This window comes from Stenotrophomonas sp. STEN013 (assembly GCF_056760355.1).
Genome location: NZ_JBRREO010000010.1, coordinates 1 through 56621 on the forward strand (window position 1 = coordinate 1; position 56621 = coordinate 56621).

At 67.3% G+C, this 56621-nt stretch carries 50 protein-coding genes; 20 read left to right on the plus strand and 30 right to left on the minus strand.

Annotation, left to right across the window (positions count from 1 at the left end):
• Nucleotides 1–941 precede the first annotated feature (941 nt).
• The 6 genes from ACVOMH_RS14425 (at nt 942) to ACVOMH_RS14450 (ending at nt 6487) form a co-directional block, all read left to right on the plus strand.
• Nucleotides 942–1328, plus strand: a complete 387-nt coding sequence (locus tag ACVOMH_RS14425) for a hypothetical protein (protein WP_481524129.1) — start codon at nt 942–944, stop codon at nt 1326–1328.
• A gap of 72 nt (nt 1329–1400) precedes the next feature.
• Nucleotides 1401–1769 carry a hypothetical protein gene (locus ACVOMH_RS14430; RefSeq protein WP_481552413.1) on the plus strand — a complete coding sequence of 123 codons (369 nt, stop codon included), beginning with the start codon at nt 1401–1403 and terminating at the stop codon, nt 1767–1769.
• Nucleotides 1770–1851: 82 nt separating this feature from the next.
• Nucleotides 1852–2157: a PLDc N-terminal domain-containing protein gene (locus ACVOMH_RS14435; protein ID WP_481524131.1), complete on the plus strand. Its 306-nt coding sequence runs from the start codon at nt 1852–1854 to the stop codon at nt 2155–2157.
• A 63-nt stretch (nt 2158–2220) separates the two neighbouring features.
• On the plus strand, nt 2221–2793 hold the full coding sequence (locus ACVOMH_RS14440) for a hypothetical protein (protein WP_481524132.1): 573 nt from the start codon (nt 2221–2223) through the stop codon (nt 2791–2793).
• Between the two features lie 1456 nt (nt 2794–4249).
• On the plus strand, nt 4250–5929 hold the full coding sequence (locus ACVOMH_RS14445) for an electron transfer flavoprotein-ubiquinone oxidoreductase (RefSeq protein WP_481552414.1): 1680 nt from the start codon (nt 4250–4252) through the stop codon (nt 5927–5929).
• Nucleotides 5930–6091: 162 nt separating this feature from the next.
• The gene (locus ACVOMH_RS14450; protein ID WP_054658877.1) at nt 6092–6487 is read left to right on the plus strand and encodes a c-type cytochrome; all 396 of its coding nucleotides are present in this window, start codon (nt 6092–6094) and stop codon (nt 6485–6487) included.
• An 18-nt stretch (nt 6488–6505) separates the two neighbouring features.
• Here the strand turns inward: ACVOMH_RS14450 and ACVOMH_RS14455 are convergent, their stop codons facing one another.
• Complete coding sequence (locus ACVOMH_RS14455) at nt 6506–7282, minus strand: glucose 1-dehydrogenase (RefSeq protein WP_054658876.1); 777 nt, start codon at nt 7280–7282, stop codon at nt 6506–6508.
• A 462-nt stretch (nt 7283–7744) separates the two neighbouring features.
• On the opposite strand from ACVOMH_RS14455, the gene ACVOMH_RS14460 reads away from it, so the two are divergent.
• Complete coding sequence (locus ACVOMH_RS14460) at nt 7745–8317, plus strand: OmpO family porin (RefSeq protein WP_054660648.1); 573 nt, start codon at nt 7745–7747, stop codon at nt 8315–8317.
• Nucleotides 8318–8613: 296 nt separating this feature from the next.
• Here the strand turns inward: ACVOMH_RS14460 and ACVOMH_RS14465 are convergent, their stop codons facing one another.
• The 5 genes from ACVOMH_RS14465 to ACVOMH_RS14485 form a co-directional block, all read right to left on the minus strand.
• Nucleotides 8614–9642: an NAD(P)H-dependent glycerol-3-phosphate dehydrogenase gene (locus tag ACVOMH_RS14465; RefSeq protein WP_057505956.1), complete on the minus strand. Its 1029-nt coding sequence runs from the start codon at nt 9640–9642 to the stop codon at nt 8614–8616.
• Nucleotides 9643–9661: 19 nt separating this feature from the next.
• Nucleotides 9662–10177, minus strand: a complete 516-nt coding sequence (secB, locus tag ACVOMH_RS14470) for a protein-export chaperone SecB (RefSeq protein WP_054660447.1) — start codon at nt 10175–10177, stop codon at nt 9662–9664.
• A 103-nt stretch (nt 10178–10280) separates the two neighbouring features.
• Nucleotides 10281–10718, minus strand: coding sequence for a rhodanese-like domain-containing protein (locus tag ACVOMH_RS14475; RefSeq protein ID WP_057505955.1), 438 nt, complete (start codon nt 10716–10718; stop codon nt 10281–10283).
• Between the two features lie 67 nt (nt 10719–10785).
• The gene (locus tag ACVOMH_RS14480) at nt 10786–11214 is read right to left on the minus strand and encodes a hypothetical protein (protein ID WP_054660451.1); all 429 of its coding nucleotides are present in this window, start codon (nt 11212–11214) and stop codon (nt 10786–10788) included.
• A gap of 25 nt (nt 11215–11239) precedes the next feature.
• Nucleotides 11240–11698: a YiiD C-terminal domain-containing protein gene (locus ACVOMH_RS14485; protein WP_481552415.1), complete on the minus strand. Its 459-nt coding sequence runs from the start codon at nt 11696–11698 to the stop codon at nt 11240–11242.
• Between the two features lie 43 nt (nt 11699–11741).
• Between ACVOMH_RS14485 and ACVOMH_RS14490 the strand changes: the two genes are divergently transcribed.
• From ACVOMH_RS14490 to ACVOMH_RS14505, 4 genes are all read left to right on the plus strand, one after another.
• Nucleotides 11742–12530: a uroporphyrinogen-III synthase gene (locus ACVOMH_RS14490; RefSeq protein WP_481552416.1), complete on the plus strand. Its 789-nt coding sequence runs from the start codon at nt 11742–11744 to the stop codon at nt 12528–12530.
• A 111-nt stretch (nt 12531–12641) separates the two neighbouring features.
• A complete protein-coding gene (locus ACVOMH_RS14495) occupies nt 12642–13622 on the plus strand; it encodes a uroporphyrinogen-III C-methyltransferase (protein ID WP_481552417.1) in 981 nt (326 codons plus the stop codon).
• Complete coding sequence (locus ACVOMH_RS14500) at nt 13619–14881, plus strand: heme biosynthesis HemY N-terminal domain-containing protein (RefSeq protein ID WP_481524140.1); 1263 nt, start codon at nt 13619–13621, stop codon at nt 14879–14881. The genes ACVOMH_RS14495 and ACVOMH_RS14500 overlap by 4 nt, the downstream gene beginning before the upstream one ends.
• A 39-nt stretch (nt 14882–14920) precedes the next feature.
• Complete coding sequence (locus ACVOMH_RS14505; RefSeq protein ID WP_481524141.1) at nt 14921–15358, plus strand: hypothetical protein; 438 nt, start codon at nt 14921–14923, stop codon at nt 15356–15358.
• A 66-nt stretch (nt 15359–15424) separates the two neighbouring features.
• Here ACVOMH_RS14505 and ACVOMH_RS14510 read toward each other — a convergent pair whose 3' ends face one another.
• The 3 genes from ACVOMH_RS14510 to ACVOMH_RS14520 form a co-directional block, all read right to left on the minus strand.
• A complete protein-coding gene (locus ACVOMH_RS14510) occupies nt 15425–15634 on the minus strand; it encodes a hypothetical protein (protein WP_054661041.1) in 210 nt (69 codons plus the stop codon).
• A gap of 305 nt (nt 15635–15939) precedes the next feature.
• Nucleotides 15940–16842 carry a hypothetical protein gene (locus tag ACVOMH_RS14515; protein WP_481552418.1) on the minus strand — a complete coding sequence of 301 codons (903 nt, stop codon included), beginning with the start codon at nt 16840–16842 and terminating at the stop codon, nt 15940–15942.
• A 408-nt stretch (nt 16843–17250) separates the two neighbouring features.
• A complete protein-coding gene (locus tag ACVOMH_RS14520; protein ID WP_481552419.1) occupies nt 17251–18546 on the minus strand; it encodes an acetyl-CoA C-acetyltransferase in 1296 nt (431 codons plus the stop codon).
• A gap of 89 nt (nt 18547–18635) precedes the next feature.
• Between ACVOMH_RS14520 and ACVOMH_RS14525 the strand changes: the two genes are divergently transcribed.
• Nucleotides 18636–19523, plus strand: coding sequence for a hypothetical protein (locus ACVOMH_RS14525; RefSeq protein ID WP_481552420.1), 888 nt, complete (start codon nt 18636–18638; stop codon nt 19521–19523).
• A 69-nt stretch (nt 19524–19592) separates the two neighbouring features.
• On the opposite strand, the gene ACVOMH_RS14530 is transcribed toward ACVOMH_RS14525, so the two are convergent.
• From ACVOMH_RS14530 to glnA, 7 genes are all read right to left on the minus strand, one after another.
• Nucleotides 19593–20195, minus strand: coding sequence for a superoxide dismutase family protein (locus tag ACVOMH_RS14530; protein ID WP_481524145.1), 603 nt, complete (start codon nt 20193–20195; stop codon nt 19593–19595).
• Nucleotides 20196–20244: 49 nt separating this feature from the next.
• Entirely contained in the window at nt 20245–20814 is a 570-nt protein-coding gene (locus ACVOMH_RS14535; protein ID WP_057505947.1) for a superoxide dismutase family protein, read from the minus strand.
• Nucleotides 20815–20852: 38 nt separating this feature from the next.
• Complete coding sequence (gene ntrC / locus ACVOMH_RS14540) at nt 20853–22292, minus strand: nitrogen regulation protein NR(I) (RefSeq protein WP_481552421.1); 1440 nt, start codon at nt 22290–22292, stop codon at nt 20853–20855.
• Nucleotides 22285–23349: a two-component system sensor histidine kinase NtrB gene (locus tag ACVOMH_RS14545; protein ID WP_481524147.1), complete on the minus strand. Its 1065-nt coding sequence runs from the start codon at nt 23347–23349 to the stop codon at nt 22285–22287. Before ACVOMH_RS14545 ends, ntrC begins: the two co-directional genes overlap by 8 nt.
• Nucleotides 23350–23518: 169 nt before the next feature.
• A complete protein-coding gene (locus ACVOMH_RS14550; RefSeq protein ID WP_481552422.1) occupies nt 23519–24946 on the minus strand; it encodes an ammonium transporter in 1428 nt (475 codons plus the stop codon).
• A gap of 93 nt (nt 24947–25039) precedes the next feature.
• Nucleotides 25040–25378: a P-II family nitrogen regulator gene (locus ACVOMH_RS14555; protein WP_054659584.1), complete on the minus strand. Its 339-nt coding sequence runs from the start codon at nt 25376–25378 to the stop codon at nt 25040–25042.
• A gap of 375 nt (nt 25379–25753) precedes the next feature.
• Complete coding sequence (glnA, locus tag ACVOMH_RS14560; RefSeq protein WP_481524149.1) at nt 25754–27163, minus strand: type I glutamate--ammonia ligase; 1410 nt, start codon at nt 27161–27163, stop codon at nt 25754–25756.
• Nucleotides 27164–27374: 211 nt separating this feature from the next.
• On the opposite strand from glnA, the gene ACVOMH_RS14565 reads away from it, so the two are divergent.
• Nucleotides 27375–28169 (plus strand): undecaprenyl-diphosphate phosphatase, encoded by a 795-nt coding sequence (locus tag ACVOMH_RS14565; protein WP_481552423.1) that lies wholly within the window; start codon nt 27375–27377, stop codon nt 28167–28169.
• Nucleotides 28170–28251: 82 nt separating this feature from the next.
• The gene (locus ACVOMH_RS14570; protein WP_481552424.1) at nt 28252–29061 is read left to right on the plus strand and encodes a DUF4377 domain-containing protein; all 810 of its coding nucleotides are present in this window, start codon (nt 28252–28254) and stop codon (nt 29059–29061) included.
• 66 nt (nt 29062–29127) lie between these two features.
• Here the strand turns inward: ACVOMH_RS14570 and ACVOMH_RS14575 are convergent, their stop codons facing one another.
• From ACVOMH_RS14575 to ACVOMH_RS14590, 4 genes are all read right to left on the minus strand, one after another.
• Nucleotides 29128–29739 carry a YbhB/YbcL family Raf kinase inhibitor-like protein gene (locus tag ACVOMH_RS14575; protein ID WP_481552425.1) on the minus strand — a complete coding sequence of 204 codons (612 nt, stop codon included), beginning with the start codon at nt 29737–29739 and terminating at the stop codon, nt 29128–29130.
• A 15-nt stretch (nt 29740–29754) separates the two neighbouring features.
• Nucleotides 29755–31824: a tetratricopeptide repeat protein gene (locus ACVOMH_RS14580; protein WP_481552426.1), complete on the minus strand. Its 2070-nt coding sequence runs from the start codon at nt 31822–31824 to the stop codon at nt 29755–29757.
• Between the two features lie 67 nt (nt 31825–31891).
• Complete coding sequence (locus ACVOMH_RS14585) at nt 31892–32884, minus strand: YheT family hydrolase (RefSeq protein ID WP_481552442.1); 993 nt, start codon at nt 32882–32884, stop codon at nt 31892–31894.
• A 56-nt stretch (nt 32885–32940) separates the two neighbouring features.
• Nucleotides 32941–33732: a lysophospholipid acyltransferase family protein gene (locus ACVOMH_RS14590; RefSeq protein WP_054660890.1), complete on the minus strand. Its 792-nt coding sequence runs from the start codon at nt 33730–33732 to the stop codon at nt 32941–32943.
• 196 nt (nt 33733–33928) lie between these two features.
• Here ACVOMH_RS14590 and ACVOMH_RS14595 point away from each other — a divergent pair, with 196 nt between their 5' ends.
• Nucleotides 33929–36517 carry a sensor domain-containing protein gene (locus tag ACVOMH_RS14595; protein WP_481552427.1) on the plus strand — a complete coding sequence of 863 codons (2589 nt, stop codon included), beginning with the start codon at nt 33929–33931 and terminating at the stop codon, nt 36515–36517.
• Between the two features lie 15 nt (nt 36518–36532).
• On the opposite strand, the gene ACVOMH_RS14600 is transcribed toward ACVOMH_RS14595, so the two are convergent.
• Genes ACVOMH_RS14600 through ACVOMH_RS14620 form a run of 5 tightly spaced genes read right to left on the minus strand, consistent with a single transcriptional unit; the run spans nt 36533 to nt 40665 of the window.
• Entirely contained in the window at nt 36533–36961 is a 429-nt protein-coding gene (locus ACVOMH_RS14600; protein WP_481524156.1) for a hotdog fold thioesterase, read from the minus strand.
• Nucleotides 36962–36993: 32 nt separating this feature from the next.
• Nucleotides 36994–38967, minus strand: coding sequence for a phospholipase D family protein (locus ACVOMH_RS14605; protein ID WP_481552428.1), 1974 nt, complete (start codon nt 38965–38967; stop codon nt 36994–36996).
• Complete coding sequence (locus ACVOMH_RS14610; protein ID WP_481552429.1) at nt 38964–39533, minus strand: YceI family protein; 570 nt, start codon at nt 39531–39533, stop codon at nt 38964–38966. The genes ACVOMH_RS14605 and ACVOMH_RS14610 overlap by 4 nt, the downstream gene beginning before the upstream one ends.
• A gap of 4 nt (nt 39534–39537) precedes the next feature.
• The gene (locus ACVOMH_RS14615; RefSeq protein WP_054660137.1) at nt 39538–40014 is read right to left on the minus strand and encodes a SixA phosphatase family protein; all 477 of its coding nucleotides are present in this window, start codon (nt 40012–40014) and stop codon (nt 39538–39540) included.
• An 18-nt stretch (nt 40015–40032) separates the two neighbouring features.
• The gene (locus tag ACVOMH_RS14620) at nt 40033–40665 is read right to left on the minus strand and encodes a nucleotide-binding protein (protein WP_481552430.1); all 633 of its coding nucleotides are present in this window, start codon (nt 40663–40665) and stop codon (nt 40033–40035) included.
• A gap of 136 nt (nt 40666–40801) precedes the next feature.
• Here ACVOMH_RS14620 and ACVOMH_RS14625 point away from each other — a divergent pair, with 136 nt between their 5' ends.
• Nucleotides 40802–42283, plus strand: a complete 1482-nt coding sequence (locus tag ACVOMH_RS14625) for an AAA family ATPase (RefSeq protein WP_481552431.1) — start codon at nt 40802–40804, stop codon at nt 42281–42283.
• 34 nt (nt 42284–42317) lie between these two features.
• On the opposite strand, the gene ACVOMH_RS14630 is transcribed toward ACVOMH_RS14625, so the two are convergent.
• From ACVOMH_RS14630 to ACVOMH_RS14640, 3 genes are all read right to left on the minus strand, one after another.
• Nucleotides 42318–43334: a hypothetical protein gene (locus ACVOMH_RS14630; protein ID WP_481524161.1), complete on the minus strand. Its 1017-nt coding sequence runs from the start codon at nt 43332–43334 to the stop codon at nt 42318–42320.
• 56 nt (nt 43335–43390) lie between these two features.
• Complete coding sequence (locus ACVOMH_RS14635) at nt 43391–44305, minus strand: AEC family transporter (RefSeq protein WP_054660235.1); 915 nt, start codon at nt 44303–44305, stop codon at nt 43391–43393.
• Between the two features lie 175 nt (nt 44306–44480).
• Nucleotides 44481–45116 (minus strand): tetratricopeptide repeat protein, encoded by a 636-nt coding sequence (locus tag ACVOMH_RS14640; RefSeq protein ID WP_057505937.1) that lies wholly within the window; start codon nt 45114–45116, stop codon nt 44481–44483.
• A 175-nt stretch (nt 45117–45291) separates the two neighbouring features.
• Between ACVOMH_RS14640 and ACVOMH_RS14645 the strand changes: the two genes are divergently transcribed.
• Nucleotides 45292–49002, plus strand: a complete 3711-nt coding sequence (locus tag ACVOMH_RS14645; protein WP_481552432.1) for an indolepyruvate ferredoxin oxidoreductase family protein — start codon at nt 45292–45294, stop codon at nt 49000–49002.
• A gap of 68 nt (nt 49003–49070) precedes the next feature.
• Here ACVOMH_RS14645 and ACVOMH_RS14650 read toward each other — a convergent pair whose 3' ends face one another.
• Nucleotides 49071–50984, minus strand: coding sequence for a M61 family metallopeptidase (locus ACVOMH_RS14650; protein WP_481552433.1), 1914 nt, complete (start codon nt 50982–50984; stop codon nt 49071–49073).
• Nucleotides 50985–51028: 44 nt separating this feature from the next.
• Entirely contained in the window at nt 51029–51658 is a 630-nt protein-coding gene (locus ACVOMH_RS14655) for a DUF938 domain-containing protein (RefSeq protein WP_054658403.1), read from the minus strand.
• A 156-nt stretch (nt 51659–51814) separates the two neighbouring features.
• Here ACVOMH_RS14655 and ACVOMH_RS14660 point away from each other — a divergent pair, with 156 nt between their 5' ends.
• From ACVOMH_RS14660 to ACVOMH_RS14670, 3 genes are all read left to right on the plus strand, one after another.
• On the plus strand, nt 51815–53443 hold the full coding sequence (locus ACVOMH_RS14660; RefSeq protein WP_481552434.1) for a TldD/PmbA family protein: 1629 nt from the start codon (nt 51815–51817) through the stop codon (nt 53441–53443).
• A gap of 187 nt (nt 53444–53630) precedes the next feature.
• Nucleotides 53631–55265 carry a TldD/PmbA family protein gene (locus ACVOMH_RS14665; RefSeq protein ID WP_054658395.1) on the plus strand — a complete coding sequence of 545 codons (1635 nt, stop codon included), beginning with the start codon at nt 53631–53633 and terminating at the stop codon, nt 55263–55265.
• A gap of 21 nt (nt 55266–55286) precedes the next feature.
• A complete protein-coding gene (locus tag ACVOMH_RS14670) occupies nt 55287–56621 on the plus strand; it encodes a TldD/PmbA family protein (RefSeq protein WP_481552435.1) in 1335 nt (444 codons plus the stop codon).

Consider the following 56621-nt stretch of genomic DNA (forward strand, 5'->3'; position numbering starts at 1 on the left):
TTTGTGTCAAGCGTTGGGCTTGCCATCTCGGGCTGCTCAGGTGTCTGAGTCGCCTAACAATTCATTCAAGCCGACGCCGCTTCGCGGCGCGGCTTAACTAAGGCGTTAGGCGCGTAAGGGAGGGCCTCGCATGTCACGTTTAAGCTCCGGGATTGTTGCAATTGCCATCGGCGGCCTACTGGCTCTATTTCTCGTGTGGTGCTGGGCATGCATTGCTGCGTATAGCCCGCTCCCCGGCTTCTTATTACGCATCGGACTTCGAGGCATAGGCTTCTCGAGCGCCGTCACGTTCACGGATTTCTTGTTCAACGTTGTCCTTTGCCTGCCCGTCGCTTGGGTCCTATGCCGCCTCAGCAAAGAGCATATCCGCACCAATACTTTCTTAGCGTTGGCATCTTCCGCGGGCACCTCATGGCTCGTTTTTGGCTTGCCCTTGTTCTCACACAGCGTCTGGGTTGGAGTTCAGTTTTTCCTTCAACTTTCTGCACTGCCGATTGCTATCCTGCTAGTGTGCAAGCTTGGTCGCAACGTGCCTAACCATTCATTCAAACCGAACCTGTTTCGTGGATCGGCTTAATTCAAGCGTTAGCCGGCAAGAGATAGACAATGGCACTAAAAGGTCAACTTCTCGGCGCGACCCGAAATGATCCAGCTGCGGTTCGTGCGCTCGTTTCTTCGCCAGACATGGAGGCCCCTCTTGGCTCTATCGGCGTTCTATCTAAAGTGCTTGAGTTGCATGCGCCGTCTGCAAGTTCTAGAAAGCTGGATGGTCTTGGCGACAGTTTGTGCGGTATAAGCGGCACAAGGCATGCCGCGGTCACTTACAGGCGGCGTATCAAACGGCTTGGCGATAGGCTTTCCAGCTAAAAATTCATTCAAGCCGATACCGCTTCGTAGATCGGCTTAAGTCGGGCGTCAATTGGCTCAAGGAGGTTAACCGCATGTCTCAGAAACGCTTGTGGCTTGGATTCGCTTCTCTAGTCGCGACCTATGTCGTGCTAAGCAACATTGCCAATGCTTTTGTGACGCAGAGCATTGTCACCATCACCGTCCAACCAATAGTGGTTTCTTTCCTCGCAAGCATTGTCGGGGGCGCCATAGCACGTGGACGATTTGTGCTCATCGCATTGGCAACATGGGCAGCACTTTGGATGGCGGTTGGCTACATGCTGTACCTAATCGCAGCACCTACCGGCAACGCTTCTGCCTTTTCCATCGTCCAGCACAACTGGGTAGCATTTTCACTGTCTGGCGTTGCGACGGCAATCGGCACCTATGTTGGCCAAGCTTGGGCAACCAGTCGCACACATAAGGCAGCCGCGACCTGACAATTCGTCCAAGCCGATGCCGCTTCGTGGCTCGGCTTAATTCGGGTGTTAGCTGCCAATTCCGGAGGTTTAATGAGGTACTCGTTCTTCATTCTATCGGCGCTGTCCGTGCTCGCTGGTGCTGTTTCAGCTCAAGCTGAGATTGACTACACGCGTCCAACCAGTGTCACTGTTAGCGCCAAGTGTCCGGTAGACATACAGCGTGAAGATCAGTGGCTGGCTGATAAAGATCGATGGTTCTCGCTTATGAAAGATCTAACAATGCAGCCAAGCGCCACTTTTCAAATGTCGGGTGGATTGGGCGGAAAAGTAGAGGCCACTGAGATTACCTATTCGGGTGAGAAGTCGGCACTAAACTCTGCGGAGTGGGTAGCATCTTTGAAGCGCAGGCTTGTTTTCAGAACTGACTGTCAACTCAACTGGGATGTCACTCAGCTATAAGGGGAATATAACAGTTGGCCCGAGCCGAAGCCGCTTTGCGGCCCAGCGTAGTTCAGGCGTTAGATCACAATGGAGAAATCTCTTGTCCCAGTTTAAGTTACTAGCACTAATGCCCGTCATATCTTTTCCTGCAGTCGCACAAAGCACGCCAGTTTCATCGGCAGGATTGCCTGTGTCGATTCACATTGGCCTGATGTTTGCATTTTTCCTATTTGTCACTGGGCTTTGGTTATGGGCACTCATTGACTGCATAAACAATGAACCGGCGACAGGCAATGACAAGATCGTCTGGCTATTGATCATCATCTTTCTTGGATTTATTGGCGCCCTTCTCTATCTACGCATTCAACGACCCAAGCGGAAGCGAATGGCGAAAGGCACGATCTAACACTTCATCCAAGCCGACGCTGCTTCGTGGCATGGCTTAACCCAAACGCCGGGTCTCACACTCATGCGAAGCATTTTTTCTGCCGCCATGTTCCTGCTGGCTTCGTTCAGCGCTGCAGCAGGCGATCACGGGTACGCACACGGGAAGGATCACTGCTACCACTTCACGTCGCCATCGGGCTGGGTTATGAGCGAGGCGGCGTTGGCGATGAGCGGCGTCCCGATGGTGTTTTACCCCGAAGACAGCTCCTTGTCCGCTGCGCCCTATGTCATCTATACGCGACCCGCACTCAGCAGTGGCGCGCCACGGGACGCCATTCGGCGTGCCGTAGACGACGTCGTTGCCATGTACGCGGAAGCTTCCGAGGCGGTCGAGGCGACGAAGCTCGGAGATGTCCGCTCCAGGACGGGGGCCGAAGGCGAGTTGTGGCAATTCTCCGGCTACTCGAACGGGGGCTACGAGCTGGCGACCTATTTTGCGGCTCCATCGACCGTGAATTTCTTCGTGGCGCAGGTGTCCCGCACCGAACATCTGGCGATCGTAAAGAATGCGCTCCTTGAGCTCTCGGAGAGCTATCGGGAGGCAAACGATTGCAAGCCTTGCCGCCAGGAAGGAAGCTGCAAGGTATCGCAGTGATACCCCACGCTGGATCGGAGCGCATCGCCACGAGGTGCTTCGACGGTTGCTGCGACGCGGTCGGTCATCGGCGGCTTGATGCGGCGTTAGCGCCTGCCTGGCGCCGCCGGGCCGCATCAGGGAACGAGTGAACCGCCGCGGTCCGCCCTGCAAGCCGGATACGCCGCGGCCGCGGCTGCCCCTCTAGGGGTATGTCGAAGTAGCCCCAGGCTGGCTGCAGCGGCCGCAACCTGGAGCGGGCGGCGCCCCGCAGCGTCCCCGGCTCTTCCATTGCGTCGCTGAGCGTTCAGCTGTCCAAGACAGCGGTGTTCCGATCACTGCGTCCGATCTCCCCGGGTGGCCGCTGTCTGACAGGCTCTATGCCTCGCCCGAGGAGGTAGCATTCGGATTTCCCAGCCTTAGCGCCGGACGGAACAGGCACTGGGCTCATTGACCAGCCGCCGTACGCGCCTGGTCCGCGGCCCTGCGGGGCGCTGCCCATTGGCCTGCAGGCGGGTCAGGTACGTTCCGCCCATCCATTCAGGCCGAAGCGGGAGCTCCTTCGGTTCGGTGGCGACTCTGACCTGGCAATCAGGCCTAGGTATTCCCCATGCCCCGCGCCCAGTACAACGCATTGCAAAGCGAGCGCATTGCGTGTGAGCGAGCCGTTTGGCCGCGCCGACAAGGCAGCGCGCGACGCGGGCTTTCAATGGCCCACGGCCGAGCGGCGGGCCCTCGAGCCGCGAGCGGCCCCATCAAAACTGTTTATTTATGCGGTGAGACTTTTTGCTGCGTCGTTGAGGCTTTTTGCTGAACGATTAAGGCTTTTTGCTTGTCCGTTGAGGCTTTTTGCTACTCCGGATAGCTTCTGAACTGTTTCGTTGAGGCTTTTTGCTGTTCCGTTGAAACTCCAGGCGGTGCTGCGGGAGCCTTTCGTCCCTGCTGCCAAGTGCAGGGCTGCGCCTTTGAAGGCGATACGGGGTGACGCCCGACACGGCGGCTTGACCGGGGCCGCCCGGCCGGCAACGCACCGGACCGGCCGGGATCTGGCCTACCGGATGCGAGTGCGTGCAGCGCCGTGGTCGGCCACCCCGTGCCGGACACCGGCGCAAGTCTTGGGGATGATTCGGCCGACAGCTGCCGGCCGCAGGCGCAAGCCTTGGACGATCGGCTGATCGTCGGCGAAAATCGCGATATCGAGGCCGGAGCGGCCGATCAGGGACGAGGCCTGCGCTTTCCAGCCGGAGGGACTGCAGTGCGGCGGCCCGCTCGTCTGCCCTGCTGCCCCGTCCTTCACAGGATCCGGGGCGGCCCGTGCCGCATCTGCCCGCTGCGCCGCGTGTCTGCCAAGGGCGCAGGGCGGGTCGGTCGGGGTGGAACTGCGGTACCTTCACAGATCATCGTCGCCTCACTTCGGGGCGATGGTTCCAGGCAACCGTCGTCGCCACCGCGCCGACCTTTACCCAAGAGCTCTTGCATGAACACTGAAAGCAACACCGCCCTGCCGCCGCGCGAAGCGATGGAGTTCGACGTCGTCATCGTCGGTGCCGGCCCTGCCGGTCTGGCCACGGCCATCCGCCTGCGCCAGCTAGCCGTGGAAAAGGGCCAGGAGCTGTCGGTGTGCGTGCTGGAGAAGGGCTCCGAGCCGGGCGCGCACATCCTGTCCGGCGCGATCATGGACCCGCGCGCGCTCACCGAGCTGTTCCCGGACTGGGCGCAGCGCGGCGCGCCGCTGAAGCAGGCCGTGACCCGCGACGAGTTCCTGTTCCTGGACGAAACCACCGCCAAGGCCACCCCGCACGCCCTGCTGCCGGAGTGCTTCCACAACGACGGCAACTACATCGTCAGCCTCGGTGAAGTGACCCGCTGGCTGGCGCAGCAGGCCGAGGCGCTGGAAGTGGCGATCTTCCCGGGCTTTGCCGCCGCCGAAGTGCTGTACGACGAGACCGGTGCGGTGATGGGCGTGGCCACCGGCGACATGGGCATCCACAAGGACGGCACGCCGGGCCCGAACTTCGAGCGCGGCATGGAGCTGCATGCCAAGTACACGGTGTTCGCCGAAGGCTCGCGCGGCCACCTCGGCCGCCAGCTGATCAGCCGCTTCAAGCTCGACGAAGGCCGCGACCCGCAGTCCTACGGCATCGGCATCAAGGAGCTGTGGCAGATCGACCCGGCCAAGCACGAGCCGGGCCTGGTGGTGCACGCCGCTGGCTGGCCGCTGGACAACGACACCTACGGCGGCGCGTTCCTGTACCACGCCGAGGGCGGCAAGGTTTCGATCGGCTATGTGGTCGGCCTGGACTACAAGAACCCGTGGCTGAGCCCGTTCGAGGAATTCCAGCGCTTCAAGACCCACCCGGCCATCCGCAAGCACCTGGAAGGCGGCAAGCGCATCGCCTATGGCGCGCGTGCGATCACCGCCGGCGGCATCCTGTCGCTGCCCAAGACCGTGTTCCCGGGCGGCGCGCTGGTCGGCTGCGAAGCCGGCTACCTCAACGTCAGCCGCATCAAGGGCAGTCACGCCGCGATCAAGACCGGCATGCTGGCCGCCGAGGCCGCGTTCGAGGCGCTGGTCGCCGGCCGCTCGCGCGATGAGCTGAGCGCCTATCCGGAAGCCTTCGAGAACAGCTGGCTGAAGGCCGAGCTGCTGCAGTCCAAGAACTTCAAGCAGTGGTTCAAGAAGGGCCGCACCATCGCCACCGTGATGACCGGCATCGAGCAGTGGCTGCTGCCCAAGCTGGGCATCCGCAATGCGCCGTGGACGATCCATCGCACCCTGGCCGACCACGAGTGCCTGCAGCCGGCGGCCAGCCAGCCGAAGATCGAGTACCCGAAGCCGGACAACGTGCTGACCTTCGACCGGCTGAGCTCGGTGTTCCTGTCCTCGACCAACCACGAGGAAGACCAGCCCAGCCATCTGACCCTGAAGGACCCGAGCATTCCGGTGAGCGTGAACCTGGCCACCTACGGCGGCCCGGAAGCGCGTTACTGCCCGGCCGGCGTCTACGAGTTCGTCGGCGAAGGCAGCGATACCCGCCTGCAGATCAACGCGCAGAACTGCGTGCACTGCAAGACCTGCGACATCAAGGACCCGACCCAGAACATTGTCTGGGTGACCCCGCAGGGCGGTGGTGGTCCGAACTACCCGGCAATGTAAGCGCGGCGCCTGCAACGCGCCGGCGATCAGCGCTGCGCCAGCTGACCCGACCCCGCCGCCCACCGCGGCGGGGTTTTTCATGGTGCGCTTTGCGTTCGCCGTGGCCGGCGGCGATCATGCCCACGCCTGGCCACCGGGGCCATTTGCCGCAACGAGGAATCGATGTCACGCCTGCCACTGCCGGGACTTCTCTGCCTGCTGCTGGGCGCCTGTGGCCAGCGCGATGCGTTCAACCATTCGGCCAGTGCCGATCCGCACCAGCGCGAGCTGGAACGCGCCTTCGCCATCTGCGCCGGCTGCCATGACACCCGCCCCGATCTGGGCCACCGCGTCGGCCCCAACCTGCACGGGGTGATCGGCCGCAAGGCCGGCACTGCGCCGGGCTATGTGTATTCGGAGGCGATGAGCGCCAGCGGCATCATCTGGGACGCGCAGACGCTGGATGCCTTCCTGGCCTCGCCCTCCAAGCGGGTACCGGGCAGCAAGATGGTCAACGCCACCGCCGACCCGGCGCGTCGCCGGGCGGTGATCGAATACCTGTCCTCGCTGCCGGAGTGATCCGCGCCGGCTGTCGCGTCAGTCCAGGGTCTGCACGCCACCGCCGTTGACGAACAGGATCTGCCCGCTGACCCAGCTGGAGATCGGCGCGGCGAAATACAGCACCGCCCCGGCGATGTCGTCGGCCTCGCCCAGGCGCTTGATCGGCGTATGCGACAGCATCCGCTGCTCGATCTCCGGGGTCAGCACGGTGGCCAGCGCCGCGGTACGCACCGCTCCGGGACCGACGGCGTTGATGCGGATGTTATCCGGGCCATAGTCGTGGGCCAGGTTGGCGGTCATGTGGTTGATCGCGGCCTTGGAGGCGGCATAGGCGCTGATCGCCGGGCTCTTGTTGATCGAGCTCATCGAGGACATGTTGATGATCGAGCCATAACCGCCCTTCTTCATGTGCGGGGCGCACAGCTGGGCCAGCCGCCACGCGCTGAACACGTTGATCTGGAACGGCCGCTCGAACTGCTGCACGGTGATCTCGAACGGGCTCTCGCGCCCGGCCCCGCCGCCACCGGCGTTGTTGACCAGGATGTGGATGCCGCCCAGCTCGGCGGCGGTGCGCTCCACCGTCCGCACCAGGTCCTCGTCCTTGAGCACGTTGCACTCCAGCGCCAGCGCCCTGCCACCGTGGGCGGTGATCTCGGCGGCGACCTTCTCGGCATCGGCCAGTTTCAGATCGGCGATCGTCACCGCCGCGCCATAAGCGGCCAGCATCAATGCACTGGCGCGACCGATGCCATTGCCACCACCGGTGACGATGGCGACTTTTCCACTGAGATCGAAATGCGATTGCGGGCTCATGGGCTGCGTTCTCCGGATTGACGTGCGCGTGCCCGGTCATGGCACGCCGCGCGGGACCGGCCTGTCGGCAGGCTCCCGCGCAACGCTTGCCGTCTCCCGGGGGGACAGAGCCGGCAATGTGCAGGAACCGGGCGAAAACCGGGGTGAAAGCACCGCCCGTGCGTGGCGCAGAGGAAGCGGACCGGCACCGGTGGCGCTTGCACAGGCTCCAACCGCGCCGTCGGCACGGCAGGCGCGCCCTCGGCGCCCGGGGCACAGCGGCTGAACTGCCGCCGTGGTCTGGCGCAGGCGAACGCCCGGCCGGCATCTGCGGAAGTTCCCGCCGGTGCGGATTAATTCATGTACTGGTCAGTTTGATATTCAGGGGGCATTCCGTCGCCTAACGGATAATTCACACCTGTCGAAGCCGCAAACGTTTTCACCGCCGCTTCGATCAAACCAATAAAAAAGGTAATCCCGATTATGAAGACTTCCCTGATTGCGCTTGGCCTGCTGGCCGCCCTGCCGTTCGCCGCTTCGGCCGCCGACGGCCTGTCCTACAACTATGTGGAAGGCGGCTATGTGAACACCGATGCCAAGGGCGGCGACGCCGACGGCTTTGGCGTGAAGGGCTCGGTCGCCGTGGCGCCGAACTTCCATGTCTTCGGTGACTACACCCAGCAGGAAACCGATGCGGGCAAGGTTGATGTGGACCAGTGGCGTCTGGGCGTGGGCTACAACCACACCCTCGCCAAGGACACCGATCTGCTGGCCCGTGTGGCCTACCAGAAGTTCGATCCGGAGCTGGGCCTGGACTTCAACGGCTACAGCGCCGAAGTCGGCGTGCGCAAGGCCTTCACCCCGATGTTCGAGGGCTATGCACTGGCCGGTTACGAGGATTTCACCAAGAAGCACGGCATCAACCCGGACGGCGAGTTCTACGGCCGCGTCGGTGGCCTGGCCAAGTTCAACGCCAACTGGGGCGTGAGCGGTGAGGTCAAGCTGGCCAAGGGTGGCGACAAGGAATGGTTCGTCGGCCCGCGCTTCAGCTGGTAAGCGGTACCTCCTAACGGAGGTTGTTGTACGGCGCGTGCTCTCTCTCCCCCGCGCCGCTGGAAGCCCGGTCTCCCCCAGACCGGGCTTCTTTTTTGCGTGCAAGCGGAGGGCACGCCCCTGGCTGCGGCGGTCGCAGAACGGCACCACACGCCCCACCGACGCCGGATCGGCTGAACGGCCGATGGCGATGGCGATGCACGGTGTCGGACAAGCCGTTGCGGTGGCCGCTCCCGGCCTGCCTCCAGCCACAAAAAAGCCCGGCATTGCCGGGCTTTTTCGTTGATCGTCGCTGATGTTCACTTGAACAGCGTATCCGGATATTCCGGTTTCTGTTCCCGCGCCAGCAGCTGCTGCAGGCCTTCGGCCGGGCTCAGGTCGCCATGCAGCACCGACTGCACCGCCTTGGAGATCGGCAGATCGATGCCATGGCGATCGGCCTGGCGCATGACTTCATCGGCGGTCTGCACCGATTCCACCACCTGGCCGATTTCCTTCACTGCATCGGGCAGGCTCTGGCCGCGACCCAACGCCAAGCCCAGGCGGCGGTTGCGCGACAGGTCGCCGGTGCTGGTCAGCACCAGATCGCCCAGGCCGGCCAGACCCATCAGGGTCTCGGGCTTGCCCCCGATGGCGGCGGCCAGCCGCAACATCTCGTTCAGGCCGCGGGTGATCAGGCCGGCACGGGCATTCAAGCCCAGTTGCATGCCATCAGCTACGCCGGTGGCCACCGCCAGCACGTTCTTCATCGCCCCGCCCAGCTCGGCGCCGACCATGTCGTCACCGGTGTAGGCGCGGAATGCCGGGCCGTGCATGGCATCGGCCACCTGCTGGGAGAACCCTTCGTCATCACCGTGGACGGTGATGGCGGTGGGCAGGCCCAGGGTGACTTCCTTGGCGAAGGACGGGCCGGTGACCACGGCCAGCGGCACGTCCGGGCCCAGCACGTCACGCGCCACTTCATGCAGGAAACGGCCGGAGCCGGGCTCGAAGCCCTTGGTCGCCCAGGCCACACCGGCCCCGGCCGGCCGCAGCGGCGCCAGCGCACGCACGGTTTCGGCAAAGGCATGCGAGGGCACCACCACCAGAATCCAGGCTGCTCCTTGCACGGTGGCCGCCAGGTCGGTGCTGGCCCGCAGGGAGCCGGGCAAGGGAATCCCCGGCAGGTACCGGGGATTCTCATGACGCTGGTCGATCGCCTCGATGACGGCGGCATCACGTCCCCACAGCACGGTCGGGTGACCGTGCCGGGCCAGCAAGGTGGCCAGCGCGGTGCCCCAGGAGCCCGCGCCGAGAACGGCGATCTTGTTCGCGTCGTTCGTACTCATACGGAAGTGCAGACGCCGATCAGGCGTTGCCGGCCGGCTCGGAGTCGGCCAGCGAGGCACCGTCGGCCTGCTGCTGACGCTGACGCAGGGTTTCGGCGTACAGGCCTTCGAAGTTGATCGGCTGCAGGTAGAACGGCGGGAAGCCGCCGGCCTGGATCAGGTCCGACACCATCGAGCGCACATACGGGAACAGGATGTTCGGGCACTGGGTGCCGAGCAGCACGTCGATCGCCTGCGGCTCCAGGCCGATCAGGCCGAACACGCCGGCCTGCTCCACTTCGGCCACATAGGCGGTCTTGTCGCCGGCCTTGCAGGTCAGGGTCACGCCCAACACCACTTCAAAGGCGGTGTCGGACAGGCGCTGCACCTTCTGGTTCAGGTTCAGCTGCAGGTCCGGCTGCACGTTCTCGTTGAAGATCGTCGGCGAGTTCGGGGATTCGAAAGAAACGTCCTTGACGTAGATCTTCTCGATGGTGAACGCCGGGCCGTTGTTGGCTTCAGCCGGGGCGACGCCGTTGGTGTTCTCTTCGGACATTTCTCAGGACTCCAGAACAGATTGTTCAATGATTGGGATTGGTACCAGACCAGCGATGGGGGCTGCCGCCCGCCTATACAAGGCCTGAACGAAAATTGACGGCTCAGCCGCGGCCTTTGACCAGCGGCAGATCGGCCGCCTGCCAGGCCGGAAGACCACCCTCGAGCACATAGACCTGCTCGAAACCGGCCTTTTTCAGCGCCTTGGCGGCAGTGGCCGAGGCATTGCCGGTCCGGCACAGCAGCACCACCGGCGACTGCTTGGCGTTGGCCAGCAGCTTGTGCGAGGGGGTCAGCTGCGCCGGCTGCAGGTTGCGGCTGCCGACGATATGGCCCTTCTCGAACTCGGCACTGGCCGACAGATCGATCACCACGGCATTGCCGGCGTTGATCATGTGGGTCAGCTCGGCCGGCTTGAGCGATTTGTAACCGCGAAACAGGCGCGCGATCTCGGTGGCGATGATGGCCACGGTCAGGCCGACCAGGGCCAGCGACAGCATCGGATTTCGGCCGGCGAAGGCCAGCAACTCTTCGTAGTTCACTCAGGTCACAGGTCGTTTTAAGCGGGCAGGGATTGTCGCATATGCCGGCAACCCGGCGCCCGACGGCTTACTGGCCCTGCCACAGGTCCGGCAGCCCGGCCGCCTGCCACCAGCGCTTGGCCTGCGGATCCCAGCGCCAGCGCTCGGTCAGGGTGAGGGTGCGTTCGGCCTGGGTGTTGCGGTTGATCACGCCCATTTCGATGCGGCGCTCGATGCTGCCATCGGCCGTGGCGCTGCTGCCGCGCTCGCGGTAGCTGGACACCTGCAGCTGCCTGTAGCGCTCGCGCTGCATCTCGGTGAGCGGATGGGCACGGAGGTATTCCGGATCGATGAAGCCTTCGGCGGTTTCAAAATCGCTCCAGCGCAGCGCGGCCACATAGGCGTCCTGGGTCGGCACGAGTTTGGCGCGCTGGGCACGGCCGGGACCCGCCGCCGAGGCCACCCCGGCCACCAGCAGCAGCACCATCAATGCGGACTGAGTGAGACGTCGATACATGGGATCCCCTTGGTAGTGGCCCATCCTAGCCTTTGCGCAGCGCGACGAAACGCCCTTCCAGCTCGGCCGCGCCACCTTCGATCTGCGCGTGCACGGTCATCCGCGCCCGCCCGCGCTTGGCCAGCAGCGCCAGAAACGCCTCCCAGTCCTGGTCCGGCGCGGCGCAGGCACTGGCCAGCAGCGCCCCGTACACCGGCGCTTTGTAGCGGATGCTGCTGTCGGCCACATAGACTTCGGCATCGTGCCCGGCCAGGGCCAGGCGCAGGCTGACCAGCGCCCAGCCGCCCAGCGTCATCACCGACGCCAGGCTGCCGCCAAAGGCGTTGCCCTTGTCGTTGACGTTGGCCGCCAGCGGCGCCTGCATGCGCAGTACGCCGTTCTCATAGCCGGCGATACGGATACCCATCGCCGCCACCGGCGGCATCGCATCGAGCGTGGACTGCAGCTGGGACAGCAACGGGGAACAGGGGGGCAATTCGGGCATGAATGAACATCGGCAATCGGAAAGCGCCCGCATAATGCATGCAATGAACGCTCCCGCCTATGTGCCAACCGACACGCCCTGGCACCTGATCTCGCTACGCCCGCAGGGACAACATGATGCGCTGCGCCGTGCCGCCGCCCGCTTTGGCGCGCGTACTGTGGCGCTCTCGCCGTGGCGGCTGCGGCTGCGCAACGATGCGGCCACCCGCGCGCAGCTGGCGCAGGCGCTGGCCTGCGACCGGATCGTGTTCACCAGCCCGGCCGCGGTGGATGCCGCCGCGCGGCTGCTGCCGCTGGCGCAGATACCGGCCGGGCAGGCAGTGACCGTGGGCGAAGGCACCGCGCGCGAACTGCGCCGGCGCGGGGTCGCCGGGGTTCAGGCGCCCTCGCGCATGGACAGCGAGGGCCTGCTGGCATTGCCCGCCATGCGCCACCTGCAGGGCAAGCGGGTGGCGCTGGTCACGGCCCCGGGCGGGCGCGGGATGATTGCCGCCCAGGTCCAGGCCATGGGCGCGCAACTGCTGCGGACGGACGTCTACGACCGGGTGCCACTGCCGGTCAGCGCGGCCACCGTGGCCCGCCTGCAGGCGCTGCAGGGTATTACCGTGCTGGCGCTGAGCAGCGGCGAGGCGCTGGAACACCTGCTCACCCAGCTGCCGGAACCGCTGATCGAGCGCTGGCGCGCCGCGCCGGTGGTCAGTGCCAGCGCACGGCTGGCGGAACTGGCCAGATCGCATGGCTTCGGACAGGTCCACGTGGCCGCTGGGCCCATGCCGGCACAACTGGCCAGCGCCGCCTACGCCGTGCTGCATCCGCAGGATCCGGCACCCTAGCTGTACGCCTTCGGCTTGCAGCGCGGCCACGTCGCAGGCCATGCTTGCCGCGCATCACCGTCGCCGTGACGCCTGTGGCGATGGCATGCCTGCCAAGGATGCTGTGCCCCCATGAATGACGTTTCCACCTCTTCCCCGCCCCGCCGTGCCGTGCGCGGGCTGCTGGCCGTGGTCGCCCTGCTGGCCGTGGCCGCTGCGGCCTGGCTCGGCTATCGCAGCTGGCAGGCCCGTCTGGCGCAGACCGACCAGAGCCGGGCAGCGGCCGCCCTCCAGCTCAGCGCGCTGGCGCAGAGCGTGGACGCCCTGCGTCGCGACCAGCGCGCCAATGCCCGCAGCATCCAGGACGCGGCCGCGACCAACCGGGTGTTGCGCGACGAAGTGCTGGGCCTGGGCCAGCGCAACGCGCTGCTGGAGGAAAACCTCGCCCGTCTGGCCGACCGTTCGCGCCAGGGAGTCCAGGCCGTGCGCCGCGAGGAGGCCGAGCTGCTGCTCAGCCAGGCCCAGCAACGGCTGATCTATGCCGGCGATCTGGACGGGGCGCGACGCCTGTATGGCCTGGCGGCCGGGGTGCTGGAAAGCATCGACAGTCCGGACTACCTCAACCTGCGCCAGGCGCTGATCCAGGAGCGCAACGCGCTCGACGCACTGGGCCCGGGCGTGCGTGCGCAGGCGGCCGAACAGCTGACGCAATGGGCCAATGCCCTGGAAACCCTGCCCGAACAACTGCCGCAGGCCATCGGCACCACCCGGCCGTGGTGGCAGCAGCTGCTCTCACCGCTGGTGCAGATCCGCCCGGCCGACAGCCAGGTGCTGATCGCCCGCTCCGAGCGGGTCAGCGCCAATGATTCCCTGCAGATCGAACTGAGCCTGGCCCGGGCCGCGCTCGAACGTGGCGACACGCCGGCCTGGGCGGCGGCGCTGGGGCGGATGGACACCTGGCTGCAACGGCTGTGGCCAGACTCGCCGCAACGCCAGGCCCTGCGCACGCGGCTGCAGGCCCTGCGTGCGCTGGATCTGCGCCCGGCCCTGCCCGAACTGGGCAGCACCCTGCAGCAACTGCGCAGCCAGCACGCCCCCAAGGAGACACCATGAAAGCGTTCCGTTCACTGCTGGTCGTCCTGCTGGTCGCGGCCCTGGGCATTCTGGGCGCGCAGTGGCTGGGGCAGGAATCGCAGCGCGACCTGGGCGAGGTCATCGTCCGCGCCGGCGGCAACGACTACATCGCCACGCTGCCACAGGCCGCACTGGCCGGGCTGATCGCGCTGCTGCTGCTGTGGCTGTTGGGCACGCTGCTCAGCGCGCCGTTCCGTGCCTGGGGCCGTTACCGACGCCGGCAAGGCCGGGCACGGTTGCTCGATGGCCTGCACGCGCTGGACGCCGGCCACTGGCAGCGCGCGGAAAAACTGCTGCAAAGCGCCGCCACCGAGCAGCAGGTACGCCCAATCGCGCTGGTCGCGGCGATGCGGGCGGCCGAGGCGCGCGCCGACAGCGCCAGTGCCGGCCAACACCTGCAGCAGCTGGCAACTGCCGAACCGGCTCTGCATGCCCTGCACAGTGCCGAGCGCTGGCTGCAGCAGGACAAGCCGCTGGAGGCGATCAACGCCCTGGACCTGCCCGCGATCCAGCCGCTGCCGCCGCGCGGGCTGTGGTTGCGCACCGAGGCGCTGGCCCGCGCCGGCCGCGCCGAGGAGGCCTTCGGCCAGCTGGGCGCGCTGCGCCAGACCCAGGTGATGCCGGCCGAATCATTGGCCGCGCTGGAAACCGCGCTGGCATTGCAGATGCTCGATGAAGCGGCCGACGTCAACGCGCTGGCCGCCCGCTGGGACGCGCTGCCCAAGACTGTGCGCGTCTCGCCGCAGGCGGTGGCCCATTACGCCCGCCGCGCGGTCGCGCTGGACTGGGAGGAGGTGGCCATGCGGGTGGTCGAGCAGACCCTGGACAGCCAGTGGGATGAAGCGCTGGTCACGCTCTATGCCGAGCTGCCGGTGGACCGGTTCGACGCGCGGCGCGCCAACGCGCAGCGCTGGCTGCAGACCCACCCCTCCAGCCCGGCCCTGCTGCTGGCGCTGGCCCGCTTTGCCCGCGCACAGGCGCAGTGGCCGCAGGCCGAGCAGTTCCTGCACCGGGCCATCGCCCAGGGCGCGGGTCCGGAAGGCTGGGAAGCACTCGGCGAAGGCTTTGCCGAACAGGGCGACGACGCGCTGGCCCGGCACTGCCTGCTCAATGCGTTGCGCCAGCGTCGTGGCCAGATCCCGCTGCCGCTCAATCGCCGTGACCTGCGCCAGCAGATCCAGGACCAGGCGGTGGCCGAGGAACGCGATGTGCACGGTTTCCCGCGGCTGCCGGGTTGAATCCGTAGAATCCGCCCCCCGTCTCTGCCAGCAGTCCCCATGAACATACCTGCCGATATCCACGCCCGCGTCGTGGAACTGACCGACGCCATCCTCCACGCCGGCCAGTCCGGCGATGCCGAGGCCGCAGAAGCGGCGTACCGCGCACTGGCCGACTACGGCCACGCCGTGGCTGCCGAGGGCCGCGACCATCCGTTCCTGTGGGAGACGCTGGCCGATTTCACCGGCGATGACCGCCTGGCCATCGCCCTGTACCTGCGCGCCCTGCCGCTGGCCACCGCCGCCGACGCGTGCGGGTATGCCGCATCGATCTGCCTGGCGCTGGCCGAACGCCACGTCAATCTGGACGAACCCGAGGCCGCCCGCGATTACGCGCGGCAGGCCGACGGCTTCGCCGGCCGCACCGATGACCTGCCGCTGCGCCGCGATATCCGCCAGTTCCTGCTCGATCACGCATCCCCGGCCGATCGGCACTGAGGCAACGCTCCCGAGCACGCGACACGTACCCGCAAACCTCTACCGTGCAGCGGCCGCAACGCTCATTCATGCCGGTACGGACAGGATGGCGGCCGCACCCGCAAAACAGGGCGAGACACCGCGGTAGACCGCCCGTTCCGGGGTGATCCGCCGGGGCTTGAGGATGCGTATTCCGATCAGGCCCCAGAACCGCCTCACCAACGAGGCGAGGATATCCAGCAGCACCGGTGGGCCGCTCTCCAGCACGAAACCGCCGTGCAGCGACAGCCACGCCATCAGGATGTACCGCCGGCGCTGGCCCTGGTGCGCAGCGCACAGCCCGACCTGGGGCGGGTCGCTTGCGCACGAACAGCGCACCCATGGGATGGACCAACCTCTGCACCAGGATCAACCAGGTACCCCCATGGCGAATGCCAGCAGACGCCGCGCTTGCGGTATTCGGCCGCGGGCGCATCACATCTCATGCAGAAACGCGCCGTACGTGGCCTGCGCCCGCGTACGGCGCGAACGCATCCATTGCAGGACGCCCTCTTCGCCCCGAGGCGGATTGATCAGGGCGCAGGCACGCCCGGCTTGAGCGCTCAGCGATCCCCTTCGCCGGCGGCAGCATCGGCCGCGGCATCACGCGCCGCTTCGGCGGCCGCGTCGGCCGCCATTGCAGCGGTGTCCGCCGTCGTTCCGGCCGGAGATGCGGCGGTATCGGCCGCCGATGCCGCGTCGTCCGGGAAACCGGGTTGCGCGCCGGCCGCGGCAGCTGCCGGCGCATCGGCATCCACCGCCATCGTCGCCCGGCTGTCGCCCGCTTCGATGAGCTGCAGCTGCTGGGCGATCTCGGCGGCGAACTGCCTGGCCACCCGCTCGCGGTCCTGACCTGCCACCAGTGGGGCCACCTGCGGCTGCAGGCGTATGAACCGCGCCCGCGCCGGTTCGAACCGCGACAGCCGCCGCTCCCATTCGCCCAGCAGCATCTGGCAATACAGCCACTGGCCATCGCGCACGGCCCTGTCATCCGGACATTGCCGGGCGAACGCGGCCGCGGCGGCCGCCACGTAGCGCGGGTACTGCGCCGGCGAGGCCTGCCAGCTGGCCCGCTGCAACGCGCCGGCCTGCTCGGCGGCCGGCGCATCGATCACCTGCAGCAGCTGCGCCAGCCGCCAGTAGCTGGTCTCCGTGCCACGCAGGCGCTGGTAGTCGTCGCTTTGCACATACGCGCCCAGCGCCTTCCGCTCGGCCTGGCTGTACGCCTCGCGGAACAGCAGAAAGCCATTGCCCGGGCACTCCACCAGCGGCCACGGCGACTGGATGGCGCCATAGGCGCGCCCATCCAGGAAATGGCCGAACGCCGTGCCCGAGCCCATGGTGCTGGCGCTGAAGCGCTCGCCCCCCACCGGGCAGACGTAATCCACCGTCATGAAGGTCATTGCCGCCGCCGGCGCCGCCAGCGTCGCCAACAGCACGCCCAGACCGATCGTGATGCGCTTCATACCCCGTCCCCCGTGTCCGCTGAAGCGGCGACGATAGCAGTCAGCCAGGGGATCGCGGCAGGGTCCAGGACCGGTGCGGCGGGCTCCGCTGCCAGCGCCCGTCAGCGGCCGCGCGCCAAAATCCCCGGCGCAGTTCCAGCGGTGCCCGCTCCGGTCGCCGCCGCAGGACACGACATGGAAGTCGGCACCAGGGCCGTGCCCCGCCGCGGCGCCTGGAATGGGATCGGTCCGGAGCGCACCGCCGGCAACGGCCCACGGATCGATGCGCAGCAACCGCCACCATCCACCCGTCGATACAGCGGTCAGGGAGCGGATGGGTATCGGCCATGTCGCCGGCGCAGCAGCGGCGCGGCGGTTTCCCGTGCGATCAGAAGCCCGCCCACCTCCGTGTGGACACGCTCCGGCAGATCAGCGCTCGACGATCGCCACCACACCCATGCCGCCGGCGGTGCAGATCGACACCAGCGCGCGGCCACCGCCGCGTTCGGCCAGCTGCTTGGCGGCCGTGGCGATCACCCGCGCGCCGGTGGCGGCGAACGGATGGCCGGTGGCCAGCGAGGAACCCAGCGGGTTGATCTTGGCCGGATCGATCTTGCCCAGCGCCGCGTCCAGGCCCAGCCGGTTGCGGCAGTAGTCCTCGCTCTCCCACGCCCGCAGCGTGCACAGCACCTGGGCGGCGAAGGCCTCGTGGATCTCGTAGAGATCGAAATCCTGCAGGGTCAGGCCGTTGCGCTTGAGCATTTCCGGCACGGCGATGGTCGGTGCCATCAGCAGGCCCTCGCCATGGACGAAATCCACCGCCGCCACCTGCGAGTCACGCAGGTACGCCAGCGGCTCGTGGCCGTGCGCGCGCGCCCAGTCCTCGCTGGCCAGCAGCACCGCCGAGGCGCCATCGGTGAGCGGCGTGGAGTTGGCGGCGGTCAGGGTGCCGCGGCCGGAGGTCTTGTCGAAGGCCGGCTTCAACGTCGACAGCTTCTCCAGCGAGGTGTCCGGACGCAGGATGTTGTCGCGCTCCACGCCGCGGAACGGCGCGATCAGGTCGTTGAAGAAACCGCGCTCATAGGCGGCGGCCAGCTTCCTGTGCGAGGCCACCGCCCATTCGTCCTGCGAATCGCGCGAGATGTTCCACTCCTTGGCCATGTCCTCGCAGTGCTCGCCCATGCTCTTGCCGGTACGCGGCTCGGCCACGCCGGGGAACTCGGGCTTGAGCTCGGAGAACTTGAAGCCCGCCGTCAGCGCGCGGAACTTGTCGCCGGTGCTCTTGGCGCGATTGGCCGCCAGCAGCCGCGCGCGCAGCTTCTTGCCATAGACGATCGGCACATCCGAGGTGGTATCCGAACCGCCGCCGATGCCCGAGTCGATCTGGCCCAGTGCGATCTTGTTGGCCACGGTGATGATCGTATCCAGCGAAGTGCCGCAGGCGCGCTGCAGGGTGATGCCCGGCGTCAGCGGCGACAGCCCGGACGACAGTGCCGCCTCGCGTCCCAGATTCCAGTCGCCGGGATGCTTGATCACCGCGCCCATCGCCACTTCGCCCAGCTGTTGCCCATGCAGGCCGAAGCGCTCCACCAGCGCACCGAGCGTGCGCACCGACATGCCCAGGTTGCCAACGTCCGAATAGGCGGTGTTCTGGCGGCAGAACGGAATGCGGACACCACCGAGAATGGCGACGGGACGAGCGCTGGGCATGCGGATACCTGACATGGGGAGGGTGTGCGACGTGGCCTGCACGCGATAGCAGGCATAATGGCGTTGAGTGTAGCTTCGAGCCAGTGACGGGCCAACCGCAAACCATGAGCAATTCCCACCCTGACATGAATGCGCTGGGCGTCGTAGCGCTGGAACTGGCCGGCGGCCAACAACCCACGCGCGCCGCCCTGGGCTCGGTTCAAGCCGGCGAACTGGCCGCACTGATCGGCCGCGATCTGGCCAAGCTGGTGCCGCAGGCCAGTGCGCTGGATCTGGTGTTTGCCGCCGCGCATTTCGATCCGGCCGAAGTGCTGCGTCCGGGTTGGCCGATCCACCGGCGACTGGAAGAACTGCAGCTGCGTGCGCCCGGTCGCAACCAGGGCCCGCGTCTGCTGGCGTTCGGCGCCGATGCCAACGGCGAGATTCCGCTGCCGTTGCAGGCCGATCCGGCACTGACCGGCGGCGGCCTGCGGGTACTGCCCTTTGTGTTGACCGGCACCGATACCGCCACGCTGCACGACTGCCGCCAGACACTGGAAGAAGTGCTGCTGGCCAACGGCATGGCCCAGCCCGATACCGCGCTGCTGGCGCAGAACGCCTTTGGCGCGCAGATCGAGCACGCGCGCTATTTCACCGTCAACGATCTGGCCGCGATGATGGCCATGCAGTACGACAACCAGGGGCTGGGCGATCTGTGGCCGCTGCTGGAAACGGCGATGTTCGCGCCGGGCGAAGAGCACTGGCTGGAAGCCGGACCCGAGCCGCTGCTGCGCTATGTCGGCGGCGAGGTGCGCATGGCGCTGTTCGATCCGGCCGGCTGGTGCGCGCACTACGCGCACGACAACCGCGATGGCGAGCGCCTGCAGCGGATCTACGAGCAGTACCTGATGCGCCAGCGGCAGATGGCCGCGGTGCTCGAAGCCCATGGGGTCGACGTGCTGTACGTGCATGTGCACGCCGGCCAGGATGCCAGGGCGCTGCTGGCGCACTGAGTCACCAGCGCGCTGCCGCAGGGAAAAACGCCGGCAAATGCCGGCGTTTTCCATTCCATGCAGAGCCGCTTACCGCGCGGCGGTGATCACCGCGCAGGCCAGCCGGGCGCCGGCGTTGCCGGTGGGCTGGGTCTGGTAGTCGTCCGCATCGGCGTGGACGATCAGACCACGGCCGATGATGTCGAACGCATCGCCCTTGCCGGCATTGACGTTGCTCGCCACCGGGCCGTCGATGTGGGCATTGCCCTGCGCATCGGCGCTGATGTTGGGCATGTCGCCGCCGTGATGGGCGACCGCATCAACACTGCCATGCTCGCTGCTGCCGGGATTGAAGTGGCCACCGGCGCTGCTACCGTCCGGCGCACTGCAATCGCCCTTCTCGTGGATATGGAAGCCATGCTGGCTGTCGGGCTTCAAGCCGCTGATGTCGCCGCTGGCGCGCAGCTTGCCGTCCACCAGCAGGAAGTGGATGGTGCCTTTGACCGAGCTGCCCTGGGTCGGCTGCAGCTCGGCAATGGCAAGCGGGCTGCCCATCGCCGGCGGCGCGGCCGGATCGGCGGCGGCCGGTGTGGAGGCGGTATCGGCCGGGGCTGCCGCGGGTTCGGCGGCAGGCTTGCAGGCGCTCAGCGCCAGGGCACTGGCCAGAAACAAAGTGCTGTGGATCAGACGCATGGTGCTACTCCCTTGCTGGGCTGGGTAAAGAAAGACGGATACAGGGCGCTCAACGCACCACACGGATCACCGCGCAGGCCACCCGCGCACCGGCATTGCCGGCCGGCTGGCTGCGGTAATCGTCGGCGCCGGCGTGCACGATGAGCGCGCGACCGGCGATGTCATTGGCCGCACCGCCGCCGAGGGTGACCCCGCGCAGGTGCACATCCACCTGCGCCACGCCCTCGGCATTGGCCTGCAGGTTGTCCATATCGCCGGCGTGGTGCGCACCGGCACCGGCGCGGCCGTGCGGCTGCGACAGCGGATTGAAATGGGGCCCGGCGCTGCTGGCATCCACCGCGCTGCAATCGCCTTTTTCATGCACGTGGAAGGCGGCCGGCTGGCTGCGCGGCAGGCTGCCAATGGTGCCGGTGATGTGCACGCCGCCGGCTTCAGGCACCAGTACCAGCCGCCCGCTGACCAGGCTGGCCGAGGCCGGCGCCAGGTTGGCCTCGGCCAGCTGCGCGGTGCTGACCGCCGCCACCGGCGCCGGCGCGGCCGGTTTGACCGGGGCGCTGGAACCGCAGGCACCGAGCGCGAGCGCAGTGGCCGTCGCCAGCAAGGGAAGAATCAGACGCATCGATAACTCCTGTCAGTAACGGATCCGGCCGCCGGCGCTCAACTCTCGCCGAAGCGGCCCGGTCCCAGTTTGCGGGTGATGGTGTTACGGCCCAGTCCCAGCCGGGTGGCGGCATCGCCGCGATGCCCGTCGGTGAACGTCAACGCCACCTCCAGCAGCACCGCGTCCAGCCGCGCGCGCGCCTCGGCGTGCAGGCCGCTGGCGCCTTCGGCCAGCCGCTGCTGCGCCCACACCGCCAGGGCGCGATCCCAGTGCTCGGGCACGGCCACCGCAGGATGGCGCGGTCCGCGACCGCCACGGGCCAGCGCCGCCTGTACATCCTCGGCCGATACGGTATCGGCCGCGGCCAGCGCGGCCAGGCGCCAGCACACATTCTCCAGCTCGCGCACGTTGCCCGGCCAGGCGTAGCCGCGCAGCGCCGTGATCGCCGGCGCCGACAGGCGCTTGACCGGCATTTCCAGGCGGCGCGCGGCATTGGCCAGGAAGGTCTCGGCCAGTTGCGGCACATCATCGACGCGCTCGCGCAACGGCGGCAGCCACAGCCGCACCATGTCCAGCCGGTGCAACAGATCGGCGCGGAACCGGCCCTGCTCGACCAGGGCCTCCAGATCCTGGTGGGTGGCGGCCACCACCCGCACATCCACGCGGATCAGCTCGCGGCCACCGACGCGGAAGAACTCGCCTTCGGCCAGCACCCGCAGCAGGCGGGTCTGCAACGGCAGCGGCATGTCGCCGATTTCATCCAGGAACAAGGTGCCGCTGTTGGCCTGTTCGAAGCGGCCGATATGGCGCTTGGTCGCGCCGGTGAAGGCCCCGGCCTCGTGGCCGAACAGTTCGCTTTCCAGCAGCTCGGCGGGAATGGCGGCGGTGTTGAGCGCGACGAAGGGACCCTTGGCACGTGGCGATTCGCGGTGCAGCGCGTTGGCCACCAGCTCCTTGCCGGTGCCGGTCTCGCCATTGATCAGCACCGACAGCGGCGCCTGCGCCAGCCGGCCGATACTGCGGAACAGCGCGCGCATCGCCGGGCTGTCGCCGATCAGCTGCGGCGGCCCCTCCTCCCGGGCGAGCGGTACGACGGGGACCGGCAGCGCGTCGCGCTCCGGCAAGGCGCGCCGCGCCAGCTCGACCGCGTCATCCAGATCGAACGGTTTGGACAGGAATTCATGGGCCCCCCCGCGGAACGCGCCCGCGGTGCTGGCCACATCGGTGTAGGCCGACATCACGATCACCGGCAGCTGCGGGTGCGCGGCCTTGAGCTTTTCCAGCAGTACCAGGCCGTCATCGCCGGGCATGCGCACATCGGTGAACAGCAGGTCGGGCACCGGCCGCAGCGCCAGCGCCGCCAGCGCGGCCGCGGCACTGTCGAACCCTTCCACGCCGTAGCCGGCGTCGCGCAGGGCGGTGGTCAGGACGAAGCGCACCGAGCGGTCGTCGTCGACCACCCAGATGGTGGCGCCCTGCGCGATTGGATCAGACATCGCTCATCTCCATTTCCGCGGGGGCTTCTTCGGCAAGCGGCAGGGGCAGCAGCACGGTGAACACGGTGCGGCCGGGACGCGAGCGGTAGCTCAGCGTGCCACGGTGTTCGCGCGCCACCTGCTGGGCCAGCGCCAGGCCCAGCCCGGTGCCCTCGGCACGGCCGCTGACCAGCGGCAGGAACAGGTGTTCGGTCAGCTCCTCGGGCACGCCACGGCCGTCATCGGCCACTTCCAGGCGCAGCGCCAACGGGTGGGGCTGCTCGGCGATGCGCAGGCCGTGCTCGACCCGGGTACGCACGGTGACCGTGGTGGCACCGGACTGCATCGCGTTGCGCACCAGGTTGAGCAGCGCCTGGGTCAGCCGGTCGGCATCGCCGGGGAATTCGGGAATGCTGGGATCGTAGTCGCGCAGCAGCCGCACCGACCAGCCGGCCTCGTTCTCGGCCAGGCGCAGTACCCGCTCCAGCGCGGCGTGGATGTTCAGCGGCGCATGCGGGCGCTGCGGTGCCGGCGAGAGCAGCTGTTCGAGCAGGGTGTTCAGGCGCTCGATCTCCGTGCCGATCAGGTCGATCAGCTCGCTTTCCTCGGCATCGCGCCCATGCGCGCGCCGGGCCAGCAATTGCGCCGCCCCTTTCAGGCCGGCCAGCGGATTGCGCAGTTCGTGCGCCAGCCCCTTGAGCGCGGCGCTGAACGCGCCCGGCAGCAGCTGCGCCGGATCGGCCCCCTGGAACTCGTCCACCGGATGCGCCTCCAGCAGCCAGCCCCCCGCATCGATCACGCTCAGCCAGCCATCGGCAAAGCGCGGCGCCTCGCCGGGCAGCGCCAGCGCCAGCCTGGGCAGCCGGGTGGTCTCGCTGCCGGCGGTAGTCAGCCGCACCGCCAGCGCCTCACCCTGGGTTTCCAGCGAGACCAGCGGCTGGCCGAGCAGGCGCCGGACGCTGACCCCGAGCCAGCGGCAGAACGCCGGATTGGCCCCCTGGATGCGCCCGTCCGCGCCACTCCACACCAGCGGCGTGGCCATCAGTTCCGGCGACGGGGTGAACTCGGCTGCGGTCATTGCACCAATATAGTGCAAAGCGACCGCGGCACGGCTTGTGCACCACCGGCGAAGCGCGCCGCCGGGCGCCTTCGGCATCCGCCGGGCCGCACCGATGCGCCCGCGCAGGCCACGTCGGTGCGGGCGCCTGTACCCCCTCCCCCGGCAGGGAGAGGGGCTGTGCTGCACCTCAGACCTCGTAGGCCGATTCGCCATGGGTGGTGACGTCCAACCCGGTGCGTTCGGCATCCTCGCTGACCCGCAGACCGACCAGCGCGCGCACCACCAGCAGGATCACCGCGGTGACCACGGCCGACCACAGCACGGTGAAGCCGACACTGACCACCTGCACCCACACCTGGTGGGCGATATCCAGATCGGCCTTGGTGCCGCCCAGCGACTGCGCGCTGAACACACCGGTGAGGAGGGCGCCGACGATGCCGCCCACGCCGTGCACGCCGAACACGTCGGCGGTGTCATCGGCCTTCAGCAGCCGCTTCAAACCGGTAACACCCCAGACGCAGATGATGCCGGTGACAAAACCAATCACGATGGCACCCATTGGACCCACGCTGCCGCAGGCCGGGGTTACCCCGACCAGGCCGGCCACCGCGCCCGAGGCCGCCCCCAGTGCCGAGGGATGGCCCTTGGTGACGGCTTCCACCAGCGTCCAGCCCAACACCGCGGCCGCCGTCGCCAGCACCGTATTGATGAAGGCCAGCGCCGCCACAGTATCGGCGGCGGCCGCCGAGCCGGCGTTGAAACCGAACCAGCCCACCCACAGCAGCATCGCACCGATCCAGGTCAGCGGCAGGTTGTGCGGCTTCAGCGCGGTCTGGCCATAGCCGATGCGCTTGCCGACGAACCACGCCGCCACCAGGCCGGCGACACCGGCGTTGATGTGCACCACGGTGCCACCGGCAAAATCGATCGCACCCATCTCACCGAGATAGCCGCCGCCCCAGACGATGTGCGCCATCGGGATGTAGCTGAAGGTGAACCACAACGCCGAGAACAGCAGCACCGCGCGGAACCTGATGCGCTCGGCGAAGGCACCGACGATCAGCGCGGTGGTGATGCCGGCGAAGGTCGACTGGAAGGCGACGAACAGGAAGTCCGGCAGGCCGGCGATCGGCGTGTTGCCCACCGAGTCCGGGGTGAAGCCTTTGAGAAAGGCGAACTGGGTGAACGAACCGAAGAACGCATTGCCGGCGCTGAACACCGCACTGTAGCCATAGGCCACCCACAGCAGCAGCACCAGCGAGAACACCACCAGCACCTGGCTGAGCACCGACAGCACGTTCTTGGCGCGCACCAGACCGCCGTAGAACAGCGCCAGGCCGGGCACCACCATCATCAGTACCAGCAAGGTGGCGGTGAGCATCCACGCCACATCGCCCTTGTCGAAGCCGGGCACTGCATCTGCCACCGCGGCTGCCGGGACTGGGGCGGCATCCACCGCGAGGGCATGTACTTCCGCTGCCGCCAGCGGCTGCGGTTGTGCTGGCTGTGCCCAGGCGCTGCTGGAGAACATGCCCAGCATCGCCGCGCTGAGCAGGAAAGACAGGCACAGGCCTCCGAGCCGGGCGTTCAACCCGGTGAAAAATTCCGTTCGCATTGTCGACTCCGGTTGTGGGGGTGGAACCTGCCAGCGACCTCTTGTCACCTGGCGGTCGCTGCCGCCGGAGGACAGGTCGGGAGCGGGTTCTTCTTACAGCGCGTCGGCGCCTGTTTCGCCGGTGCGGATCCGCACCACCTGCTCAAGCGCGGTAACGAAGATCTTGCCGTCACCGATCTTGCCGGTACCGGCCGCCCCCTGCAGGGCTTCGATCACTGCCTCGACATTGTCGTCGGTGACGGCGGTTTCGATGCGGATCTTGGGCAGGAAATCGACGACGTACTCGGCACCACGGTACAGCTCGGTGTGGCCCTTCTGCCGGCCAAACCCCTTGACCTCGGTGACGGTGATGCCGGAAACGCCAGCGGCGCCGAGGGCCTCACGCACGTCGTCGAGCTTGAACGGCCGGATGATCGCGGAGATCAGTTTCATGCGCATGTCCCGATGTGGAGGAGACCGGCCTGCGGCTGCGGGCCGGGATCGTGTCTTGCAGCGGCCGCGGTAGGGCCACTGCCTGTTGCGCCGAACGCTGCGAGACTTCGGCGGTGACGACCGGCGTTGCCCGTCGACCACCACCTCCCCACGGGCAGAGTCCTCACCCATGTCGCGCGCGGCGTGCGTTGCGCCTGCGGATGCGTTGACGGCGGTTGCAGCGCCCCTGCGCTCCCCGGGCGGCAAAGGCGGCGGCGATGGCGAAAATGGGAGGGGGAAGGTCTTCGCCATCGCCACCTGACAACAGCGGCAAACGGTATCCGGTGATGCCGGCGGCCAGCGCCCTGCGTGGGCCGCCGTTACTTCAGACGGTCCTCAGCTGGCGTAGTACAGCTGGTATTCCAGCGGATGGGTGGCGGCGCGGAACGCGGTCACTTCCTTCATCTTCAGCGCGATGTAGGCATCGATGAAGTCGTCGCTCATCACGCCACCGGCCTTGAGGAACTCGCGGTCCTTGTCCAGCGCTTCCAGCGCCTGGTCCAGCGAGGAGCAGACCTGCGGGATCAGCTTCTCTTCTTCCGGCGGCAGGTCGTACAGATCCTTGTCGCTCGGCGCGCCCGGGTCGATCTGGTTCCGGATGCCGTCCAGGCCGGCCATCATCAACGCGGTGAAGGTCAGGTAGCCGGACTGGATCGGATCGGGGAAGCGCATCTCGATGCGGCGTGCCTTCGGATTGGACACCCACGGAATGCGGCACGAGGCCGAACGGTTGCGCGCCGAATAGGCCAGCATCACCGGTGCCTCGAAGCCCGGCACCAGCCGCTTGTAGCTGTTGGTGCCGGCGTTGGTGAAGGCGTTGATGGCGCGGGCGTGCTTGAAGATGCCGCCGATGTACCACAGCGCCATCTGGCTCAGGCCGCCGTAACCGTCCCCGGAGAACAGGTTGGTGCCGCCCTTGGCCAGCGACTGGTGCACGTGCATGCCGCTGCCGTTGTCGCCGACCAGCGGCTTGGGCATGAAGGTGACGGTCTTGCCGTTGCGGTGCGCCACGTTCTTTATCACGTGCTTCATGCGCTGCAGTTCATCGGCCTTGGTCACCAGGGTGTTGAACTTGGCGCCGATCTCGCACTGGCCGGCATTGGCCACTTCGTGGTGGTGCACTTCCACTTCGATGCCGACCTTTTCCAGCACCTTGCACATCTCGGCGCGGATATCGTGCAGCGAATCGGTCGGCGGCACCGGGAAGTAGCCGCCCTTCACGGTCGGGCGGTAGCCGGTGTTGGTGCCGTCATAGCTCTTGCCGGTGTTCCAGGCGCCTTCCTCGGAGTTGATCTTGAAGAAGGTGTGGCCCATGTCGTTGGCGAACTGGACCGAGTCGAAGATGAAGAATTCCGGTTCCGGACCGAAGAAGGCCAGATCGGCGATGCCCGAGGACTTCAGGTAGGCCTCGGCGCGCTTGGCGATGCCGCGCGGGCAGCGGCCGTAGCCCTGCATGGTGGCCGGGTCGAGCACGTCGCAGATCAGCACCAGGGTCGGATCGGCGTAGAACGGGTCCACGTAGGCGCTGTCAGCGTCCGGCAGCAGCACCATGTCCGATTCGGCGATGCCCTTCCAGCCGGCGATCGAGCTGCCATCGAACATCTTGCCTTCCTCGAACAGCGACGGCTCGATGATCGACACCGGGAAGGTCAGGTGCTGCTCGATGCCACGCATGTCGACAAAACGCAGGTCGATGAACTCGATCTGGTTGTCCTTGATCAGCTTCTCAACGTTTTCCAGGGACATCGGGTGCAACCTCGGATGGATGATGTACGGGTACCTAAGCAGCTTGCGTGCCAACTTTCAAACCATCGCAAGCGTTTGTTTTTATTGGATACAGCCGCCTTCCCGCGCCAGGCACTTGCACCAAGATAGTGCAAACCGCAGCTGAAGCACCAAACTGGTGCAACCACGGGCATGCACTATGCTGTCGGCGCCTTTTTCACACACTCTTTTCATGTCCGACCTGCTCTCCGCCCTGTTGCTGGGCATCCTCGAAGGCCTCACCGAATTCCTCCCCATCTCCAGTACCGGCCACCTGCTGATCTCCCAGCACTGGCTCGGTGCCCGTTCGGACTTCTTCAACATCGTCATCCAGGCCGGCGCGATTCTCGCGGTGACCCTGGCCTTCCGCGAGCGGCTGTGGACCTTGGCCAACGGCTTGGACCAGCGTGAGAACCGCGACTACGTGATGAAGCTGGGCGTGGCCTTCCTGGTCACCGCGCTGGTCGGGCTGCCGGTGCGGCTGGCTGGCTGGCAGCTGCCTGAAACCGTCACCCCCATCGCGTGGGCGGTGCTGATCGGCGGGGTCTGGATGCTGGTGGCCGAGCGCCTGGCGTCACGCCTGCCCGACAGCGAGACGGTGACCTGGAAAGTCGCCATCGCCGTGGGCCTGGCCCAGGTGGTCGCCGGTGTGTTTCCCGGCACCTCGCGCTCGGCGGCGGCCATTTTCCTGGCCATGCTGCTGGGCCTGACGCGTCGTGCAGCCGCGGCCGAATTCGTGTTCCTGGTCGGCATTCCCACCATGTTCGCCGCCAGTGGCTACGCGTTCATGGAACTTGCCAGGGATGGAGCGCTCGGCAGCGAGAACTGGGGCGAGGTGGGCGTGGCCTTCGCCGCCGCGGTGGTCACCGGTTTCATCGTGGTGAAGTGGTTGCTGGATTACATCAAGCGCCGTCCCTTCACGGGCTTTGCGCTATACCGCATCGCACTGGGCATCGGCCTGCTGCTGTTTTTGCCTACTGGAAACTGAATAGGCAAAACGTCCGCAACCCCGCCAGGTACGCCTGCCCGTTTACCGTGCCACCTCTTTCCAAAGCTCCAAGGAGTTCCCCATGAAGTGCATCCTCCTGCTGGCCCTTCCCTTCGCCCTGATGACCGCCTGCAGCAATCCGCCGGCGACCACCGATGAGGCGACCACCGCGCCAGCGGCCAGTGCGCCGGCCGCCGCCGGCATCGACGGCGCCCTGCTGGGCACCCGCCACTGGACGCTGGAAACCGCGACCGACGCCAGTGGCAAGCGCATCGATGGCCTGTTCGTACGCACCGACAAGCCGGTCACGCTGGACTTCACCGACGGCCGCGTCGCCGTCAGCAACACCTGCAACGGCCTGGGCGGCAGCTACACGCTGGAAGGAGACGCGCTGTCCATCGGCAGCCTGATGTCCACCAACATGGCCTGCGAGCCGGAGCTGATGGCACTGGATGGCCTGGTGAGCGAGCGCCTGCAGGGCGGCAAGCTGACCGTGCGTTCGCTCGATGCCAGCAAGCTGACCCTGGTCACCGCCAGCGGCGATGTGCTGGTGTTTGCCGGCGCGCCCACCGCGGAAACCCGTTACGGCGGCCAGGGCGAGACGGTGTTCCTGGAAGTGGACGCGCAGAGCAAGCCGTGCTCCCACCCGCTGATGAAGGACGCCACCTGCCTGCAGGTGCGTGAAGTGAAGTACGACGACCAGGGCCTGGAACAGGGCCAGCGCGGCGCCTGGGAGAACTTCTACGGCAACATCGAGGGCTATACCCATCAGCCGGGCGTGCGCAATGTGCTGCGCGTGAAGCGCTACGAGGTCAAGAACCCGCCGGCCGATGGCGCTTCGCAGGCTTATGTGCTGGACATGGTGGTCGGCTCGGAACAGGTCAAGCCGTAAGCGACCCCACCGGCCGATACAGAAAGGGCGCCTTGCGGCGCCCTTTTCTTTTGCCGCTGCGCCGCCTCAGCCCAGTGCCGGGTTCAGCGTGTAGGTGCCATGCACGCCGGCTTCGGCCAGTACATGGCCCTGCATCGCCCGCAGCACCTGCGCCGCGGTGAAATCGCCGTCCACCGGCAGCTGCGCGATATCCAGCGCGAACAGGCGGAAGAAGTAGCGGTGCAGCCGCTCGTCGTTGAACGGCGGGTACGGGCCGTCATAGCCGCGGTAGGTGCCGCCCATCTGCGCGTCCCCGGCAAACCAGCCGGTGTAGTCGTTCAGACCTTGACGGGCACCGGCCGGACCGGCCAGCTGCGCCTTGCCGCCCACGCTGAAGCCTTCGCTGCAGCTGCCGGCGGCGATCTCCCGCAGCTGCGCGGGGATATCCACCATCACCCAGTGCACGAACTCTCCACGCGGCTGGTCCAGCGGCACGGTCACATCGGTACGCCCCACGGTTTCCGGCACGGTCGGCACATCCGGGTCCACGCACAGCAGCACGAACGAGCGTGTGCCGTCAGGCACCTCGCGCCAGGCCAGCTGCGGATTGCGGTTGCCGGCAAAACCGGTGGCATCGCCGGCGGCGAATTCGGCCGGAATCGGCTGGCCGTTGTGGAAACTCTGGCTGTCAAGTTTCATGCGTGCTCCTGTCGCTCAGACTTCGGGATAACCCAGCCGCACCGCGACCGGGGTCAGCTTGGCGAACTCGCCGGCCAGCACCTGCGCGTACTTGCGCCAGTGGCCGGCCGCGAGGGTGGTCGGTCCGAGACTGCGCACCGGCGGGAAACGCAGGCCGAAGGCCTGTTCCAGCAGCGCGCCCATCGCCGCCGGGTCGTTGACCGCATCGTCGGTACGCACGATCAGGTGGGTGTACAGCTCCTGCTCGTGCAGCTGCACCACCTGCTCCAGCGAACGCGCCAGCCATTGGGCCGCCTCGCTGGCCGAATTCACCGCCAGCGGTGCCGGTGCACCCAGCGCCAGCCATTCCACCAGCATGTCGCGCGGATCGCGCACCACCACCACCAACCGGCCTTCGGGCAACTGCGGGCGCAGCGCCCACAGCAGCGCGTTGTCCCACCACAGCAGCCAGTCGATCACGTTGCCGTCGCTGATGCCACGCGCCGGCAGCTGCTCACGCCACTGCTGCACCAGCTGCCCGGGGGTGAGTTCGTCGGTGGCCAGACGCTGCAGGGTATGGAAATTCTGGAAGCCATCGTCGGGCGGGTTCGGCCCGAAGCGGTCGGCACGCAGCACCGGGCTGCCGGCGGCCATCACTTCCACCACCCGCTCCACACCGGAACCCGGCGCGCCCCAGACGAAGATCGGCCGGACCGGGTGATCCTCAGCGACACTGCCCTGCTCGGGCCAGCTCGCCGGTGCCTTGGCCTGCGGCGGCAACGGCAGCCGCGAGGGCGCCAGCTCGGCGTGCAGCTCCAGCCAGGATTTCAGTGCGGCGGCCGGTTCCCCGGCGCGATCCTGCACCGCGCCCAGCCACGTGCGCAGCGCCGGGCGCACTTCGGCCGGCGCGTTGTCGAGCAGGCCCTGCACATGCGCCACCGCCGCTGCCGGCTCTCGCGCCAGCAGCGCTTCGACGATGCGCTGTTCGCCACTGACCCGGCCCGGCTCCAGCGCGACGATGCGCCGCGCCACGGCTTCGGCCGCGTCGGCTTCCTGGTTCATGTCGTGCAGACGCATGCGCGTTTCCAGCGCCGGCAGGTGTTCGGGCATGGCCGTCAGCCAGCGTTCGACCACCTCCACCGCTTCGGCGCTGCCGACCGGCGCCACCGCCAGGCGGGCCAGCCACAGATCGTGCAGCTGGGTGTGGTTGGCAAGCACCGCGTCCAGCTCGGTGCGCGCTTCCTCGTCGCGGCCCAGCCGCTGCCAGGCCACCAGCAGCATCTGCAGCGTCGGCCGGTCGCCCGGCAACGCGGCCAGCAGCGGACGCAGGTGTTCCAGCGCCTGCAGCGGCTGGCCGGAAGCCAGTTCCAGCTCACCGGCCAGGCGGCGCATGCCCGGGGTGTCGCCCTCGGCCGTGGCCAGCACCTGGCGCATCGTTTCAGCAGCACTTTCGGTATTGCCCTGGCGCAGCGCCAGCTGCACCAGCAGGCCGCGCAAGGCATGGTTGGACGGGTTCAATTCGACCACACGGCGGAACGCCTGCTCGGCGAAGGCCAGCATGTCCTTGCCCAGATAGGCAAAGCCCAGCGCATACAGCAGCCGCGGATCGTTGGGCAGCGCCTGGCTGGCCGACGACAGCACCGCCAGCGCACGGTCCACCTCGCCACGGCGCAACGCCACCATGCCTTCGACCGCGGCCAGCTCCGGGCTGTCCGGCTCCACGCGCGCGGCCAGCCGGCCCAGGCGGTCGGCCTCATCGACGTCGTCGCGGGCCAGCGCCAGATGCGCCTGCATCAGGTATGCGGCAAATTCGTTGGGGTTGAGCGCGGTGGTCTTGTCCAGCGCCTGGCCGGCAGCCTCGAGCTGGCGCTGCGCCAGCAGCAGGCCGGCATGCTGCAGGTGCAAGGCGGCATCGTCCGGCGCCAGCGCCAGCGCCTGGCCCAGCGCAGCCTGCGCATCGGCGTGATTGCCCTGCTGCTGCAGTGCCAGCGCCAGCCAACGGTGGGCCTGCGGCTGCTGCGGCTCGGCAGCGGTCCATTCGCGCGCCAGCGACACGGCCTCATCGGCGGCGTTACGGCGCAGGGCTTGAATGATGTTCTCTTGCATGACGGTCCGGCGTTAGCGCAAACCCGCATTGTAGCCGGCAGCGCGCATGCGTCCGGCCCGTGCCGGTTCAGCCGGTCACGGCCCGGCGCAGGTGCTGCGCCACCCAGCGCTCGGCAAAGCCGTCGCCGCGCAGGTTTTCCAGGAAGCCGCAATGTCCGCCCCAGTCGGCGATCTCCAGTCGCGCCTGCGCCGGCAGCTGCCACTGGTCGAACGTGGTGAAGGGAATCACCGGATCGTCCTTGGCCATCAGGATGTCGGCCGGCAGCTGCAGTGTGGCCAGCCGCCCGCCGGCAATGGAGTAGCCGTCGAAGTACGCCTGCAGCGAGCCGTAATCGGTATGCCGTTCCACCAGCCAGCCGGTCAGCGCGCGGATGTCCAGTTTCAGCACCCCGTCATCGCAGTCGGCCAGCTCCGGGAACAGCGCGCGCTTGCGGCGCAGCGAGCCGGTCCATTTGCGATGGAAATACCAGTCGTACATCGCCGGACCACGCTCGATGCTGTCCATCGTCACCGCCGGATCCAGCACCGGACAGACCGAGGCCACCCGCACCAGCGGTATCCCGGCGGCCGGTGCGCGCAAGGCCAGCCGCAACACGAAGTTGCCGCCCAGCGAATAGCCGGCCGCCACCAGCGGCAGGTGCGGGAAACGCCGCGCCACATCCGCGGCCGCGTGCACCACCTCGTCGATCCGGCAGGAGTGGAAGATGCCCGGATTCAGGTGATGGGTGTTGCCATGATCGCGGAAATTCAGCCGCACCACTTCGAAGCCCTGCTCCAACAGCCGTGCGGCGGTCATGCGCATGTAGCTGGATTGGGTGCTGCCCTCCCAGCCATGCAGCAGCAGTGCCAGCCCGACCGGTTCACGCTGCGCCGGAATCCGGCTGTGCAACGCCTGCAGGCGCACACCGTCGCCGCCATCGAGGATCAGTTCGCGCGACTGTGCGCCACTGGCCGCGAGCAGCTGCTCGCCGCGGCGCAGCCGCAGCCGGCTGGACGCCAGCATCGACTGCAGGTGCGGATTGCGCAGCCAGGGCGGCGGCAGGTAGTTGGCGGCACTCAACATGGCCGACAGGCTGCGCCGCACCGGAGCCAGAGGGCGTGAACAACCCGCATCACTCAGGGCCCTTCCATCACCGCCACGATGCGCGCGCGCGCGGTCTCGGCGAGACGGCGCCGGCCTTCCAGATCCACGCTGCCGATCGGCTCGAGAAAATGCACCTCGGCCCGTCGCACCGGTTCACCCAGCAGCCGCAGGAAGTTGCCGAGGAAGCTCTCACCCGGCGCGAACGCCACCGTGGTCTGCGCATCGCCGCGCTCGCCATAGCGCAGCGCCACCGGCTGTACCGGCACCCCGGTCTCCACCGCGGCCTGGAAAATACGCGCGTGGAACGGGCCCACCTGCTGGCCACCGCGGGTGCGGCCTTCCGGGAACACCGCCACCGGACGCTGTTCCTGCAGGCGCTTGACCATTTCCTCCATCACCCCGCCCAGCGATTCGGTGTTGCCGCGCTGGTGATAGATGGTGTGTCCGCGCGAGGCCACCCAGCCCACCAGCGGCCAGCTGGCGATTTCGCGTTTGGCGACAAAACCGACCATCTTCTGGCTGTGGATCATGCAGATGTCGACCCAGCCGACATGGTTGGCCACGAACAGCACCGCACCGGGCAGCGGCTGGCCATAGCGCTGCAGGCGGAAGCCGAATATCCACATGAACATGGTCGACCACCCGCGCACCACGCGATGTTCCAGCGGATCGTCCGCCGCACCGAGACGGCCCCACGGGGGCAGCATCAGCAGCAGGATCAGCGGCAGGAACAGCACGATGTGGACCAGCAGCAGCGGGACGCGGTACAGGTAGCGGAACACGCGGACCACACCGCCATGGCCGGCGGATCGGGGGAAAGTCATCCGCGCACGATACCGGATGCGGTCCGGCTTTCGCCAGCGCGAACACCGCCGCCGGCGCCAGCCCCCTCCGTCGCACGGACAATGCCGCCGCCAACACCGCTGCAGGGACCCGGGACATTTGGCTTATGCTGGCTGCGTCACACCCTTCACGGTCTGCCGCCGGGCATGGGGAGCCATGGACATGGGGAGCCGCAGGATGGAGCAAAACACACCCGGACCGGCCAGCGCGATGCTGCCGTTCTTCTCGGCCGCGCTGGAACAGATCGGCAACGGGGTGATCCTGTTCGACGAGCAGAACCGCATCATGTACGTCAACGCGGCGATGGAGGCGATCTGCGGCTGGCCGCGCGCGCAGCTGCTCGGCCGCAACCTGGGCGTGCTGGCGCCGCCGGCGGTGCGCGAGCGCTACGACACCCGCCTGTATCCCGGCGACCGCAACCGGATCAGCGAGCTGTCCGCCCAGCCGCATGACATCAAGCTGGTCCGCGCGGATGGCAGCGAGTGCTGGATCAGCGTGGCGCTGTCCACGCTCAGCGCCGGCACGGACAGCCTGCGTATGGCACTGATCCGCGACGTCACCGTGCAACGCCAGCAGCAGGAACGCGGCCGCCTGCTGTCACTGGGCTTTGATGAGACCCACAGCGCGGTACTGATCACCGACGGTGAAGGGCGCATCGTGCAACTCAACAAGGGCTTTGGCCGGCTGTTCGGCTTTGCCGAGCACGACGCCATCGGCCAGTACCTGCCGGCACTGCTGGCCCCGGGCAGTCATGGCGCCGCGCAGATGGACGCCGATACGCGGCAGCTCAAGGCCGGAGAGCCGATCCAGCGCGACGAGCGTCTGTACCGGCACAACGGGCAACCGCTGTGGTGCTCGGTCAGCACCAACCCGATCTTCGATGACTACGGCACGCTGGTGAACCGGGTGGTGGTGCTGATGGACATCACCCGCACCAAAGTGCACGAGCTGCTGCAGCACAAGATGCTCGATGCGCTGGTCCGCGAGGTGCCCACCGCCGAAGTGCTGCAGATGATGTGCCTGGAGGTCGAACGCATCGCGCCGGAGGTGATCAGCTCGGTGCTGCGGGTCGAGGACGGCAAGCTGCGTACCCTGGCCGGCCCCAGCCTGCCCGACCCCTTCAGCCGCCTGGTCGATGGCGTGATCGCCGGCCCGCGCACGGGCAGCTGCGGCACCGCTGCGTATACCGGCGAAACCGTGATCGCCCGCGATATCGCCACCGATCCGAACTGGGCCGACATTCCCCACCGGGCCGTGGCCCTGGCCCACGGCCTGGCCGCCTGCTGGTCCACACCGATCAAGGCCAGCGACGGCCGCGTGCTGGGCACCTTCGCCTTCTACTACCGCCAGCCGCATGATCCGGACGAGTTCCATCACCGGCTGGTGGCCGTCATCGTGCATCTGTGCGCGTTGGCGCTGGAGCGCGAGGAGGCGCGCAACCGCATCCGCCGGCTGGCGTTCTATGACGATCTGACCGGGCTGCCCAACCGCAGCCTGCTGCATGCCCAGGCCGACCAGGCGATCAGCGCGGCCGGCCATGCCGGGCAGGAACTGGCGGTGCTGTTCATCGACCTGGACCGCTTCAAGCAGGTCAACGACTCGATGGGCCATCCCGGGGGCGACGCCCTGCTGCGCACCGTCGCGCGACGGCTGCAGGAGGAAGCCGGGCCCAGGGACATCGTCGGGCGTCTGTCCGGCGACGAATTCGTGGTGGTACTGGCCCCGTGCGATGCGCAGGCCGCCCTGGAGCGCGGTGAGCGCCTGCTGCACGCGCTGTCCCAACCGTGGCAGCTGGGCGAGGTGGAGGTGCGGTCCTCGGCCAGCATCGGCATCAGCGTGTTTCCGCACGATGGCGGCGACATGGAGACACTGCTGCAGAACGCGGACATGGCCATGTACCAGGCCAAACACAGCGGCCGCGCGCGGGTGCGCTTCTACTGCCCGGAAATGAACCAGGGCGCACAGGAACGGCTGACCATGGAGGCGGCCCTGCGCGAGGCGCTCCAGCACCACCAGCTGCAGCTGCATTACCAGCCGCAGATCGACATCGCCGATGGCCACCTGCACAGCGTCGAGGCGCTGGCGCGCTGGCAACATCCGACGCTGGGCACGGTGCCGCCGATACGTTTCATCGCGCTGGCCGAGGAGTGCGGCCTGATCGGCGAAATCGGGCAATGGGCACTCGCCCACGCCTGTAAGCAGCTGGCCAGCTGGCGCCGCGACGGGCTGCAGGTGCCGTCGGTGGCGGTGAACCTGTCACCGACCGACTTCCACGACGCCGGGCTGCCGGCACGGATCGCGCAGATCCTGCAGCGCGAGGCCCTGGTGGCCACGGACCTGACCGTGGAGATCACCGAGGACATCCTGCTCGACACCGATCCCACCACCTTGCGCACCCTGCACGAAGTGCATGCCTTGGGGGTACGGCTGTCGATGGATGACTTCGGCACCGGCTACTCCAGCCTGAGCTACCTGCGACAGTTGCCGATCAGCGAACTCAAACTCGACCGCAGCTTCGTCTGCGGGATCGAGGAGGACCCGATCGCCTGTGCCTTGACCCAGGCGATCGCGCATATCGGCCAGAGCCTGCAACTCAAAGTGGTGGCCGAAGGCGTGGAGAGCCAGGCGCAGTTGCGCCTGCTCGGCCAGCAGGGCTACCAGATCGCCCAGGGCTTCCACTTCACCGCGGCGCTGCCTGCGCCGGCACTGGCACAGTGGGTACGCGAGCACCTGGCCGTACCCGTGGCGCCGGCCGTGAGCTGCTGAGCCGGCGCCAACACCTCAGGCTGACGCCACCACCGCCAGCGTCAGCCGCGAGACGCACACCGGCTTGCCGGCCTCGTTCTCGATGCGGATCTCCCACACCTGCGTGGTGCGCCCGACATGCAGCGCGCGGGCGGTACCGGTCACCATCCCCGAACGTGCGGCGCGCAGGTGGTTGGCATTGATTTCCAGACCGACGCAGACCTGCCGGTCCGGGTCCACGCACAGGTTGCCGGCGCTGCTGCCCAGTGTTTCGGCCAGCACCACCGAGGCACCGCCGTGCAGCAGGCCATACGGTTGCCGGGTACGGTCATCCACCGGCATCGTCGCCTGCAGCCAGTCCTCGCCGGCGGCGGTGAAGACGATGCCCAGATGCTCGATCAGTGTGTTGCGGCTGAGCGCGTTGAGCTGCTGCAGATCGACCGGCTGGCGGAATACTCGGGACATGCGCATAACCTGTTCAAAGACCAAGGAAGGCGTTACAGGATCGGTACCAGACCGGCGCCGAAGGCGGTCAGCATCCGCACCAGCAGCCATTTCGGGCCGACATCCACCTCCGGGAAATCGCCCACGGCGGTGTAGCAGCGATGGAAATCCGGATCCTGCCGGGGCAGCGGCCGCGGACAGTCCGGGCCGGGCTGGAACGCATAGTCGGTGGCATAGCGCCATGGCCAGAAATCGAGCACCGGTAGCGCCTCGGAGGCCTTGCCCAGGCTGTAGTTCAGCCCCGACAGCACCGGCGCCTTCTGCCGTGGCGCCACCACCCAGGAATTGTCCGGATGCACATCGCGCAGGATGCTCTGCGCCAGCCGTTCGGCGAACACCGGATCCTCGATGATCACCGCCCCTTCGGTGTTGTAGTTCTCGCTGCGCGGGTCGAAGTTGTGGGTGCCGATCACCCCGATGCGGCGGTCCACCACCAGCGACTTGGCGTGCAGGCCCATGCGCGCGCCACGGCGGGTCACCGGCAGCGGCCGGTTCACCGCCCGCGTGCCGAGGAAGGAGGGACGGGTCTCGGTGCGCAGCAACTCGTATTCCACCTCGCTGCCATCGGCGCTCAGGCGCCGGCCCGATCCACTGCCGCGCACATTGCTGCCGGCGGCACTGCCGCCCAGCACCCGGCTGCGGTGCTGTTCCTCCCGCTCGCCGGGCAACGGCAGGGGCACGATATTGAAAGAAGCCACCGGCGCATCCAGCGGAAACGGCTTGTACTCGTAGATGTTGAAACCCAGCTCGCGCAGGTTGCGGCGTTTGTACTTGTAGGACAGCGCATAGACGATCGGGTTGTCGGTGGCGGCCAGGCTGTTGGTGGAGACCACCACCCGCGGCGGCGTCGCGCGCCGGCGCAGGTCCTTGAACAGCGTCTGTGCCGGCTCGGACAGCACCAGGTACGGGGTCTGCAGCAGCACTTCGCGCTCGGCGCCGGCGATCAGCGCATCCAGCCGCGGCTCGGTCAGGTGCTGGCCGGCCAGGGCCGGATCGCTGCGGTCGCGGCGGTGCTTGCGTGGCAGATCGGCCACATAGCTGACCGAGCGCACCGGCAGCGCGGTGTCCACGAACTGGCGGGCGATAAACGCCGGGTCCGACGCCTCGGCATCCACCCGCGCGATGCGCTCCGGACGCCGGAAGCGTGCCGGCGGCATCGGCGGCGGCCCCTGCCGGAGCAGCGTGCGGCCCACATCATTCAGGCGCTCGGCATCCACGCTGCGCCGCGCGTTCCAGAACGCCTGGAAATTGGCCGCCATCTCGCGCGCCTCGGGGCCGGCCACCAGCACGTCGCGGTCGCGGAAGTTGTACTCGTGGTCCCAGTCGTAATAGTCGTCCTGGTAGTTGCGCCCGCCGACCACGCCGATCACGTCATCGATCACCAGCAGCTTGTTGTGCATGCGCTGGTTGAAGCGGCGGAAGCAGCACAGCACGCTGCCGGCGTAATCCAGATAGTTGAGCTTGGCCTTGCCGAAGGCGGGGTTGTAGACGCGCAGCTGGAAGTTCACGTGCGCGGTTGACAGTGCGCCGAGTACCTCCAGGTCAGAGATCGCCGAGAGCTGGTCGATCAGCAACCGCACCTGGACCCCGCGCCGGGCGGCGGCTAGCAGCTCGTCCAGTACCAGCCGCGCACTGTCGTCGGTGTCGAAGATATAGGTCTGCAGATCGATGCTGCGGGTGGCGCTGCGGATCAGGTTCAGGCGCGCCACCAGCGACAGCTCGCCCTCGTCCAGGATGGTGGCGTAGTGCAGCGGCAACTCCGGTTGCGAGCCGGCGATCGCCTGGCCGCCGAGCGCGCGCAGCGGCGAATCCAGCGCGCAGCGGTCGGGAAGATCGCACGTCACCGTGCTGGAGCGCGCGGCGATGGCGATCCCCTGGGCACGGTCCTTCTGCTGCGGCGACAGCGAGGCACAGCCAGCGCCAAGCACCGCAGCGCCGAGCAGCAGCAGACGCAACAGGAAATTCACGGTCCGGGGGCGCGGGTCAGGCGCGTACGCAATACAAAGGTCACTCGGTCACTCACGGCCATCTGCCAGCTATCCATGCCGTAGCGCCCGCGCTGGACGGTGCCACGACTGATGAGGTCGCAATCATAGCCGGGCCTTGCGCATTCAGGCTTCAGCAGATGCAGCGTTTCACGCCGGCTGATACCGCGGATACTCAGCCGTCCGTCGATCTTGCCGCCGTGCTCGGCGATCTCCGGCCGGTAGGGATCGGACTCGAACTCCACCAGCGGATGATGGACGGCATCGAAGAAGTCCTCCCCGCGCATCCAGCCGGTGTAGCGCGGCTTGCCCGGGATCTCCACGTACTGGGTGAACATGCGCAGCCGCACCTGGTGGCTGCCGTCGGGCAGCACCGTGATCCAACCCTCGAACCGCGGAAACACGCCCTCGATCGTCTGCCCGAAGCGGGTGCGTATCTCGAAACCGAACCGGGAATGGGCGGTATCAAACTGCAGCGGCTCGCCCGCGAAAGCCGAGCCGGCCAGCAGTACCAGACTCAGCAGCAGCCCTCCCCGCGCCGCCGCCATGGGGTTACGGCCACCAGAACGCGGTCAGCCGGGCGATACCCGGCTCGATCGCCGCCTCCATCGGCAAGGACAACACCGCCACCGCCGCCGGCGGCATGCCGCGGTAGTCGCCGGACTGGCCGCTGTGCATCAGCGCCACCAGCTGCTCCAGCCCCGGGTTGTGGCCGACGATCAGCAGGCGCTCCACTTCACGGTGCTCATCGGCCAGCGCGGCCAGCGTGCCGGGGACCGCGTCGTAGATGCGCTCGTCCAGGCGCTGTTCGACGTAGCCGGTCCGTTCCAGCACCGCTTCGAGCGTCTCGCGCGTGCGTCGCGCCGGCGAGCACAGCACCCGGTCCGGGGTCAACTTGTGTTCCAGCAACCAGCGCCCGGCGGCTTCGGCTTCGGCCAGGCCATGCGGGGAAAGGGGACGGTCGATATCGGCCTGGCCAGTGGCCGCCGGTTCGGCGTGGGCATGTCGCAGCAGGATCAGTTCACGCATGGTCGGGGAATACTCCTGTCAGACCTTGTTCAACCATTTGAGCAGCGGCGCCCAGTCGTGCTGGTGCTCGCGTACCTGGGCGGAGTGATAGTCGAACAGGCTGCGCCCGAGCCCGACCATCACCACGTAACTCTGGCTGTCGCGCAGCTGCGCGACCACTTCATACGGCCATTGCGCCAACATCTGTTGGGCCTGCTGCGAGGTCTGCGTCCATGGCTTGGTCCGGTTGAGCACCAGCCCCACGGGCAGCGCGCGCGAATGCACGCGCGGGATCTTGGCCAGACTGTTCAGAAAGCCGACGATCGCCTCGATATCCAGCGCCGAGGGCAGCACCGGCACCACCACCGCATCGGCCACGTCGAGGAAGTGCTCCAGATCCTCGGCATACGCGCCGGCGGGCGCATCGATGATCACCTGCCCGGTGCCATCGGGAATGCGTTTTTCCCAGTGCTTCTTGCGGTACACGTCCACCGGCAGCACGGCGCTGTCGAGCACCGAGCGGCGCTGCGCCCAGCGGGTGCTGGAGCCCTGCGGGTCGGCGTCGGCGATCACCGTGGCAGTGCCGGCCAACGCCGATTGCGCGGCCAGATGGGTGGCGATGGTGGTCTTGCCGACACCGCCTTTGGAGCCGGCTACCAGGATCGTCTTCATGCACGCCTCGTTTTGCGCGGGACTTGTCCGCAGCGTACACCGCGGCGCATTGCCAACGGTAGTCACCGGATCAGGAACGTCCGCCAGCGGCCCGGTCCGGCTTTGCTATCGTGTGCGCCCCGGGGATGGAACCACCATGAGCGAGCTGCAGGACCTCACCGCACTGATCCGCGCCAACACGCCGCTGATCGTCATCCAGACCCAGGACGAAACACGGATCGTGGAGCTGTTCCGGCAGGCGCTGATGCAGGTGTGGCGCGCCCTGTACCGCTGGTCGATCACCGAAGGCCTGCGCCGCATCGACATGGACCGCGAGGACGATGCCATCGGTCCCCCCGATGCCAGCGCGGTGTTGCGGATGATCCAGGACGCCGACCAGCGCGGTATCTACCTGCTGCTCGACATCCATCCCTACCTGGGTTACGCCAGCCATCAACGGCTGCTGCGCGACATCGTGCAGCGCCGGCACAGCCAGCCGCATGTGCTGGTGCTGGTCGGCAGCAAGGTCGAACTGCCGGCCGAACTGGAGGCGCTGGCAACCCGCTTCAACCCGCGCCTGCCCGATGCCAACGCGTTGTTGAAGATGCTGCGCGAGGAAGCCGGCGCCTATGCCGGCGAGCACGGCGGCCGGCGCGTGGAGGTGGACCAGGACGCGGTGCGGCAGATCCTGCGCAACCTGCAGGGCCTGAGCCTGCCCGATGCCCGCCGCATCGCCCGCCAGCTGATCTACGACGACGGCGCGCTGGGGCACAACGACCTGCCGCAACTGGCCAAGCTGAAGTTCGAGCTGCTCAACCGCAGCGGCCACCTGCACTATGAATACGACAGCGCGCGGTTCGGCGACGTCGCCGGCGCGGCCCGGCTGAAACGCTGGATCGCGCAGCGCCGCGCGGTGTTCGTCGCCGGCACCGCACCACCCGGACTGGACCCGCCCAGGGGCATGCTGCTGCTGGGCGTGCAGGGCTGCGGCAAGTCGATGCTGGCCAAGGCCACCGCCACCGGGTTCGGCGTGCCGTTGCTGCGGCTGGACTTCGGCATGCTCTACAACAAGTACCACGGCGAAACCGAAAAGAACCGGCGCGATGCGCTGGCCTCGGCCGAGCAGCTGGCGCCGTGCGTGCTGTGGATCGACGAGATCGAAAAAGGGCTGGCCAGCAACGGCGAGGACGGCGGTGTGTCACGCCGCGTCCTGGGCTATCTGCTGACCTGGATGGCCGAGCGCAAGGCGCCGGTGTTCATCGTCGCCACCGCCAACCAGGTACAGGAACTGCCGGCCGAGCTGCTGCGCAAGGGCCGTTTCGACGAGATCTTCTTTGTCGACCTGCCCTCGCCGGACACCCGCGTGGAGCTGCTGCGCCTGCACCTGGGCAAGCGCGGCCTCGTTGCCGGGAATTTCGCGCTGCCGGCCCTGGCCGCAGCCAGCGAAGGCTTCTCCGGTGCCGAAATCGAGCAGGCCATCGTGGCCGGCCTGTACGCCGCCCACGCCGAGCAGAAGCCGCTGGATACCGAACTGCTGATGGCCGAGATCCGCAGCACAAGGCCGCTGTCGGTACTGATGGCCGAACCGGTGCAGGCGCTGCGCGCGTGGGCACGCGAACGCACGATGTCGGCGGATTGAGGCCCTGCCGCCTCGCCCGCAGGCGGGTGAGGCCTTAGAGAACCTTTTCCGGCTGCCAGTTCAGCGGCGGCGTTGGCGGGATATCGTTCGCCGCCAACAGTTGCCGCATCGCACCCAATTCGCCCGATACCACGTTCCAGCGCAGGTACTGCTGCATTTCCGCCACGGTACCGCCATCGGCCTGGTGCGACAGCAAACCCAGCGCCTGCCCGGAGATCCAGGCCACTTCGCGCCGGCGTTGCTGCCAGTATTCACGCTCAGTCGCATCCCGGGCATATACCTGCATCCTTGCGCTTCCATAGCTGCTGGCCAGCAGCGCATTGCTGCCGGCCAGCAACGTCAGGAGGTTTCGACATCCCTCGCTGCGCGTAGCGTCGGCGGGTGCTGGACATTGCTGCTGCACCTCACCCAGCGCTGTCATGGAGAAGGCCGAGGCCAAGGCATACACCATGATCAGGCGCGCCTGTTCCGGATCGGTCTGCACCGCCGTGGAGTGCACTGGAATGCGCATGCCGCGGGTCATGCGATCGAGCATGTCCAGTCCTTCGGCATATTCATCAACAAAGCGGGTCGCTTGGGTCGCGCGCGTCCATGCCAGCGACGCCTCCTCGGTATCGCCCAAAGCCACGGCCATGCGCCACAAAAGCAGCTGTGCAACTGCTTCATCGGCTTCCTGCGTTTTCAGTGTACGAATCGCCAGGGGGATGTCGCACTGTCCCGCGCTGATGCAACGGCTCACCGCCGCGCGCGCTATCACAGGCTGCTCGCTGCCCTCGCGGATGGCCTGCTCCAGCCAAGCATCACTCTGGCGGGGAACGGACGATGAATGTGGCTGCGCCGACAGCTCGGTCGGCAAGGCCAAGCGTGATGCTACCAGCAACGCCAGTGGCTGCCCGCTGGCTGCCAGCTCCTGCGCTTTCTGCAGCATCGGTGCGTGAAAGTCGTTCGCCCCCGACTCGACGGTAGGTTCGGGAGACGTTGATCCGCCAGCCAGACCGGGGACCGACAGCAACGTGCCAAACAAGAGGAAGAACGCTTTGTTGCCCTTCATCAGCCAACTCCTTCCTGGAAGTGGAGGGAGCGGTAGCGGCTCCCGGACACGTTGTATCAGGAAACCCGGTGCAACACCCACACCCAGACCGGCAAGGTGACAAGCGACAGCACGATGCCGTAACCGACCAGCGCGGCGGCCAGTCGCGGCGCCAGCCGGTGCGAGATCGCCAGCGCGGCCGCGGTGATCATGGTCGGCATGGCGGTTTCCAGCACGTTGACCCGCAACATCTCGCCCTGCAATCCAAACGCCCACGACAGCGGCAGGGCCGCCGCCGGCAGCACCACCAGCTTGAGCAGCAGCCCCACCCCCAACGGCGCAAGTTCAGCACGCGTCAGCCGCAGCTGGATGGTCAACCCGACGGCCAGCATCACCAGCGGCAGCATCGCATCAGCCAGGTTCTTCAACGCCAATGCGATCCAGGCCGGCGGACTGGCCGGCATCAGCACCAGCGCGAACCCCAGTGCCCACAGCGGCGGGAACTTCAGGATCCGCAGCACGATCGCACGTCCGCCCGGTGGCGCATCGCCGCTGTAACGCGCCAGCACATACAGCCCGAACGTGGACAGCAGCACGAAGGTGCCGAACTGGTCGTAGACCACCGCATACGGCAAGGCGTGATCACCCAGCAGCGCGCGCACCATCGGGTAGCCGATGAAGCTGGAGTTGCACAACGCCACGCACAGCAGCAGCACCGCATGCACCTGCCGTTCGAAGCCGAACAGCCGGGTGGCCAGGCTGACCAGCGCCAGCGTCAACCCCATCAACACCCAGGGTGTGAGCATCAGGCCGAGCAGCGCGGTATCCAGCTGCAACCGCGGCACATAGGTCAGCACCGCCGCCGGCAGGCACACATACAGCACGACCTTGTTGAGCGTGTCGGCGGCGTTGTCGGGAAAGGTGCGCAACCTTGCGAAAACCATGCCCAACGCGAGCATGGCCAGGATCAGCGCGAAAGCATCAAAGGCCATGGCACAAGCATGCACTGACCATACCGGTGAGGGAACCGGCATCCGACTAGGATCGGACGAAGCGCTCGCCCTGCCCGCTCATTCCTGCGTGCCCGACGCCCTGTCCCGGGCAGGGACGCTGCGCTGGGTTACCGCGCGGTGTCCGCGGCAACAGGCCACCCGGACAGCACGCGGCTCAGGGCCAGGCCGGTGGACTGGCCGCCCAGGCCTGCTGCACTTCAGCCAGCTGCGCGCGCTCGCCGTCCTGCCAGTGGGGCAGCAACTGGGCAAAGCGTGAGACATCGTTCCACTGCTCCGGCTCGGTACGCACCGCGGCGGCGAACCAGCTGACCGCCTCGTCCTTGCGGTCGAGCTTCCACAGCGCCAACGCCAGTGTCGGCGGCACCCAGGCCGCGTTCCCGCGGGTGCCTTCGGCGGCGGCAGCCCACAGCGCCAGGGCCGCTTCGGCATCGCCCTGCCGGTACAGATCCCACGCGTGATTCCAGCGGATGGCACGCGCCTGCGCGGAGGTATCGCCCACCGCACCCAGCGCTTCGCCGTAAAGCTTGTTCGCCAGTTCACTGCGACCTTCGGCATAGGCAATGGAGGCCAGCTGCACGCTGGCTTCGACGGCCTTGCGCCCGCGCTCACGCAGTTTCATCAGCTGGTCCACCAGCCCGGGCTGATCGACGGGCAATGCCTGGAGCGGCTTGGCGGCCACGTCTTCATCGAAGTAGAACTCGGCAATCTTGGGCAGGCTTTGCGCCTGCGCCGTCGAAAGCAAAAAACCGGCCAGCAGCACTCCCGCTGCCAGGCGCATTGTCATCCCCATCACTTGCTCCCCCGTATCTCGGTTGTCCCCCACCCTGCCCCCGATCCTAACCTGCACGGCTGCCCATGTGCGACTGCAACACCGGCGGCGGGGAAAACCGCACTGCTACACTTGCCGGCTGCCGGGAGCCTGTGTGAAGGCCTCCGCCGCCAGCCGTTCCTGCAATGGGCCAGCCATGACCAGCACCGCCGAACTTACCTCGCCAGCTTCCGCCAACGATCCCCTGATCGGCGTGCGTGATTCCGATTACACCCTGGAACACAAGTACACGCGCACCGACGGCCGCATCTATCTGAGCGGGGTCCAGGCACTGGTACGCCTGCCGCTGATGCAGCAGCAGCGCGATGCCGCCGCCGGGCTGAACACCGGCGGCTTCGTCAGCGGCTACCGCGGCTCGCCGCTGGGTGGCTTCGACCTGGAGCTGTGGCGCGCGCGCAAGCACCTGGAAGCGGCCAAGGTGAAGTTCGTGCCCGGCCTCAACGAGGACCTGGGCGCGACCATGGTGTGGGGGACGCAGCAGACCAACCTGTTCCCCGGCGCCAACGTCGATGGCGTGTTCGGCATGTGGTACGGCAAGGGCCCGGGCGTGGACCGCTGCGGTGACGTGTTCAAGCACGCCAATGCCGCCGGCACCTCAAAGCACGGTGGCGTGCTGGCGCTGGCCGCCGACGACCACGCCTGCCGCAGCTCCACCCTGCCGCACGGCAGCGAAGAGGAATTCGTCAGCGCGATGATGCCGGTGCTGAACCCGGCCGGCGTGCAGGACATCCTCGACATGGGCCTGGTCGGCTGGGCGATGAGCCGCTACACCGGCCGCTGGATCGGCTTCAAGACCATTGCCGAGACGGTGGAGTCCTCCGCGTCGGTGGACGTCAACCCGTTCGTCCGCCAGATCCTCCTGCCGGAAGATTTCGAGATGCCGGCCGCCGGCCTCAACATCCGCTGGCCGGACCCGCCGCTGGAACAGGAAATGCGCCTGCACCGTTACGCGGTGAAGGCCGCGCAGGCGTTCGCCCGCGCCAACGGCATCGACAAGGTGGTGATGGATTCGCCGCAGGCGCGGCTGGGCATCGTCACCACCGGCAAGAGCTACCTGGACGTGCTGCAGGCGCTGGAATACCTGGGCCTGGACGAGAAGGCCTGCGCCGACATCGGCATCCGCGTCTACAAGGTGGGCATGACCTGGCCGCTGGAGCCGCAGGGCATCGGTGAGTTCGCGCGCGGCCTGGAAGACATCGTCGTGGTGGAGGAGAAGAAGGCCTTCATCGAGCGGCAGATGAAGGAGTACTTCTACAACTGGCCGGCCAACTGGGGCGCGCGCCCGTCCATCGTCGGCAAGTACGACGAGCAGGGCCAGTGGATCCTGCCGTCCACCGGCGAGCTGACCCCGGCCACGATTGCCGGCGTGATCGGCCGCCGCATCCAGCGTTTCTTCAACACCGAGTCGATTGAACAGCGCCTGCGCTGGATGGACGTCAAGGAAGCCGAGATGGCGCTGCCACGCGCGCAGTTCCCACGCGTGCCGCATTACTGCTCCGGCTGCCCGCACAACACCTCCACCAAGGTGCCCGAAGGCTCGCGTGCGCTGGCCGGCATCGGTTGCCACTACATGGTGACGTGGATGGACCGCGACACCGACACCTTCACCCACATGGGCGGCGAAGGCGTCACTTGGGCCGGCCAGGCCGCGTTCACCGACACCGGGCACGTGTTCCAGAACCTCGGCGACGGCACCTATTTCCACAGCGGCTCGCTGGCGATCCGCCAGGCCATCGCCGCGGGCGTCAACATCACCTACAAGATCCTCTACAACGATGCGGTGGCGATGACCGGCGGCCAGCCGGTGGACGGCACCCTGACCGTGCCGCAGATCGCCCACCAGATGCGTGCCGAAGGCGTGCACACCATCGTGCTGCTGTCCGATGACATCCAGAAGTGGAAGTCGCGCCGCCACGAGTTCCCGAGTGATGTGGAATTCCACGACCGCGCCGAGCTCGATGCCGTGCAGCAGCAGCTGCGCACGGTAAAGGGCACCAGCATCCTGATCTTTGAGCAGACCTGCGCCACCGAGAAGCGCCGCCGCCGCAAGCGCGGCAAGATCGTCGACCCGGCCAAGCGCACCATGATCAACTCGCTGGTCTGCGAAGGCTGCGGTGACTGTGGTGAGAAGAGCTTCTGCGTGTCGGTACTGCCGAAGGAAACCGAGTTCGGGCGCAAGCGCGACATCGACCAGTCCAACTGCAACAAGGATTTCACCTGCACGACGGGCTTCTGCCCCAGCTTCGTCACCGTGCACGGCGGCCAGCTGCGCAAGGGCAGCAAGAGCAGCGCCGCCAGCCTGCTCGACAACCTGCCGGCGCCGACCTTCCGCACTGACTTCTCGCAGCCCTGGAATATCCTGATCACCGGCGTCGGCGGCACCGGCGTGGTGACCATCGGCGCGCTGCTGGGCATGGCCGGCCACCTCGAAGGCAAGGGCGCCAGCGTGCTCGACCAGACCGGCCTGGCGCAGAAGGGCGGCGCGGTGACCACCCATATCCGCATCGCCAACCGCCCGGCCGACATCCACGCCGTGCGCATCGCCGCCGGTGAGGCCGACCTGGTGCTGGGCTGCGACATGGTGGTGGTCAACGACTACTGGGCGCTGTCCAAGGTGCGCGGCGAGCGCACCCAGGTGGTGTTGAACACCTACGAAGCGATGCCCGGCACCTTCACCACGCACCCGGACATGCAGTTCCCGGCCGCCGACATCATTGCCGGGGTGAAGCTGGCACTGGGCGGTCGTGATCCGATCCTGCTTGATGCCACCCAGCTGGCCACCGCGCTGCTCGGCGACGCGATCGCCTCCAACCTGTTCATCCTCGGCTTCGCCTGGCAGCAGGGGCTGGTGCCGCTGTCGCTGGAATCGCTGATGCGCGCGGTGGAGCTCAACGGCGCCGCCGTGACCATGAACCAGACCGCGTTCGCCTGGGGCCGCCTGGCCGCGATCGATCCGCAGGCCGTGCAGCAGGCTGCCGGCCTGATCCACAACGCGCCGACCGAGGCCGAGCGCAAGCCGCATGCACTGCGCGAACTGCCGCCGGGCGATTGGGAAGGCAGCGAAGCCGGCGCCCCGTCGGCACCGCGCAACCCGGAAAACGAGCCGGATGTGCGTGGCCTGCCTGCCGCCAGCCCGACCCGTGGTGAAGCCAGCTTCGCCCCGCTGGACGACACCCGCCTGTCGCGCTCGCTGGACGAACTGATCGCCCGCCGCAGCAGCTTCCTCACCGACTACCAGGACGCCGCCTACGCCAACCGCTACCGCACCCTGGTGGAGGCGGTGCGCAGCGCCGAGCAGCGGGCCATTCCCGGCAGCACCGCCTTGAGCGAAGCCACCGCGCGCTACTTCTTCAAGCTGATGGCCTACAAGGACGAATACGAAGTGGCCCGGCTGTACACCAGTGGCGACTTCGCCAAGCGTGTGGCAGAGAAGTTCGAAGGCGACTACCAGGTGCGTTTCCATCTGGCCCCGCCACTGTTCGCCAAGCGCGACGAACACGGCCAGCTGCAGAAGAAGGAGTACGGGCCGTGGATGTTCAAGGCCTTCGGCCTGCTGGCCAAGCTGAAGTTCCTGCGCGGCGGCCGCTTCGACGTGTTCGGTTACACCGAAGAACGCCGCAGCGAACGCCAGCTGATCAGTGACTACGAAAAGACCCTGCAGGAACTGATCGGCTCGCTGGACGCACGTCGGCTGGCGTTGGCGGTGGAGATCGCCAGCATCCCCGAGCACATCCGCGGCTACGGCCACGTCAAGGAGGCACACCTGCACGAGGCCAAGGCCCGCGAAGCCACGCTGCTGGCAACCTGGCGCAACCCGAAGGCGCTGCATATCGTGCACGCCCGCTAAGACGCGGCAACGCTGCCTGACCAACAACGCCCCGCAATGCGGGGCGTTGTTGTTTTCAGGCCCGAAGATCAGCGTCGCGGCGCAAGAATCTTCGTCAGCAGATCCGGCGTGCCGGCGATACGACGCAGATGCGGATAGCGCAGGCCGCCGCGGTAGTCGATGCGCACGGTGCGGAAGCTGTCGGCCTGCCGCACGATCAGCTCGACCGGCGCGCCGCCCTTGGCGTCGGTTACCGCCTGCTTCAGACGCGCACCGCTGTAGGCCAGCCCGTTGACCGCCAGCAGCGTCATGTCCTTGGCCAGACCGGCCTTGAATGCGGCACTTTCCCAGCCCACCGATTGCAGCACGCCATCGCTGCCGACCTTCATTCCCAGCGAATACTGCAGATCGGTGAGCCCCTCGGCCTCGCCATCGGCGATCACCGGATTCGGCAGATCGCTGAAATACACCTCCCAGCCCGCGGCCTCCAGACCCTCCGGCGCCCGGCCATCGCGTGCTTGCAGCCGTTGGCCGATGAACGCATCCCAGTTGCCGGGTTGCACCGCTTCCAGCGCCTGCATCACGTCGCTGCGGTCGTACAGGCGGATCTCGCCCGGCTTGCCACCCTGGTGGAAACGCTTGGCGAAATCGTCCAGCGTTACCTTGCCCTTCGAGAGGCTGCGCAGGCGTGCATCCACGCCCAGCCATAGCAGCGTGCTCTCGTTGTAGAACTCGAACGCACGCTGCCAGTCGGCCCAGGCCTGCGGCTTTGAATTGAAGTCGAGGATGCCCTGATGCACGGTGTCGTGCAGGTCGCGCCATTGCCGGCCCGGCTGGGTGGCGTAGTTGGCCTGCAGCTGCGCCAGCATGCCCAGCGCGTAGTCCGGCTTCCACAGCCCGGCGCGTGCGGCCAGGACCACCGCCCAGTACTGGGTCTGGCCTTCGTACATCCACAACTCGTCGTTGTGCATCGGCGCGTTGTAGTGCGGCACCCAGGTCGGCCGCGGCCGCCAGGCCTTGCCTATCCACGCATGGGCATACTCGTGTGGCAGCAGGTCGTTGTCGAGGAATGGACGCTCGCCGCGCAGGTAGCCGTCGTGCATGCCGTTCTCGCTGGACTGCGCATGCTCCAGGCCGATGCCGCTGAACACGTCCGATACCGCCAGCAGGAAGTTGTAGCGGCTGTAAGGGCGCGAACCGAAGACCGCATCGGCCTCGCGCACCAGCGCGCGATGCGCCTCCAGCACCGTGGTGTCGGCCTGCAGCGCCTGCGGATTCTCCGCCACCACCTCCAGCCACACCGGCTGCCGGGCGCTGTCATCCAGTGCGAACCGCCTGAAATGGCGACCGGCGAACACCGGCGAATCGATCAGCGTCATCAACGGCAGCGTTGCGTAGTGCTCGGTGTCGCCGTCACGGCGCACCAGCTCCAGCGCGCTGCCGCTTTGCCAGCCCGCCGGCAGGCGCAAGGACGGCTTGATCTGGATGCCCCGCGCATCCACTCCGGCCGGATACAGCACCACCCGGTGCCATTGCAGATCCAGCAGATTGGGTGTCATCGCCACCCGGCCCTGGTCGGCGGCGGTCGGCGACAGGTACTGGAACTCGACCTCCAGCATGCTCACGCCCTCGGGTACCTGCAGCGTGAAGGCATACATGTCGCCGGAATCCCGCGTCCACGGCAGCGTCTGGCCGTTGCCGCGGATGACCAACCCGGCCATCTGGTTGATCGGCCCGGTGGGTGCATGGTTGCCGGGGATCCATTGCGGATACCACAGGGTCAGCGCGCCGGCCGACACCGGAATGCGCTGGCGTACACGCTGGATGCGCCGCTCGATATCACGGGCGTCCACTTCAAGTTCGATCACGCCCGGATAGCGGGGCTGCACCTGCATCGCCACCTGCCGCGGGTCGCTGCGCGGGGCATCGTGCTGCTGTGCCTGCACCCACCAGGGCGCGACGCCCAGCGCCATCACCAACCACCAGTTACGTCCGTGCTTCACCACGCCCCCATCCTCGCCAGAAGTGATCGCATCCTAGCCCGCCTTCAGCGCTGCAGGCGTTGCCACACCAGCAGCCGGTTGTTGGCCGGCATTGCCACATCCTCCAACAGCCGCATTCCCTGCGCCTGCGCCAGCGCATCGACCGCCTCGAAGTCGCGGATGCCCGAGCGCGCATCGCGCGCCTTCAACCAGCCATCGAAGGCGCGGTTGCTGTCACTGGTGAAAGCGCCGCCGTAATTGAACGGTCCGTAGGCGATGAACAGCGCGGCAGGCGCCATCAGCGCCGGCAGACCGGCGAACAGCGCCTGCACGTTGTCCCAGCCCATGATGTGCAGCGTGTTGGCGGTGAACACCGCATCGAAGCACCGGTCCTCCGGCTCCGGGGGGAGCGGCTGCAATCCTGGCGATGCACCGGCCACCGCCTGCAGCGCGAACGGGGGCGGCGTGTTCGGCAACGCCGCCTCCTCCAGCCACTGCCGGATACCGGGCAGGTGATCGGCATGGTCACTGGCCTGCCAGCGCAGCCACGGCAGCGCCGCGGCGAAATGCACCGCGTGCTGGCCCGTGCCGCTGCCAATCTCCAGTACCTGGCGGGCATCGCCCAGATAGCGCTGCAGCACCGACAGGATCGGCGCGCGGTTGCGCTCGCAGGATTCGGCGTAGGGTTTGGGGATCATCACGGTGGGGGATCTGGAAAGCAGATCCGATTGTGCCGCAGTGCCGGTTTCGGCCACGCATGACCATGGTCACTTGTGTCCGGACTGCATGGCAGCCCAGATTCGGAAGTCCTGTGCGATGCCCGGCATCGCTGCCCCGGAGCCCCGCCTGCCATGCAACGCCGCCAGTTCCTCACCCTTTCCGGCCTCGGCCTTGCCGGGATGCTGCTGCCCAACGCCCGCCTGATCGCCGCCGAGGAGCTGCTCGCACCGGCGGACGTGGCCAAGAAGAAGGCTCTGGCCGACACCGTGCTGGCACTGGCCAGGCGCGGCGGCGCCAGCTACTGCGACGTGCGCATCGGCCGCTATCTCAACCAGGCCATCGTCACCCGCGAAGACAAGGTGCAGAACGTCACCAACAGCGAATCGGCCGGGGTCGGTATCCGCGTGCTCGTCAATGGTGCCTGGGGCTTCGCCGCCAGCAACCAGTCCAGCGCGCAGGGCGTGGCCGGCGCCGTGACCCAGGCCATCGCCATTGCCCGTGCCAATGCGAAGATCCAGAGCCGGCCGGTGCAGCTGGCGCCGACGCCGGGCGTGGGCGAGGTGCAATGGAAGACGCCGATCGTCCGCAACGCGATGGCGGTACCGGTCAAGGACAAGGTGGAGCTGCTGCTGTCGATCAACGCCGCGGCGATCAACGCCGGCGCCGACTTCATCAACTCGCAGCTGTTCCTGGTCAACGAACAGAAGTATTTCGCCTCGTCCGACGGTTCGTGGATCGACCAGGACGTGCACCGCATCTGGCTGCCGTTCACCGCCACCGCCATCGACAAGGCCAGCGGCAAATTCCGCACCCGCGCCGGGCTGTCGGCGCCGGCCGGTCGTGGCTGGGAGTTCCTCGACGGCAACGCCGCCGACAAGCATCCGCTGCCCGGCGGGGTGATCGGCTACGGCGCCTCCTACGATCCGGTCGAAGACGCCATCGCCGCGGCCCGGCAGGCGCGTGCCAAGCTCAGCGCACCGTCGGTCAAACCGGGCAAGTACGACCTGGTACTGGACCCCTCCAACCTGTTTTTGACCATCCACGAGAACGTCGGCCATCCGCTGGAGCTGGACCGCGTGCTCGGCTACGAAGCCAACTACGCCGGCACCAGTTTCGCCACCCTGGACAAGCGCGAGCAGCGTTTCCAGTACGGCAGCGATATCGTCAATTTCTTCGCCGACAAGACCCAGCCCGGCTCGCTGGGCGCGGTCGGCTACGACGATGAGGGGGTCAAGACCCGGCGCTGGGATCTGGTCACCGACGGCAAGCTGGTCAACTACATGGCCACCCGCGACGAAGTGCACATCCTCGGTGAGAACGCCTCGCACGGCTGCAGCTACGCCGATTCGTGGAACAGCGTGCAGTTCCAGCGCATGGCCAACGTCTCGCTGGCGCCGGGCAAGACCCCGCTGACCCCGGCGCAGATGGTCAAGGACGTGGAGAACGGCATCTACATCCACGGCCGCGGCTCCTACTCGATCGACCAGCAGCGTTACAACGCGCAGTTCGGCGGCCAGCTGTACTACCAGATCAAAAATGGCCAGATCACCGGCATGGTCGAAGACGCCGCCTACCAGATCCGCACGCCGGAATTCTGGAACGCCTGCAGCGCGATCTGCGATGAACGCGACTTCCGTCTGGGCGGCTCGTTCTTCGACGGCAAGGGCCAGCCCTCGCAGGTGTCGGCGGTCTCGCACGGTTCGGCCACCACCCGCTTTGACGGCATCAACATCATCAACACCGCCCGCAGCCTGGGCTGAGCGGCGTCCACGCAAACCGGCGGGGAATGGCGGCAAATGCGCACTCGCAACCGGGGTGCATGTCGAAAGTCACTACCGCTGCAGCGAGGTCCCCGCAAAAATCGAACCGTTCGCAGAGCACCGCGAAGCCATCGTCGTTTGTTGCCGTAACGCCCGCCGCGCGGGCCGTGTCCCTTGGAGAGCAGCCTTGCAAAGACGTGACTTCCTCGCCCTGACCGGGCTTACCGCAGGCGGCCTGATGCTGCCGTCGATCTTCGGCAAGGCCATCGCCGCCGAACAGCTGCTCACCGTGCTCGACCCGGCGCTGAAGAAGCGCCTGGCCGATGATGCGCTGAACGCCGCCCGCGCCGCCGGCGCCACCTACTGCGACGTGCGCATCGGCCGCTACCTGCGCCAGTTCGTGATCACCCGCGAGGACAAGGTGCAGAACGTGGTCAACACCGAGTCCACCGGCACCGGCATCCGCGTGATCGTCAACGGCGCCTGGGGCTTTGCCGCCACCAACGACCTGTCCCCGGCCGGTGTGGTCAAGGCCGCGCAGCAGGCCGCGGCCATCGCCCGGGCCAATGCCCGGGTGCAGACCGCGCCGGTGCAGCTGGCCAAGGCGCCGGGGTATGGCGAGGTGTCGTGGAAGACCCCGATCCGGAAGAACGCGATGGAAGTGCCGCTCAAGGACAAGGCCGACCTGCTGCTGGGGGTGAATGCCGCCGCCATGGAGGCCGGTGCCAGCTTCGTCAACTCGATGCTGTTCCTGGTCAACGAGCAGAAATACTTCGCCTCCACCGACGGCTCCTACATCGACCAGGACGTGCACCGGATCTGGGCGCCGATGACGGTCACCGCCATCGACAAGAGCAGCGGCAAGTTCCGTACCCGTGGCGGGTTGTCCTCGCCGATGGGGCTGGGCTTCGAGTACCTGGACGGCGACGCCTCCGGCAAGACCGTGCTGCCCAATGGCGTGGTGGTCTACGGCCAGTCCTACGACATGCGCGAGGACGCCATCGCCGCGGCCAAGCAGGCGCAGGAGAAGCTCAAGGCGCCGTCGGTCAAACCGGGCAAGTACGACCTCGTGCTCGATCCGTCGCACACCTGGCTGACCATCCACGAAGCGGTCGGCCACCCGCTGGAGCTGGACCGCGTGCTCGGCTACGAAGCCAATTACGCCGGCACCAGCTTCGCCACGCTGGACAAGCGCGAGCAGCGTTTCCAGTACGGCAGCGACAAGGTCACGATGTTCGCCGACAAGACCCAGCCCGGTTCGCTGGGCGCGGTCGGCTACGACGATGAAGGCGTCAAGACCAAGCGCTGGAACCTGATCACCGACGGCAAGCTGGTGGACTACCAGACCATCCGCGACCAGGCCCACATCCTGGGCAAGACCGAATCGGACGGCTGCTGCTATGCCGATTCGTGGTCCTCGGTGCAGTTCCAGCGCATGGCCAACGTGTCGATGGCGCCGGGCAAGACCCCGCTGTCGGTGGCCGAGCTGGTCAAGGACGTGGAGAACGGCATCTACATCATCGGCGACGGCTCGTTCTCGATCGACCAGCAGCGCTACAACGCGCAGTTCGGCGGCCAGCTGTTCTACGAGATCAAGAACGGCCAGATCACCGGCATGCTCGAAGACGTGGCCTACCAGATCCGCACGCCGGAGTTCTGGAACGCCTGCGTGGCCGTGGCCGATGAACGCGACTACCGCCTGGGCGGTTCGTTCTTCGACGGCAAGGGCCAGCCGGGCCAGGTCTCGGCGGTTTCGCACGGTTCTTCCACCGCCCGTTTCAACGGCATCAACGTCATCAACACCGCCCGCAGCCTCGGCTGACCGGTAAGGAGCCCCTGAACCATGAGCATCTTCACCGAACAGGAAGCCAAGGCCATCCTGGACAAGGTCATCGCGCTGTCCAAGGCCGATGAATGCACCGCCACGCTGGCCGGCTCGGTCGATGGCAACATCCGCTTCGCGCTGAACAACGTCTCCACCAGCGGCATCGTCAGCAATGCCGAGCTGGCCGTGCAGGTGGCCTTCGGCAAGCGCGTGGGCACCGCCTCGATCAACGAGTTCGACGACGCCTCGCTGGAGCGCGTGGTGCGCCGCGCCGAGGACCTGGCCCGCCTGGCGCCGGAGAACCCGGAGTTCATGCCGGCCATCGGCAAGCAGCAGTACACGCCCAGTCCGACCTTCAGCGCCTCCACCGCCGCGATCGATCCGGAGTTCCGCGCCCAGGTGGCCGCCGATTCGATCACGCCCTGCCGCGGCAACGGCCTGGTCGCGGCCGGCTTCCTGGAGGATGGCAACAGCTTCATCGCCACCGCCAACAGCAACGGCAATTTCGGCTACCAGCAGGCGACCAGCTTCAACTACACCTGCACCGTGCGCACCGAGGACGGCCGTGGCTCGGGCTGGGTCGGGCGTAACCTCAAGGACGCGGCCGATTTCAGGGCCAGCCAGGAGATCGAGATCGCCAAGCGCAAGGCGATCGAATCGGCCGAGGCCAAGGCGCTGGAGCCGGGCAAGTACACGGTGATCTTGGAGCCGGCCGCCGCCGCCGGCCTGATCAGCTTCATGATGAATTTCTTCGACGCGCGCGCGGCCGACGAAGGCCGCAGCTTCCTGTCCAGGAAGGGCGGTGGCAACAAGCTCGGCGAGCAGGTCTACGACCCGCGCGTGACCATGCTCGCCGATCCGTGGCACCCGGACGCGCCGGTGCTGCCGTGGGATGGCGAAGGCATGCCGCGCGAGAAGCTGGCGATCATCGACAAGGGCAGGATCGCCAACCTCAACTACTCGCGCTACTGGGCGCAGAAGCAGGGCAAGACCGCCAACGCGCGGCCGGGCAACCTGCTGATGGCCGGTGGCGACAAGTCCACCGCCGAGCTGGTCAAGGGCACCCAGAAGGGCATCCTGGTCACCCGCACCTGGTACATCCGCATGGTCGATCCGCAGACCGTGCTGCTGACCGGGCTGACCCGCGACGGCACGTTCTACATCGAGAACGGCCAGATCAAGCACCCGGTGAAGAACTTCCGCTTCAACGAGTCGCCGGTGATCATGCTCAACAACATCGAGGAGCTGGGCAAGCCGGTACGCGTGGCCGGCGACGAGTCCAGCCTGGTGATGATGATCCCGCCGATGAAGCTGCGCGATTTCACCTTTACCTCGTTGTCGGACGCGGTCTAG

What these genes read in the sequence shown, in the direction of transcription:
- ACVOMH_RS14425 (WP_481524129.1), top strand. Translation starts at nt 942, where the DNA reads ATGTCTCAGAAACGCTTGTGGCTTGGATTCGCTTCTCTAGTCGCGACC.
- ACVOMH_RS14430 (WP_481552413.1), top strand. Translation starts at nt 1,401, where the DNA reads ATGAGGTACTCGTTCTTCATTCTATCGGCGCTGTCCGTGCTCGCTGGT.
- ACVOMH_RS14440 (WP_481524132.1), top strand. Translation starts at nt 2,221, where the DNA reads ATGCGAAGCATTTTTTCTGCCGCCATGTTCCTGCTGGCTTCGTTCAGC.
- ACVOMH_RS14445 (WP_481552414.1), top strand. Translation starts at nt 4,250, where the DNA reads ATGAACACTGAAAGCAACACCGCCCTGCCGCCGCGCGAAGCGATGGAG.
- ACVOMH_RS14450 (WP_054658877.1), top strand. Translation starts at nt 6,092, where the DNA reads ATGTCACGCCTGCCACTGCCGGGACTTCTCTGCCTGCTGCTGGGCGCC.
- ACVOMH_RS14455 (WP_054658876.1), bottom strand. Translation starts at nt 7,282, where the DNA reads ATGAGCCCGCAATCGCATTTCGATCTCAGTGGAAAAGTCGCCATCGTC.
- ACVOMH_RS14460 (WP_054660648.1), top strand. Translation starts at nt 7,745, where the DNA reads ATGAAGACTTCCCTGATTGCGCTTGGCCTGCTGGCCGCCCTGCCGTTC.
- ACVOMH_RS14465 (WP_057505956.1), bottom strand. Translation starts at nt 9,642, where the DNA reads ATGAGTACGAACGACGCGAACAAGATCGCCGTTCTCGGCGCGGGCTCC.
- secB (WP_054660447.1), bottom strand. Translation starts at nt 10,177, where the DNA reads ATGTCCGAAGAGAACACCAACGGCGTCGCCCCGGCTGAAGCCAACAAC.
- ACVOMH_RS14480 (WP_054660451.1), bottom strand. Translation starts at nt 11,214, where the DNA reads ATGTATCGACGTCTCACTCAGTCCGCATTGATGGTGCTGCTGCTGGTG.
- ACVOMH_RS14485 (WP_481552415.1), bottom strand. Translation starts at nt 11,698, where the DNA reads ATGCCCGAATTGCCCCCCTGTTCCCCGTTGCTGTCCCAGCTGCAGTCC.
- ACVOMH_RS14490 (WP_481552416.1), top strand. Translation starts at nt 11,742, where the DNA reads ATGAACGCTCCCGCCTATGTGCCAACCGACACGCCCTGGCACCTGATC.
- ACVOMH_RS14495 (WP_481552417.1), top strand. Translation starts at nt 12,642, where the DNA reads ATGAATGACGTTTCCACCTCTTCCCCGCCCCGCCGTGCCGTGCGCGGG.
- ACVOMH_RS14500 (WP_481524140.1), top strand. Translation starts at nt 13,619, where the DNA reads ATGAAAGCGTTCCGTTCACTGCTGGTCGTCCTGCTGGTCGCGGCCCTG.
- ACVOMH_RS14505 (WP_481524141.1), top strand. Translation starts at nt 14,921, where the DNA reads ATGAACATACCTGCCGATATCCACGCCCGCGTCGTGGAACTGACCGAC.
- ACVOMH_RS14510 (WP_054661041.1), bottom strand. Translation starts at nt 15,634, where the DNA reads ATGGCGTGGCTGTCGCTGCACGGCGGTTTCGTGCTGGAGAGCGGCCCA.
- ACVOMH_RS14515 (WP_481552418.1), bottom strand. Translation starts at nt 16,842, where the DNA reads ATGAAGCGCATCACGATCGGTCTGGGCGTGCTGTTGGCGACGCTGGCG.
- ACVOMH_RS14520 (WP_481552419.1), bottom strand. Translation starts at nt 18,546, where the DNA reads ATGTCAGGTATCCGCATGCCCAGCGCTCGTCCCGTCGCCATTCTCGGT.
- ACVOMH_RS14525 (WP_481552420.1), top strand. Translation starts at nt 18,636, where the DNA reads ATGAGCAATTCCCACCCTGACATGAATGCGCTGGGCGTCGTAGCGCTG.
- ACVOMH_RS14530 (WP_481524145.1), bottom strand. Translation starts at nt 20,195, where the DNA reads ATGCGTCTGATCCACAGCACTTTGTTTCTGGCCAGTGCCCTGGCGCTG.
- ACVOMH_RS14535 (WP_057505947.1), bottom strand. Translation starts at nt 20,814, where the DNA reads ATGCGTCTGATTCTTCCCTTGCTGGCGACGGCCACTGCGCTCGCGCTC.
- ntrC (WP_481552421.1), bottom strand. Translation starts at nt 22,292, where the DNA reads ATGTCTGATCCAATCGCGCAGGGCGCCACCATCTGGGTGGTCGACGAC.
- ACVOMH_RS14545 (WP_481524147.1), bottom strand. Translation starts at nt 23,349, where the DNA reads ATGACCGCAGCCGAGTTCACCCCGTCGCCGGAACTGATGGCCACGCCG.
- ACVOMH_RS14550 (WP_481552422.1), bottom strand. Translation starts at nt 24,946, where the DNA reads ATGCGAACGGAATTTTTCACCGGGTTGAACGCCCGGCTCGGAGGCCTG.
- ACVOMH_RS14555 (WP_054659584.1), bottom strand. Translation starts at nt 25,378, where the DNA reads ATGAAACTGATCTCCGCGATCATCCGGCCGTTCAAGCTCGACGACGTG.
- glnA (WP_481524149.1), bottom strand. Translation starts at nt 27,163, where the DNA reads ATGTCCCTGGAAAACGTTGAGAAGCTGATCAAGGACAACCAGATCGAG.
- ACVOMH_RS14565 (WP_481552423.1), top strand. Translation starts at nt 27,375, where the DNA reads ATGTCCGACCTGCTCTCCGCCCTGTTGCTGGGCATCCTCGAAGGCCTC.
- ACVOMH_RS14570 (WP_481552424.1), top strand. Translation starts at nt 28,252, where the DNA reads ATGAAGTGCATCCTCCTGCTGGCCCTTCCCTTCGCCCTGATGACCGCC.
- ACVOMH_RS14575 (WP_481552425.1), bottom strand. Translation starts at nt 29,739, where the DNA reads ATGAAACTTGACAGCCAGAGTTTCCACAACGGCCAGCCGATTCCGGCC.
- ACVOMH_RS14580 (WP_481552426.1), bottom strand. Translation starts at nt 31,824, where the DNA reads ATGCAAGAGAACATCATTCAAGCCCTGCGCCGTAACGCCGCCGATGAG.
- ACVOMH_RS14590 (WP_054660890.1), bottom strand. Translation starts at nt 33,732, where the DNA reads ATGACTTTCCCCCGATCCGCCGGCCATGGCGGTGTGGTCCGCGTGTTC.
- ACVOMH_RS14595 (WP_481552427.1), top strand. Translation starts at nt 33,929, where the DNA reads ATGGAGCAAAACACACCCGGACCGGCCAGCGCGATGCTGCCGTTCTTC.
- ACVOMH_RS14600 (WP_481524156.1), bottom strand. Translation starts at nt 36,961, where the DNA reads ATGTCCCGAGTATTCCGCCAGCCGGTCGATCTGCAGCAGCTCAACGCG.
- ACVOMH_RS14610 (WP_481552429.1), bottom strand. Translation starts at nt 39,533, where the DNA reads ATGGCGGCGGCGCGGGGAGGGCTGCTGCTGAGTCTGGTACTGCTGGCC.
- ACVOMH_RS14615 (WP_054660137.1), bottom strand. Translation starts at nt 40,014, where the DNA reads ATGCGTGAACTGATCCTGCTGCGACATGCCCACGCCGAACCGGCGGCC.
- ACVOMH_RS14620 (WP_481552430.1), bottom strand. Translation starts at nt 40,665, where the DNA reads ATGAAGACGATCCTGGTAGCCGGCTCCAAAGGCGGTGTCGGCAAGACC.
- ACVOMH_RS14625 (WP_481552431.1), top strand. Translation starts at nt 40,802, where the DNA reads ATGAGCGAGCTGCAGGACCTCACCGCACTGATCCGCGCCAACACGCCG.
- ACVOMH_RS14630 (WP_481524161.1), bottom strand. Translation starts at nt 43,334, where the DNA reads ATGAAGGGCAACAAAGCGTTCTTCCTCTTGTTTGGCACGTTGCTGTCG.
- ACVOMH_RS14635 (WP_054660235.1), bottom strand. Translation starts at nt 44,305, where the DNA reads ATGGCCTTTGATGCTTTCGCGCTGATCCTGGCCATGCTCGCGTTGGGC.
- ACVOMH_RS14640 (WP_057505937.1), bottom strand. Translation starts at nt 45,116, where the DNA reads ATGGGGATGACAATGCGCCTGGCAGCGGGAGTGCTGCTGGCCGGTTTT.
- ACVOMH_RS14645 (WP_481552432.1), top strand. Translation starts at nt 45,292, where the DNA reads ATGACCAGCACCGCCGAACTTACCTCGCCAGCTTCCGCCAACGATCCC.
- ACVOMH_RS14660 (WP_481552434.1), top strand. Translation starts at nt 51,815, where the DNA reads ATGCAACGCCGCCAGTTCCTCACCCTTTCCGGCCTCGGCCTTGCCGGG.
- ACVOMH_RS14670 (WP_481552435.1), top strand. Translation starts at nt 55,287, where the DNA reads ATGAGCATCTTCACCGAACAGGAAGCCAAGGCCATCCTGGACAAGGTC.